The organism is Rhodosalinus sediminis (assembly GCF_003385555.1).
Classification (GTDB): Bacteria; Pseudomonadota; Alphaproteobacteria; order Rhodobacterales; family Rhodobacteraceae; genus Rhodosalinus; species Rhodosalinus sediminis.
The window spans coordinates 221,285-275,003 of sequence record NZ_QOHR01000002.1 but is presented as its reverse complement, the minus strand read 5'-3'; the positions used below and the strand labels follow the sequence as shown (position 1 = coordinate 275,003).

Genomic DNA, 53,719 nt, shown 5'->3' with positions numbered 1-53,719 from the left:
GGGGCCGGGGGCCGCTCTTCGCGGGCTGCGTGCGGCGCGGGCGCGTGAGGCGATGGTTGTCGCCGTGGTGGCCTCGTGGCGCGTGGCGTCGGGCGTGACGGGGGCGCCGCGGGGGCCGGCGGCCGGCGGCGGGCCGATCGGGGCCGGAAACGGCGCGACACTTGCGCGGCGGCGCCTGCGCGCTCATTTTCGGGAAACTGCCGGGCGCCGCGCCCCGGCGTCGGGGAGGGGAGGAGCGCGCAATGGCCTTCGCGTCACTGGCGGACAAGCATGCCATCGAATCGGAGATGCCCTGGGAAGCGCGGGACGTTCCGCGCACGGTCTGGGGCCTGCTGTCGGAGACGGAACGCAAGTTTCCCGACCGCCCGGCGGTGAGCTTTCAGCTGCTGTCGGGGCCGAAGGACAAGGCCGAGACGCTCAGCTGGCGCGCGCTGCGGAGCCGGGTGGCGCAGGCCGCCAACCTCTTCCGCGATCTCGGCGTGGGCGAGGGGGACACGGTCGCTTATGTCCTGCCGATCTGCAACGAGGCGACGGTGTCGTTCCTCGGCGGGATGGTGGCGGGCGTCGTCTGTCCGATCAATCCGCTGCTCGAGCCCGAACAGATCAGCGCCATCCTGCGCGAGACGGGCGCGAAGGTGGTGGTCACGCTGCGCGCCTTTCCGAAGACCGACGTCGCGGAGAAGGTCTGCGAGGCGGTGCGCCACGCGCCGCAGGTGCACACGGTCCTCGAGGTCGATCTCAACCGCTACCTGACGCCGCCGAAGAGCTGGATCGTGCCCGTCGTCCGGCCGAAGGCGCCGCGCGGGCACCACGCGGACGTGAAGAGCTTCGCAGCCGAGATGGCGAAACACCCCGGCGACGGGCTGCGCTTCGAGGATGCGGGCGGCGACCGGGTGGCGGCCTGTTTCCACACCGGGGGCACCACCGGCACGCCCAAGGTCGCGCGGCACCGCTACGACGGCATGATCTACAATGGCTGGGTGGGTCAGCGGCTGCTTTTCACCGAGCAGGACGCGACGATCTGTCCGCTGCCGCTCTTTCATGTCTTCGCCTGCCACGTCATCCTGATGTCGGCGGTGGCGAGCGGGGCGCATGTGGTCTTTCCGACTCCGGCGGGCTACCGGGGCGACGGGGTCTTCGACAACTTCTGGAAGCTCGTCGAGCGCTGGGGGATCACCTTCGTGATCACCGTGCCGACGGCCGTCTCGGCGCTGATGCAGCGCGAGGTGGACGCCGACATCTCCTCGGTCAAGACGGCGTTTTCCGGCTCGGCGCCGATGCCGCTCGAGCTCTTCAACCGGTTCGAGGCGGTCTCCAACGTCACCATCGTCGAGGGCTACGGGCTGACGGAGGCGACCTGCCTCGTCTCCTGCAACCCGCCGGAGGGCACGAAGAAGGTGGGCTCGGTCGGCATCCCCTTCCCCTACACCGAGGTCAGGATCGTGCGCGAGGTCGACGGCGCGCTCGTCGAGTGTGCGACCGACGAGGTGGGCGAGATCTGCGTCGCCAACCCGGGCGTCGACCCGGGCCGCACCTACACCGACCCAGAGAAGAACCGCGATCTCTTCTACGACGGGCGTTTCCTGCGCACCGGCGATCTCGGGCGGCTCGACCCGGACGGCTATCTCTGGATCACCGGGCGGGCGAAGGACGTGATCATCCGCGGCGGGCACAACATCGACCCCGCCGAGATCGAGGAGGCGCTGCTCGCTCATCACGACGTGGCCTTCGCCGGCGCCGTCGGCCAGCCCGACGCGCATGCGGGCGAGCTGCCCTGCGTCTATGTGGAGCTCGTCGAGGGCGGAGAGGTCAGCGCGGAGGCGCTGATGGAGCACGCGCGCGTGCATGTCCACGAGCGCGCGGCGCTGCCGAAGCACGTCGAGGTGCTCGACGAGCTGCCCAAGACCGCCGTCGGCAAGGTCTTCAAGCCCGAGCTGCGCAAGCGCGCGATCGCGCGGGTCTACACGCAGGCGCTCGAGGCCGCGGGGCTCGACGCGCGCGTGGAGGAGGTGATCGACGACCCGAAGCGCGGGCTCGTCGCGCAGGTCGCGGGCGACGCGGCGGAGGCCGAGGTGGCGCAGGCGCTCTCGGCCTACACCAGGCCCTGGGAGCGGGTCGGCGCCTGAGCGGCAGCCGGGGGCGAGGGGGGCTGTCCGCCCCCCTCTTGGCCTTCGGCCAATTCACCCCCCGAGGGTATTTCCGGCAAGAGGAAGGGACCGGGGTGCGCTGCGGGCGCGTGGGTGGTGCGATCCATGGGCGGTGCGGCGGCCGTCGGGGCGGTTTGGCGTTCTGCGGGCGGCGCGTGATCGGGCGAAAGGTGCTCCGGGGGAGGTGGCGTGACCGGCGTGGCAGGACGGCGCTTTGGTCGGGGGGGCTGCCCACGCAGGTTCCGGCTTCGTACGCGCGGCGCGTCGCGGAGATGCGGGAGCGGGTCGGCGGGTCGCGCGGGGATCGGCCCGCTGCGGCCCGCGCGTGCCGTCCTTGCCCGGTGCCCGCGTGGCCTCAGCCGCGGCGCTGGCAGAAGACGCTGTAGAGGAGGCCGATCACCTGCCGCGTCGCGTCGTCGGCGAGGCGGTAGTAGATGGTCTTGCCCTCGCGGCGGGTCGCGACGAGCTTTTCCTCGCGCAGGCGGGCCAGCATCTGGCTCACCGCGGCCTGCCGCATGCCGAGGAGCTCCTCCAGCTCGCCCACGGATTTCTCGCCCGAGCCGAGGTGGCAGAGCACCATGAGCCGCCCCTCGTGCGCGAGGGTCTTGAGGTAGGCGGCCGCGTCGGCGGCGTTCTGCGCCATCTCGTCGGGGGGCGCCGCGGCGGCCCCCGCGGGGCGGGTCGGTGTGTCGATCTCGGCCATGGGCTCTCCGGTCACATAGCTTTTTAAGTATATGTGCCGGCGCGGGCCGGGATCAAGTGCGTCTCAGCCCTCCTGTGGCGGGGCGCCGCCGGCGAAGGTGTTGCCCTCGGCGTAATTGCAGGGCGCCTCCTGCATCTCGAGGTGGAGGCCCGTGCCGGTCCAGGGATGGGCGCGGGCGAGCGCCTCGTCCACCTCGATGCCGAGGCCGGGGGCCTCCGGCGCGGGGACGAAGCCGCCCTCCACGGCGATCGCGCCGCCGATGAGGTCGCGATGGAAGTCGGTCTCGATCGTCTCGGCCACGAGGAGGTTCGGGATCGAGACGGCGAGGTGGATGTTGGCCGCCCATTCCACGGGCCCCGCGTAGAGATGCGGCGCCATCTCGGCGTTGAAGGCCTCGGCCATGGCGGCGATCTTCTTCGTCTCCCAGATCCCGCCGGCGCGGCCGAGGGCGGGCTGCAGGATGCGCGCGCCGCCCGTGCGCAGGAGGGTCGCGAACTCCGCCTTGGTGGTCAGCCGCTCGCCGGTCGCCACGGGGATGCGCACGGCCTGCTGGACGCGCTGGAACTCGAGCAGGTTGTCGGGCGGGATCGGCTCCTCGAACCAGAGCGGCGCATAGGGCTCCAGCGCCTGCCCGAGGCGGATCGCGCCCTCGGTCGTGAACTGCCCGTGCGTGCCGAAGAGCAGGTCGGCGCGGTCGCCCACCGCCTCGCGCACCGCCTCGCAGAAGGCGATGGAGAGCGAGATGTCCCACATCGCCGGCTGGTGCCCGCCGTGAAAGGTATAGGGGCCGGCGGGGTCGAACTTCACCGCGGTGTAGCCGCGCGCGACGAGCGCCGCGGCGCTTTCGGCGGCCATCTCGGCGGAGGTCCAGAAGTCCGACATGCGGTGATGCGCGAGCGGGTAGAGGTAGGAATAGGCGCGCACCCGCTCGGTCATCCGCCCGCCGAGCAGCGCCCAGACGGGCCGCCCGCGGTCCTTGCCGAGGATGTCCCAGCAGGCGATCTCGAGCCCCGAGAAGGCGCCCATCACCGTCGGATCGGGGCGCTGGGTGAAGCCCGAGGAATAGGCGCGGCGGAACATGCGCTCGATGTTCTCCGGGGAGTCGCCCTCCATGTGGCGGGCGAAGACGTCGCGGATCACGGCCGTCATCGCCTCGGGGCCGACGGCGGCGGCGTAGCATTCGCCCCAGCCGGTGATCCCGGTGTCGGTGGTCAGCTTCACGAGGATCCAGTAGCGCCCGCCCCAGCCCGGGGCCGGGGGCGCGGTGACGATCACGTCGCAGTCGGCGAGTTTCATGGGTCTCTCCCTGGCGCGGCGGTGCGAGGACGCCCGTGAGGGCGGAGGAGCGGTCAGAAGACGAGCACGTTGCGCCGGGCGCCGCCCGCGCGGGTGTCGGCGATGGCGGCGTTGATCTCCTCGAAGGGCCAGCGGCGCGAGACGAGCCCGTCGAGCTCCAGCCGGCCCTGTTCGTAGAGGTCGATCATCCACGGGATGTCGCGCGCGATCACCACGTCGCCCATCTTGGAGCCGATCATGCCCTGTCCAGTGGCGGCGAAGAGGACGGGCTCGTAGCCCGCCGCGTCGCCGGAGTGCGGCATGCCGACCATCACCACCCGCCCGCCGGGGGCGAGGTAGCGCGGCGCCGTCTCGTAGGCCGCGGCGGCGCCCACGGTGACGATCGCGGCGTCCGCGCCGCGCCCGAGCGCGGCCTTGGCCGCGCGCCAGGGCGCCGCGTCGTCGGCGAGCACGGTGTCGGTGGCGCCGAAGGCGCGCGCGTCGGCGAGCTTCTCCTCGGTGCGGTCCACGGCCACGATGCGCCGCGCGCCGGCGAGCCGCGCGCCCTGGATCGCGTTCAGCCCGACGCCGCCCGCGCCGATCACCACCGCGTCCTGCCCGGGGCGGAGGCCGGCGGCGTAGACCGCCGCGCCGACCCCGGTGATCACGCCGCAGCCCAGAAGGCAGGCGCTCTCGGCGGGCATGTCCTCGGGGATCGGGACGACCTGCGCGGCGCCCACGACGACCTTCTCGGCGAAGGCGCCGCAGGCCATCGCGTGAAAGAGCGCGCCGCCGTCGCGGGTGGCGAGCGGCCCCTCGGCGCCGTCGGGCGGGTTCTCGCAGATCGTCGGCCGGCTCGACGCGCAGGCCGGGCAGTGCCCGCAGGGCCGGATCAGGGTGACCACCACGCGGTCGCCCTCCGACAGGCGCGCGACGCCCGGGCCGAGCGCGGTGACCCGGCCCGCGGCCTCGTGGCCGTAGACCGCCGGCAGCACCCCGCCCCATGCGCCGTCGGCATAGGAGATGTCGGAGTGGCAGACCGCCACCGCCTCCAGCGTCACCTCGACCTCGCCGGCGCCGGGCGCGGCGAGGCGCACCTCCTCGATCTCGAGCGGCGCGCCGAAGTCGTGGCACACGGCCGCGCGGATTGTCTGCATGGCTCCCTCCCGCATTTCGCGCCGTCACCGTGGCCGCGCCCGCGCGCGGGCGCAACCCGGACCGCCACGCCGCTTACGCAACGGCGGGCGCGTGGCGCGCGAAGACGGCGAGCGCCGCGGCGACGAGCATCGCGGCGAGCAGGAAGGCCGCGCCGGGGAAGGCGACCGGCGCGCCCGGATGGGTGAAGGCGGCGAAGGTCGAGGTCATCAGGAGCGGCGCGAGGATCACCGCCACCGCGTTCACGCTCGTCAGGACGCCCTGAAGCGTGCCCTGTTCGTCGGCGCTCGCGGCCTGCGCCATGATCGACTTCAGCGCCGGCGGCGCGATCGCGCCCAGCGCGGCGAACGGGATGAGCGCCATGACGACGGCGCCCGAGGGGACGAGGGCGAGCGCCGTGAAGGCGCCGACCGACAGCGCGAGCCCCGCGCCCACCATCCGCCGCTCGCCGAGGCGCGGCTGGACCACGCGGATGAGCCCGCCCTGAACGACGGCGATGCTCAGCCCGAAGACGCCGAGCGAGACGCCGGTCAACCCCGGCTCCCAGCCGAAGCGCGCCTGGGTGAAATAGGCCCAGGTCGCCGGGTAGACGTAGAAGGCGACCTGGTTGAGGAAAAAGACGGTCATGAGCCGCCACGCCCCCGCCAGCCGCCCGATCCGCCGCACCGCGCCGAGGGGATTGGCGGCGCCCCAGCGGAAGGGCCGGCGCGTCGCCGCCGTCACCGTCTCGGGCAGGACGGCGAGACCGAGGAGAAGGTTCAGACCCGAAAGCGCCGCGGCGGCGTAGAAGGGCGCGCGCGTGCCCATTTCGCCCAGAAGCCCGCCGAAGAGCGGGCCGAGCACGAAGCCGAGCCCGAAGCTCGCGCCCACGAGGCCGAAGCGCGCGGCCTTTTCCTGCGGCGCGGAGATGTCCGAGAGAAAGGCGGTCGCCGTGGCCTGCGTCGCCGCCGTGATCCCGCCCACGATCCGCGCCGCCAGGAGGAGCCAGATCGTGCCCGCAACCGCCATCACGAGATAGTCGAGCGCCATCACGCCGAGCGAGACCAGCAGCACGGGCCGCCGCCCGAACCGGTCCGAGAGCGCGCCGAGGAGCGGCCCGCAGAGGAACTGCATCACCGCGAAGGAGGTCGCGAGCACCCCGCCCCAGAGCGCCGCGCCGGCGAGCGTGCCGCCCTCGATCTCGAGGATCAGGTCCGGCAGAACCGGCAGGATCAGCCCGATGCCCATCGAGTCGATGGTGACGGTCGCCATGATGAAGAGGATGGGCAGCCGGCCGCGCGGCGCCGCACCGTCGGGCGATGCGCTCATCCCCGCGCCCGCACGCGGGCGGCGAAGGCGCGCGCCTCGTCGGGCGCGGTGCCGAGCTGCGCGTGCGCCTCGAAGGTCTCCGGCGGCAGGTCGGGATGCGCGGCGCGCGCGGCGGCGGCGAGCGTCGTGCCCTCCGCCGCGGCCGCCGCGGCGAGCCGCTTCGCCTCGCGCTGCGCCTCGGGCCGCGGCATCCGCCGGGCGAGGGCGAAGCTCAGCGCCTCCGCGCAGGCCGCGCCGCCGGCGAGACCGAGGCCCGCGTCCATCGCCTGCGGAACGGGCGCCAGCGTCCCGGCGAGCGCGCGCGCGTGGCGCGCGGCGGCGAGGAAGGCGGTCCAGAGCGCCGGTACCGCGCGCCATTCGGCGAACCAGGCCGCGCCGTCGCGCTGCCAGCGCGGGCTTCCCGCGGCGTGCAGCGCCGCCTGGCTCGACCGCACCTCGCCGGCGAGCGCGACGAGCGCCGAGGGGCCGACCGGGTTGGCCTTCTGCGGCATGGTGGACGAGCCGCCCGTCGCGCCGAGATCGATCTCGCCGAGGCCCGTCTGCGTCATCAGGATCACGTCGTCGCCCATCTTGGCGAGCGCGTCGGCCCCCCGCGCCGCCCAGTCGGCGAGGCGCAGCACCGGCCCGCGGTCCGTGTGCCAGCTCCGCCCCGGATCGAAGAGGCCGAGCGCCTCGGCCATCGCCGCCCGCGTCTCGCCCGCGCGCGGGCCGAGCGCCGCCGCCGTGCCCGCCGCGCCCGAGAGCGAGACCCAGAGGCTCGCCCGGCGCAGCGCCGCGAGCTCGTCGAGCAGATCGAGGAGCGGCCAGCCCCAGCCCGCCGCCACCGCGCCGAAGCTCGTGGGCGTGGCGACCTGCCCGTAGGTGCGCGCGGCCATCGGGCGCTCCGCCTGCGCGTCGGCGAGCCGCGCGAGCGCGGCGAGGGTCGCCGCGATCTCCGCCTCGGCGTGGGCGAGCGCCTGGCGCAGGCGGAGCATCAGGGCGGTGTCCTGGATGTCCTGGCTCGTCGCGCCCCAGTGGACGTATTGCGCGTGTTCCGGCGCGCCCATCGCCCTGCGGAAGGCGGCGACGAGCCCCGGCACCGGCACGCCGTTCGCGCCCGTCTCGGCCGCGAGCACCGCGGGGTCGGGCGTGACCTCGTGCGCGGCGCGGCGGATCGCCTGCGCCGCCGTCTCGGGGATCACGCCGAGCCGCCCCTGCGCCTCGGCGAGCGCGCCCTCGACGACGAGCATCGCCCGGATCTCCGCCCCGTCGGTGAAGAGCCGCGCGCCCTCTCCGGCGTCGAAGAGCCGCTCGTAAAGCGCGCTCACGACCCCTCCGCGATGTAGTCGAGGCGCCGGGCGAGGCCCGCGGGGTCGGCGAAGAAGGGCGAGTGCCCGGTGGCCATCTCGTGCACCCGGTCGGCCGGCCAGTCGGCCGTCATCGTCGCCTGATGCTCCGGCGGGATGGTCCGGTCGTCGGTGCAGAGGATGTAATCGCGGGGCAGGGCGCGCGAGCGCTCCGTCACCGCGAGCGGCGTCGCCTGCGGCGCCACGGGCTGTGTGCAGAGGCGGGGGACCGCGTGGGCCACGGCCGCCTCCGGACAGTCGTGATAGAAGACCTCCGGCGCCATCTCCGGCCGGACCGAGAAGCTCGCCCCGTCGGCGGATCTCTCGAGCGCCGGCAGCAGCGGCTGGCGCGGCGCGGCCCGGCGCATCTCCACGAGCGAGACGCCGCCCGCCGGCACATAGGCGCAGAGATAGACGAGCCGCGCGATCTTCTCCGGCGCCTTTTCCGCCGCCGCGGTGATCGGGAAGCCGGCCATGGAGTGCCCGACGAGCACCACCGGCGCGTCGATCGCGGAGAGGATGGCCTCCGCGTAAGCGTCCAGCGTCACCTCGCCCGGGGGCGTCGCGTCCTCCCCGTGGCCCGGCAGGTCGATGGCGCGGGCGGCGTGCCCCCGCGCCGCGAGCGCCGGGATGAGGTCGCGCCAGCACCAGGCGCCGTGGCAGGAGCCGTGGATCAGCAGGACCTCAGCCATGGCCCACCGCGCTCAGGAAGTCGGTCAGCGCCTCGGCGAAGGCCGCGGGCTGCTCGACGCAAGGCAGGTGCCCCGCGCGGCGGATCACGCGGAACTCGGCGCCGGGGATCAGCTCCACCGTCTCGCGCACCAGATCGGCGGGGGTCGAGCCGTCGTCGGAGCCCGCGATGCCCAGCGTCGGCAGGCGCAGGCCCGAGGTCGGCGTGTAGAAATCCGTTCCCGAGATCGCGGCGCAGCAGGCGGCGTAGCCCTCGGCCGGCTGGCGGATCAGCATGTTGCGCCAGAGCGCGATCTCGGCGCTTTCGCGGAAGCCGCGCGTGAACCAGCGCTCGAGGATCGCGTCGGCCATGGCCGCGAGGCCCTCGTCCCGCGCGGTCGCGATCCGCGCCTCCCACATCTCCGGCGTGCCGATCCGCGCGGCGGTGTTCGAGAGCACGAGCGCGCGCACCTGATCCATGCGCTTCACGGCGAGGCCCTGCGCGATCATGCCGCCGATGGAGAGCCCGACGAAGACACCGTCGCGCACCCCGAGGTGGTCGAGCAGCCGCTCGGCGTCGGTCACGAGCTGGCCCATCGCGTAGGGGCCGGGCGGCGCATCGCTCAGCCCGTGACCGCGCAGGTCGTAGCGGATGAGCCGCAGCCCCGCCGGCAGACGCGGGATCACCGCGTCCCAGAGGCGGAGGTCGGTGCCCAGCGAATTGGCGAAGACCACCGGCGCGCCCGCCGGGTCGCCGTCCTCGCGCCAGTGGACGCGCAGCCCGTCGAGATCGGCCACCCGCATCAGTAGGGCAGCCCCACGTAGTTCTCCGCCATCGCCCGCTGCGCCGCCGGGCTGTCGCGCAGAAAGGCGAGCTCGGCCTGCTGGATGCGCAGGTCGAACTCCGACTGGTCGGGATAGCGGTGCATGAGCGAGCTGAACCACCAGCTGAAGCGCTCGGTCTTCCAGATGCGGGCGAGCGCGGTCTCGGAATAGCGCTCGAGCCCCTCGTCGTCGCGGTCGTGATAGAAGCGCTTGAGCGCCTCGTGCAGATAGCGCACGTCCGAGGCGGCGGTGTTCAGCCCCTTGGCGCCCGTCGGCGGTACGATGTGCGCCGCGTCCCCGCAGAGAAAGAGCCGCCCCCAGCGCATGGGCTCGCAGACGAAGGAGCGCAGCGGCGCGATGGATTTCTCGATCGAGGGGCCGGTCGCCAGCCGCTCGGCGGCCTCGGCCGGGATGCGGCGGCGGAGCTCGTCCCAGAACATGCCATCGGTCCAGTCGTCGGGCTGATCCGAAAGGTCGCACTGGATGTAATAGCGGCTGAGCTGCGCGTTGCGCATCGAGCAGAGCGCGAAGCCGCGCGGCGAGTTTGCGTAGATGAGCTCGTCCGCGACCGGCGGCGTCTCGGAGAGGACGCCGAGCCAGCCGAAGGGATAGGTCTTTTCGTACTCGCGGCGCACCTCCTGCGGGATCTCCTGCCGGCAGGGACCGTGGTAGCCGTCGCAGCCGGCGACGAAATCGCAGTCGAGCCGGTGCACCTTGCCGTCTTTCAGGAAGGTGACGAAGGGCGCGGCGGTGTCGAGATCGTGGGGCTTCACGCCCCGGCAGTCGTGCAGCGTCTCGAGCCCGGCGGCGTCGCGCGCCGCGTAGAGGTCGCGCGTCACTTCGGTCTGGCCGTAGACGAGCACGTGCTTGCCGGTCAGCGCCTTGAAATCGATCCGGACCTGGTCGTCGCCGCTGGCGATGATGGTGCCGTCGTGGACGAACCCCTCGCGCTCCATCCGCTCGCCGACGCCGGCCTCGTGCATGAGCTCCACGAGGCCCGTCTCGAGCACGCCGGCGCGGATGCGCGAGAGCACGTAGTCGCGCGAGCGGCGCTCGAGCACGACGTTGTCGATGCCCGCGCGATGCAGGAGCTGCCCGAGCAGCAGCCCCGACGGCCCGCCCCCGATGATCGCGACCTGCGTGCGCATGGTGTCCTCCCGTCTCCCCTGCGCGCGGAGAAAACCGCGCGCCTCCGGCCAAGTCAATCGCGGGCTGGCGGACGAAAAATCTTCGTACGAAGATTTTTCGGAAGCGGGCCAGCGCGGTCGGGGCGATTTTTCGTCCGAAAAATCGCCCCTAGCCGGCCGCCTGCGTCAGCACCTCGGCGAAGAGCGCCGGGTCCGCGTTGCCGCCCGTGACGGTGGCGATCACCGCTTCGCCCGCGATCTCTTCGGGCCGGAAGAGCGCCGCGGCGAGCGCGACGGCGCCGCCCGGTTCCGCGGCGATCTTCAGCCGCGTGAAGGCGAGCGCCATGGCCTGGCGCACCTCGTCGTCGGTGACGACGAGCCCGGGCCCGGCGCGGCGCGCGAGGATCGGGAAGGTGAGCGCGCCGGGCTCGGGCGTCAGGATCGCGTCGCAGAAGCCGCCCGCCTCGGTCGCGTTGCGCTCGCGCCGGCCGGAGACGAGCGAGCGCGCCCAGTCGTCGTAGCCCGCGGGCTCGGCGGTGCGCACCCGGAGCCCCGGCGCGCGCGCCTCGAGCGCGAGCGCGATCCCCGCCGAGAGCCCGCCGCCGCCGGCGCAGACCACGACGTCGGCCTCCGCGACGCCGGCCTCGGCGGCCTGTTCGGCGATCTCGAGCCCGGCGGTGCCCTGACCGGCGATCACCAGCGGGTCGTCGTAGGGCTTGATCAGCGTGAGGCCCCGCTCGGCGGCGATGCGCCCGCCGATCTCCTCGCGACTTTCGAAGTTCGCGCGGTCGTAGAGCACCACCTCCGCGCCCAGCGCGCGGGTGGTCTCGATCTTGAACCGGGGCGCATCGGCGGGCATCACGATCACCGCCGACACGCCGTGGGCCCGCGCGGCATGGGCGACGCCCTGCGCGTGGTTGCCGCTCGAATAGGCGATGACGCCGCGCGCGCGCACCTCCGGCGCCAGCGCCGAGACCGCCGACCAAGCGCCGCGCGCCTTGAAGCTGCCGGTGTGCTGCAGACACTCGGCCTTCACCAGCACGCGCCGCCCGGCGATCTCGTCGAGGAAGGGCGAGGAGAGGAGCGGCGTGCGCCGGATGTGCCCGGCGAGCCGGGCGCGTGCCGCCTCGATCATCGCGGCGTCGGCGGCCTCGGGCGTGTCGGTCACGCTCATGCCGCCCGCTCCAGCCAGGCCCGGATCGCGGCGAGCGACTCGGGCTCGTCGAGGAAGGGGACGTGCCCGCGACCGGGCACCTCGGCGGCGATCAGGTCGGGGCGGCGCCGGCGCATCTCCGCGACGGTCTCGCGGCTCAGGAGATCGGAATTCGCCCCCCGGATCACGGCCGTGGGCAGCCCCTCGAGCGCGTCGAACCAGGGCCAGAGATCGGCGGCGCCCTTCGCGCCGGCCTCGGCCACCGCCTCGCGCAGGCGCGGGTCGTAGGCGTTGCGCAGGCCCTCGGGCAGGACGTGGTAGAGGTGGTCGATCTCCTCGCGCCAGCGGTGGTCCGGCACGCCCTCGAAGCCGGCCATCGCCTGCGCCCGCGCCGCGACCGCCTCGCGCACCGTCGTCCATGTCGGGTCGCGCCCGAGGTAGGCCATGATCGGCTCGAGCCCCGCGGGCTCCAGCACCGGGCCGATGTCGTTGAGCAGGACGGCCTCGAGCCGCGCGCGCGCCGTGGCGGCGAGGAAGAGGGCGATCAGCCCCCCGCGCGAAGTGCCGAGCACCGCCGCCGAGGCGAGGCCGAGGTGGTCGAGCAGTTCGGTCGCATCCGCCGCCTCGCGCGGGATGGTGTAGGTCATCGGGTCCTCGGCCCAGTCCGAGCGCCCGCGCCCGCGGTGGTCCATCCGGATCAGGCGCACCGCCCCCGCCAGGTGCGGCGCGAGGTAGTCGAAATCGGTCCCGTTGCGGGTGAGCCCGGCGAGGCAGAGCACGGGGCGGCCCGTTCCCTCGTCGCTGTAGAAGAGCGAGAGACCGTCGGAGGTGGTGAAACGGGGCATTCAGAGACCTGCCAGCCGGGGGACGTCGGAAAGATCGGGCGCGACATGCTGCGGGCGCGCGGGCAGGCGGTCCACCGGATCGCCCGCCCGGTTCACCCAGACGGTGCGGAAGCCGTAGGCCGCTGCCGAGGCCGCGTCCCAGCCGTTGGCCGAGACGAAGAGCACCTCGTCCGGCGCCGTGGCGAAATGCGCGCCGACGAGGTCGTAGACCGCGCGCGCCGGCTTGAAGATGCCGACCTCCTCGACCGATAGGACCGCGTCGAGCCGATCGGCGAGGCCCGCGCTCCCGACCGCCGCGGCGAGCATCTCGGGCGAGCCGTTCGACAGGATCGCCGTGCCCCGGCCGCCCGCGCGCAGCGCGTCGAGCACCGCCGGCACCTCCGGGTAGGCGTCGAGCTCGCGGTAGAGCGCGAGGAGGCGCGCGCGCAGCTCCGCATCGCCTGCGAGGCCCGTGGCCTCCAGCGCCCAGTCGAGGCCGTCCCCGGTGACGGTCCCGAAATCCGCGTGCGCCCCGGTGATCGCGCGCAGCCAGGTGTACTGCAACTGCTTGAGCCGCCAGAGTTCGGCGAGGCGCGGCCAGCGCTCCGCGAGCGCGGCGCGCCCCGGCTCGGCGGCGGCGCGGCGCGCGGCGGCGGCCACGTCGAAAAGGGTGCCGTAGGCGTCGAAGACGCAGAGGCGCGGGGGCGTGTCGGCGACCATGGCCGGCAAGGTGGCACGTCTCCGCGCAGGGGGACAAGAGCGGTCGGGCGGGGTTTACATCCGCCGGCACCTCCGTCACGCTACGCGAGACGACCGAGCATCCCGCGTGCGTCGCGCGCGGCCTCGAAAGCACGACACCCCCTTTCCATCAATTTGCAGGAGGCCTCATGACTCAGGCCAAGTCGGGCGACACCGTCCGTATCCACTATACCGGCACGCTGTCGGACGGCTCGACCTTCGACAGCTCGCGCGAGCGCGAGCCGCTTCAGTTCACCCTCGGCTCGGGCGAGATCATCCCCGGGCTCGACAAGGCGATCCCCGGCATGAGCGTCGGCGAGAGCAAGCGCGTCGACGTGCCCGCCGACGATGCCTACGGGCAGCACGATCCCTCCGCGAAGCAGGAAATCCCGCGCGAGGGCATCCCGGCCGACATCCCGCTCGACCCCGGCACGCGGCTGCAGATGCAGACGCCCGAGGGGCAGGTGCTGCCGGTGACCGTGGTCACCGCCACGGACGAGACGGTGACGCTCGACGCGAACCACCCGCTCGCCGGCAAGGACCTCACCTTCGAGGTCGAGCTCGTCGAGATCGAGTGATCCGGCCCGGGCCGGGCGCGGCGGTCGCCGCGCTCAGGCCCGCGCCTCGTGATCGGCGAGCCGCTTGCCCGGCTCGTCGACGAAGAGCTGCGGCAGGACCGCGAGCTCCTCGATCCGGTCGACCCGGATCTCGGCGAAGTCCGCGGCGGTCTCGTCCCAGACGACCGCGGTCCAGAGCCGCCCCCAGTACTCAAGCTTGAGCGGCCGCGCCACGCGCGCGCCCCCGCCCCCCGCGAGGCGCAGGCGCAGCTTCTGGCGCGCGCGGATCGCCGCGCGGATCGGCGGCAGGTGCTCGGCGCCGCGCGCCGCCGCGTCGAAGGGATAGGCGGCGAGGCCGAAGCCCTCCGCCCGGCGGCCCGGTTCCTCGGGCAGCGCCTCCTCGATCTTGGCGGCGAGCGAGGCGGCCGCGTCGCGCAGCGAGGCGTCCTCGGCGCCGCCCATCACGGCGAGCGCGACGTGCAGCACCTCGAGCTCGGCCTCGTCGAGCACCAGCGAGGGCAGGGTGACCCCGGCCTTCGCGCGGTAGCCCTGACCGCGGGTGCCCTCCACCGGCACGCCCGAGGCGGCGAGGGTCTCCATGTCGCGGTAGATCGTGCGCACCGAGACGCCGAAGCGCGCCGCGAGATCCTCCGCGCGGTGCGGCCCGCCGCTCCGCAGCGCCTCGATCAGGGCGTAGAGCCGGTCGCTGCGCGCCATTGCGTCGCCTCCCGCGCATGAGTTTGCCACTATTCCGTCAGGTGACGCAATAGTGGCAGGAGCGAGTGCAAAAACTTGCGCCTCCGCGCCCCCGGCGGCCGCATTCGCGCTTTCGCCGGGCGGGGCGAGCCCTTACATCTTCGGCGCAGGAGGGGTGGGCGCATGCGGCGCCCCACTGCCACGAGGAGAGTGACCATGCTCAACAACATCGGCCTTCCGGGCCTTCTTCTCATCGCGGTCGTCGTTCTGGTGCTCTTCGGACGCGGCAAGATCAGTTCGCTCATGGGCGAGGTCGGCAAGGGCATCACCGCCTTCAAGAAGGGCGTCAAGGACGGCACCGAGGAGCTGGAGAACCAGTCCTCCGAGGAGGCCCGCGACGTCACGCCCGAGACGACGACGGAGCAAGAGAAAGACAAGGTCTGATCCATGCTCGACCTGGGCTGGACGGAGCTTCTCGTCATCGGCATCGTCGCGCTGATCGTGGTGGGGCCGAAGGACCTTCCGGTGCTCTTCCGCAACGTCGGCCGCTTCATGGGCAAGGCGCGCGGGATGGCGCGCGAGTTCTCCCGCGCCATGAACGAGGCGGCCGAGGAGAGCGGCGTCAACGAGGCGACCCGCGGTTTCAAGGACGCCACGAAGGGCTTCAAGGACGCCACCAGCGCGAAGTCGATGGGCCTCGACGGCGTCGAGGATTCGCTGCGCGAGACCGCGCGCTGGGACCCCGACAGCGAGACCGCGAAGCTCGCGCGCCAGCGCGCGGCCGAGGCGCAGGCCCGCCGCGACGCGCTGCGGGATAACTCCGGCGAGAGCGACGCCCCGGCCGACGGCGCGGGCGCGCCCGACGCGGCCCCCGCGACCGGCCCCGACGACGCGCCGGACGACGGCCCCGCCCCTGAGGAACGCAAGGAATGAGCAACGCCGAAGAGGTCGACGGGATCGACGACAGTCAGGCGCCGCTGATCGAGCACCTCGCGGAGCTGCGCACGCGGCTCATCCGCTCGGTGCTGGCCTTCATCGTCGGCATGGTGATCTGCTTCACCGTCTGGAACCCGATCTTCGATTTCCTGACGCGGCCGCTCTGCAACGCGATGGCCGTGCGCGGCATGTCCGACTGCGGGCTGATCCTCATCAGGCTGCAGGAGGGCTTCTTCGTCGCGGTCTCGATCTCGCTTCTGGGCGGGCTCGTGCTCTCCTTCCCGGTGATCAGCTTCCAGATGTGGCGCTTCGTGGCGCCGGGGCTCTACCGCTCGGAGAAGGGCGCGTTCCTGCCCTTCATGCTGGCCTCGCCCTTCATGTTCATGCTCGGCGCGGCCTTCGCCTATTACGTGGTCACGCCGCTCGCCTTCGACTTCTTCCTCGGCTTCCAGCAGCCGGGCAGCGTGCTCGACCAGGGCGAGGCGGAGGGCGCGACCGCCGGCATCGCCTTCCAGGGCTCGGCGCAGGAATACCTCTCACTCACCATCAAATTCATCGTGGCCTTCGGCCTCTGCTTCCAGCTTCCGGTGCTGCTGACGCTGATGGGCAAGGCGGGCCTCGTCAGCGCCGAGGGGCTGCGGACGGTGCGCAAATACGCCGTCGTCGGCATCTTGGTGCTCGCCGCGCTGGTCACGCCGCCGGACGTCATCACGCAGGTGATCCTCTTCGTCGTGGTCTACGGCCTTTACGAGGTCTCCATCTGGCTGGTGAAGCGCGTCGAGACCAAGCGCGAGGCTGAACTCAAGGCGCAGGGCCTCTGGTTCGAGGACGACGCCGACCCCTACGGCGAGGCCGATCAGGGCGAAGACCCCCTGATGCAGGAGTTCGACCGCGACGCGGACGAGAGCGACGACGACGAGGGGCGCGACCGGTGAGGGACGCAGGCCCCGACACCGAGGCGCTGAGCCGGATCGCGGCGGCGCTGGAGCGCATGGCGCCCGCGCCGCGGCCCGCGCCCGACTTCGACGGGGCGGAGGCCTTCGTCTGGCACACCGGGCCCGACCGGCTGGAGCCGGTGGGCCGCGTGAACCGGGTAGACCTGTCCCTCCTCGTCGGGATCGAGCGGGTGCGCGACATCCTGCTCGCCAACACGCGCGCCTTCGCGCAGGGTCTGCCGGCCAACAACGCGCTCCTCTGGGGCGCGCGGGGCATGGGCAAGAGCTCGCTGGTGAAGGCCGTGCACGCCGCGGTGGTGGGCGAGGGGCATCCCCTGAAGATCGTGGAGCTTCAGCGCGAGGATCTGCCGAGCGTCGGGCGGCTCCTGTCGCTCCTGCGGGCGGCCTCGGCGCATCGCTTCCTGCTCTTCTGCGACGATCTCTCGTTTTCGCAGGACGACCAGCACTACAAGAGCCTGAAGGCGGTGCTCGACGGCGGCGTGGAGGGGCGGCCCGAGAACGTGGCGCTCTACGCCACCTCGAACCGGCGCCACCTGATGCCGCGCGACATGATCGAGAACGAGCGCTCCACAGCGATCAACCCGGCCGAGGCGGTGGAGGAGAAGGTCTCGCTTTCGGACCGTTTCGGGCTGTGGCTCGGCTTCCACCCCTGTTCGCAGGACGAGTATCTCGACATGATCCGCGGCTATTGCGCGGCCCATGGCGTCGACGTGCCGGAGGATCGGCTGCGCGCCGAGGCGATCGAATGGCAGGCCACGCGCGGCGCGCGCTCGGGCCGGGTCGCCTGGCAGTTCTTCGTGGACCTCGCCGGCCGCGAGGGCGTGCGGCTGGACTGAGCGCCCAAGGCGCTTGCAAGCGCCTTGCAAGCGGTTTGAAAACCGCTTGGCGCGAAGCCCACCCGTGCGGGCGCGCTTCGCACGGCGGCCCGTCAGGGCCGCCGTGCGCCCGCGAGACCGTCGAGCATCGCCGGCAGGCTGGCGTGCAGCCGCGCCATGCCGCCCGGCCGCCAGCCGAGCGCCGCGAGGCGGTCGCAGCGCATGACGCTTACGGTCGCGTCGCTCGCCGGGGGCAGGGGATGCGGGCAGCCCGTCGCCCGCGCCAGCTCCGCCAAGAGCTCGCGCCGGTCGAGCAGCAGATCCGAGACGTTGAAGACCCCGTCGCCGAGCTTCTCCGCCGGCGCCTCCAAAACCAGCCGCACCGCAGCGGCGAGGTCGGCGCCGTGCACCTCCGTGCCGCGGCGCGGCTCGACCGGCTCGCCCGCGAGAAAGCGCGCGAAGAGATCGGCCCATTTGTGCCGCTGCCCGGGCCCCGCCGGCCCGTAGACGCCGGTGGCGCGCAGCGTCACGCCGCCGGGGAGGCGCGCAAGCGCGGCCTCCGCCTCGGCCTTCATCTCGCCATAGAGCGTATCGGGCCGCGGGGGCAGCGCCTCGGTCAGCGTGGTGCCGGGCGGGTAATCCCCGTAGACCGCCCGCGAGGAGAGGAAGATCACCCGGCCCACCCCGGCCCGCGCCGCGGCCTCGAAGAGGCGGAGCGTGCCCTCGCGGTTGGCGGAGAGGAATCCCTCCGGGTCGTCGCCCTCGCCGCCGCGATACTTGCCGGGAACGTGGCTGAAGCCCGCGTGGATCAGCGCGTCCACCCCGTCGAGCGGCGGCGGCGGGCCGGTCAGGTCAAAGGCTGCGTGCTCCACCGCGCCCGGGAAAAACCCCGGGTCCGGGGGGCGGCGCGTCAGCACCGTCACCCTGTCGCCCGCCGCCAGCGCCGCCTCCACGAGAAAGCGGCCCACGAGCCCCGTGCCGCCGGTGACCGCGAGCCTCACGGGTTTTCGAGCGCCGAGAGGTCCGGCGCCTCGCCCCGCGCGTAGGCCTGCCAGAGGTCGATCAGCGGGCGCAGCCGGTCGGCCTTGGCGTGGTCCTCCCACGGCTTTTCGTACTGGAAGTGCAGCACCCGGATCGCTGACCAGTCCCAGAGCGCGGGCAGGTTGAACCAGACGTATTGCAGCATGTTGTCGAAGACCGGCAGCCCGTGCCAGTCGGGGAAATAATCCTGCATGAAGGTCTGATCCGTGCGACGCCAGAAGGCGCCGGGCGCGTCGAGGCGCGCGAGCATGGCCTCGAAGGTCGCCTGCGACGGCCGCGCGGTGAAGACGCCGGAGTTCATGCGGTGGAAATCGCCGAGGCCCTCGTAGACGTTCGGCGCCGCGCAGAACTCCGGGTAGTCGAAGAGCCGGTCGATCGGGCGCAGGACCAGCGTGTCGGCGTCGAGAAAGACGACGCGCGCGTAGTCGAGCTGCCAGAGCCGGAGCTTGGCGAAATTGTCGAGCGGCGTGTGGAAGGCGGGCTTCTCCCCCTTGGTGAATGGGGCCACGCCGTGCAGCCGGTCGCGCGCATGGGCCTGATTGAAGGCGTCCGAGGTGGGCAGGAGGTCGGTCGCCACGAGCCGCGCGCCGAGCCCGCGCAGGGGCGCGAGCGCCTCCTCGCCCACGCCCCCGGTGTGGAGCACCACGCGGTCGCTCTCCGTGCCCGTGAGCGCGAGCGAGTGCAGGAGCGCCGCCGCGCCCCGCGCGAAATCCGCGTTCGTCACCAGCGTGACGAAGGCGCGGTCGGAGCGGGCGGGCCGCTCCGGCGCGAGGCCGCTCATGAGATGGACTTGAGCGAGGTGCCCTCCGGGTCGCGCTCCACGCGCTGCGCGATGTCCTTCGTCCAGGCCGAGACGGCCGGCACGCGCGAGCGGTCGATGCGATGGGCGTATTTCTTCGCCACGTCCACGACCTCTTCCAAGAGCCCCTCGGCCAGCGTCGTCGGATCGAGCCCGAGCGCGAGGAACTGCTCGTTCTTCACGATGAGCTCGTTCTCGTCGGCCTCCTTGCGCGGGTTGGGCAGGTATTTCACCTCGGCGCCGGTGAGCTTCGCCACCAGCTCGGCGAGGTCGCGCACGCGGTGCGTCTCGGTCATCTGGTTGAAGATCTTGACCCGGTCGCCCGCGGCCGGGGCGTCGGCGAGCGCGAGCTCGATGCAGCGCACCGAATCCTGGATGTGGATGAAGGCCCGCGTCTGCCCGCCGGTGCCGTGCACCGTCAGCGGATAGTCGATCGCCGCCTGGATCAGGAAGCGGTTCAGCACCGTGCCGTAGTCGCCGTCGTAGTCGAAGCGGTTGACGAGCTGTTCGTGGCGCTTCGTCTGATCGGTGTTGGTGCCCCAGACGATGCCCTGATGCAGGTCGGTGATCCGGAGACCGTCGTTCTGCGCGTAGAACTGGAAGAGGATCTGATCGAGCGACTTGGTCATGTGATAGACCGAGCCGGGGCGCGTCGGATAGAGGATCTCGAGCCCCTTCTTTTCGCCCTCGAGGTTCTCGATCTCGACGTCGAGATAGCCCTCGGGGATCGCCGCGCCGACGCTCGAGTAGCCGTAGACGCCCATCGTGCCGAGGTGGACGAGATGCGCGTCGACGCCGCTTTCCACCATCGCGGCGAGCAGGTTGTGCGTCGCCGAGACGTTGTTGTCGACGGTGTAGACCTTGTGGCGGTCGGATTTCATCGAATAGGGCGCCGCGCGCTGCTCGGCGAAATGCACGATCGCGTCGGGGCGGTGCTCCGAGAGCCACTGGCGCAGGCGCTCGTATTCCTTCGCGAGGTCGAGGAGGTGGAAGCGGATCGTCTCGCCCGAGACTTCCTTCCAGATGCGGCACCGCTCCTGGATCGAGTCCATCGGCGTCAGCGACTGCACGCCGAGCTCGGTGTCGATCCACCGCCGGGAGAGGTTGTCGAGGATGTGCACCTCATGGCCGAGATGCGAGAGGTGCAGCGCCGTGGGCCAGCCCACGAAGCCGTCTCCGCCGAGAATCGCGATGCGCATGGGGCGCTCTCCCTCTGTCTGTCGTTCCCGCGCGCGCTAGCGCGCGCCGCGCGCGCCGGCAAGTGAACTTATCAAGACAGTAAGGGCTGCGCGTCTCTGTCGCAAACGCGCGGGGCGCGCGCGACCCGCTTGCGCCGGCGCCCGGGCCGGCCCATGGTGGCCGCGGGCTCAGGGGCGGCGCGGTTGAAATCCGGGGCTGCGCTCCCACCTTTGATCCCTGAGAGGAGAGGGACCGAGGTTGCCGATCGCGGGGCCGGGCTCCCTCAGCCAAGAACAAGGACGCTTTCATGCAAGATCCCCTGAACACCTCCTATCCCGTTCTGCCGCTCCGGGACATCGTCGTGTTCCCGCACATGGTCGTGCCGCTCTTCGTGGGGCGCGACAAGTCGGTGCGCGCGCTCGAGGAGGTGATGCAGGACGACAAGCAGATCCTCTTGTCGTCGCAGATCGACGCGGCCGAGGACGACCCGGCACCCGAGGGCATCTACCGTACCGGCGTGCTCGCCAACGTCCTGCAACTCCTGAAGCTGCCCGACGGCACCGTGAAGGTCCTCGTCGAGGGGCAGGCGCGTGTGCGGATCACCGAGTTCGTCGAGAACGCCGAGTATTTCGAGGCCGAGGCCGACTACCTCGAGGAGACGGACGGCGACGCCGAGGCGATCGAGGCGCTGGTGCGCACCGTCACCGCCGAGTTCGAGCGCTACGCCAAGGTCAAGAAGAACGTCCCCGAGGAGGCGCTCGCCGCCGTGTCGGAGGCGACCGATCCGGCGAAGCTCGCCGATCTGGTGGCCGGTCACCTCGGCATCGAGGTCGCGCAGAAACAGGAACTTCTCGAGACGACCGCCGTCAGCGAGCGGCTGGAGAACGTCTACGGCCTGATGCAGGGCGAGATGAGCGTTCTGCAGGTCGAGAAGAAGATCAAGACGCGCGTCAAGAGCCAGATGGAGAAGACCCAGCGCGAGTATTACCTGAATGAGCAGATGAAGGCCATTCAGAAGGAGCTGGGCGACGGCGAGGACGGCGGCGAGGTCGCCGAACTCGAGGAGCGCATCGAGAACACCAAGCTCTCCAAGGAAGCGCGCGAGAAGGCCGAGGCCGAGCTCAAGAAGCTCAAGAACATGAGCCCGATGAGCGCCGAGGCGACGGTGGTGCGCAACTACCTCGACTGGATGCTGTCGATCCCTTGGGGCAAGAAATCCCGCGTCAAGAAGGACCTGCACCGCGCGCAGAAGGTGCTGGACGAGGATCACTACAGCCTCGAGAAGGTCAAGGAGCGCATCGTCGAGTTCCTCGCCGTGCAGAGCCGCTCGAAGAAGCTGAAGGGGCCGATCCTCTGCCTCGTCGGGCCGCCGGGCGTCGGCAAGACCTCGCTCGGCAAGTCGGTGGCGCGCGCCACGGGGCGCGAGTTCATCCGCATCAGCCTCGGCGGCGTGCGCGACGAATCCGAGATCCGCGGTCACCGCCGGACCTACATCGGCTCGATGCCCGGCAAGATCATCCAGTCGATGAAGAAGGCCAAGACCACGAACCCGCTCATCCTGCTCGACGAGATCGACAAGATGGGACAGGACTTCCGCGGCGACCCGGCGAGCGCCATGCTCGAGGTGCTCGACCCCGAGCAGAACTCGACCTTCGTGGACCACTACCTCGAGGTCGAATACGACCTGTCGGACGTGATGTTCATCACCACGGCCAACAGCTACAACATGCCGGGGCCGCTGCTCGACCGGATGGAGATCATCCCGCTCGAGGGCTACACCGAGGACGAGAAGCTCGAGATCGCCAAGCAGCACCTGCTGCAGAAGCAGATCAAGAACCACGGCCTGAAGTCGGACGAGTTCACGCTGACCGACGGCGCGATCCTCGAGATCATCCGCCGCTACACCCGCGAGGCGGGCGTGCGGAACCTCGAGCGCGAGATGGCCAAGGTCGCGCGCAAGGCGGTCACCGAGATCGTCCGCGACAAGGCCGGTCGGGTCGAGGTCACCGAGGAGAACATCGACGACTACCTCGGCGTGAAGAAGTTCCGCTACGGCATCGCCGAGAAGGAGGACCAGATCGGCGTCGTCACCGGCCTCGCCTGGACGAGCGTGGGCGGCGATCTCCTCTCGATCGAGGCGCTGCGCCTGCCGGGCAAGGGCCGGATGAAGACCACCGGCACGCTCGGCGACGTGATGAAGGAATCGATCGACGCGGCCTCGAGCTTCGTGCGCTCCATCGCGCCCGACATCGGCGTGAAGCCGCCGAAGTTCGAGAAGTGGGACATCCACGTGCACGTCCCCGAGGGCGCGACGCCCAAGGACGGGCCGAGCGCGGGCATCGCGATGGTGACCTCCATCGTCTCGGTGCTCACGCAGATCCCGGTGCGCAAGGACGTCGCCATGACCGGCGAGGTCACGCTGCGCGGCAACGTGCTGCAGATCGGCGGGCTCAAGGAGAAGCTTCTCGCGGCGCTGCGGGGCGGCATCACCACGGTGCTGATCCCGGCCGACAACGAGAAGGACCTCAAGGAGATCCCCGACAACGTGAAGGAGGGGCTGACGATCGTCCCCGTCTCGAACGTGAAGGAGGTCCTCGAGCACGCCCTCGTCCGCCAGCCCGAGGCGGTGGACTGGGACGAGGCCGCCGAGGAGGCCGCGGCCGCCGAGGCGGCGCGCAACGCCGAGGGCGTCGGCGCCGTCACGCACTGACGCGGGCGCAGCTCGCCGGATCGGAAAGGCGCCCCGCGGGGCGCCTTTTTCGTGGCCGAAAATCGGCGGCAGGCGCGCCCTGTCGGCGCCTGCGCCCGGATCCGGTGTGGCGGAGGGGGCCGTCGGCCCCCTCTTGGCCTTCGGCCAATTCACCCCCGAGGATATTTGAGCCAAGAAGAAGGACCGGGCGCGAGGCCGCGGGCCGGGCGGGGCGCGGCCCCTGCCGCCGTGGCGACTGTTGCACATCGGGCCGGGCAGCGCGTCTGTCGGTGGGAGGCATCAAGAGCTGCCGCGGCCGCGCGCGCAGCGCCCGCGGCGGGTGCGGCCCGCGTCGCGCGAGGACCCGGGCGCGGCATCCGCTCCGCTATCCGGGAGACCCCCGGTGCATCGGGAACTTTACCCTACGCAGGCGCGGTGCTGCCTCTCGGGGGCGCGGCAGGTAAGCGTGGGAGGAAACGCCTACCGATCGCCGCTCAACCGGGAGGACGACAGAATGATCAGAACTCCGATTTCCCGCCGGGCCGCGCTCGGACGGGTCGCTGCTGCAGGCGCCGCGACGCTCGCCGCGCCGGCCATCGCCACCGCGCAGGGGCAGACGACGACCTGGCGCATCCAGACGAGCTGGCCGGGCGGCGCCGGCCTGCAGGTGTTCCGCGAGTGGTGCGAGAGCATCGTCGAGAAGACGGGCGGCGAGCTCGCCTTCGAGCCCTTCGGCGCGAACGACGTCGTCGGCGACTTCCAGCTTTACGACGCGGTGAAGAACGGCGTGCTGGAGGCGGTGAACCCCTTCACAATCTACGCGCAGGGCATCATCCCCGCCGCGACGTTCCTCACGTCCTATCCGCTCGGCCTGCGCAACCCGCACGAATGGGACGTGTTCTATTACTCGCTCGGCGGGCTCGAGATCGCGCGCGAGCTCTACGCGGCGCAGGGCATGCATTTCGTCGGCCCCGTCCACCACGGGCCGAACATCATCCATTCCAAGGTGCCGATCCGCTCGATCGACGATTTCGCGGGCCGCAAGATGCGCCTGCCGGGCGGCATGGTGGCCGAGGTCTTCACGGAGATCGGCGCCGAGACGACCGTCCTGCCGGGATCGGAGATCTTCCCGGCGCTCGAGAAGGGCACCATCGACGTGGCCGACTACGTGGGCCCCGCGGTGAACTACGCGCTCGGCTTCAGCCAGGTGACCGACTACATCGTCATGGGCCCGCCGGGCTTCATGTCGCTCTACCAGCCGGTCGACCTGATGGACATCACGGTGGGGCAGGCGGCATGGGACGCGCTGAGCCCGCAGATGAAGCAGTTCGTCGAGATGGAGACGCATGTCTATTCCGACATGCACCACGCCGCGATCCAGAAGGCCGACCAGGAGGCCTGGCCCAAGTTCGAGGCCGACGGCGTCGAGGTGACCCGCCTCAGCCAGGACGACGTCGAGCTGATGACCGAGGTCGCCATCCCGATCTGGTTCGACTACGCGCGGCGCGATCCGAATTCGGCGCGCATCTTCCAGATCCAGCTGGATTACATGACCTCCGGCTCGCTCGGCTACGTGGACCCCGCGCTCGTCGAGGGCATGGAGCTCTGAGCCACGCCGGACGGCTCGCTTTCAGGCCCGCGCCCCGGTGGCGCGGGCTCTTTTCGCCGGGATTGTGACACCATGACACGACTGGACGCAGGGGGGGCGACGCCATGCCCAGCCTGAGCTTCACGCTGCCGCACTGGGCCTACTGGGTGGGCCTGATCGTCTTTCCGCTGATCGCCATGGCGCTCGCGCGCCGGACGCGGCCCGGGCGCCGGATCTACTCGGTCCCGCTGGCCTACATGATCCTCGTCAGCGGGGGGCTTCTGGGGCTGCACCGCCTCTACCTGCGCAATCTCGCGGGGCTTCTCTTCATCCCCGTCTTCCTCGTGATCCTCTTCGCCAACGCGCAGGGGCAGGACGCGCGGAGCGCGGTTTCGGACGCGGTCAACACGGTGCGCGTCGCCGAACGCGTCCTCGACCGGGAGACCGAGCGGGTGGCCGAGGCGCGCGCCGACCTGTCCGACCTGCGCGCCGCGGCGGAGGAGGCCGAGGAAGGCTCCTTCGCGGCGCGCGCGGCCGAGCGGCGGCTGGAGCGCGCCGAGGAGACGATCGAGACCGGCGAGACCCGCATCGCCGAGGCGGAGGCCGAGCTGCAGGAGGCCCGGCCCGTGCGGGAGCGGGCGCGCGAGCGGCTGGAGATGTGGGGCAGCGTGGCGCGCTGGGCCTTCTACCTGCTGCTCGCGGGCATCGCGCTCGACGCGCTCCTCCTGCCCGGTCTCGTGCGCCGGGCCAACGCGACGCTTCCCCCCGAGCCCGAGAGCGCGGCGGAACAGGCGCTCGAGGCGCACGAGCACGAGGAGGTCGCGCAGGATTCCGACCACGTCTCGCGCGGGTGGACGGGCTGGATCGACCGGCTGTCGCTCTTCTGCGGCGAGTTCGTGGCCTACTGGGCGGTGATCGCCGTCTTCGTCTACTACTTCGAGGTGATCAGCCGCTACGTGTTCAACAGCCCGACCAACTGGGCGCACGAGGCGATGTATCTGATGTTCGGCATGCAGTATCTCATCGCCGGGGCCTACGCGATGCTGACCGAGACCCACATGCGGGTCGACGTGTTCTACGCACCGCTGTCGCGGCGGCGAAAGGCGTGGGTGGATCTCTTCACCTCGGTCTTCTTCTTCATCTTCGCCTTCACGTTGCTCTTCACCACCTACACCTTCGCGATGGACGCCATCGCCGTGCCCTCGGGCAACGCGCTGATTTCCGACTGGGCGCGCGGCGAGATCACGCTGGGGCAGGCGGCGGCCGACTGGACCCTCGCGCAGTGGACCGATCCCAACATCCGCTGGGGCGAGATCAGCTTCAACGAGTGGGAAATCCCGCTCTGGCCGATGAAATGGGTGATGGTGCTGGGCGCGCTGCTGCTCGTCCTGCAGGGCGTTTCCAAATTCGCGCAGGACATACGCGCGATCGCGCGGGAGTACTGAGATGGGACTCGAAATCGGCATCGAGTGGCTCACGCTCATCATGTTCGGCTCGCTGATCGCGCTCCTGATGGCGGGTCTGCCCCTCGCCTTCGTCACCGGCGGCCTCGCCTGCGTGTTCCTCTTCGTCCTCGGCGACGCGCGGGCGCTCAACATCGTGCCGAGCCGCATCTTCCCCCTGATGACGAACTATCAGCTCTCGGCCATCCCGCTCTTCATCTTCATGGCGGCGATGCTGGAGCGGGCGGGCATCATCAACGAGATGTTCGACGTCATCTACAAGCTCCTGGGCAGCCTCAAGGGCGGGCTCGCGGCGGCGACGATCCTCGCCTCGACGATCCTCGCGGCGATGGTGGGGGTGATCGGCGCGGCGGTGGTGACCATGGGGATCATCGCGCTGCCGGCCATGCTCAAGCGCGCATACGACCCGCAGATCGCCATGGGCTCGATCATGGCGGGCGGCACGCTGGGCATCCTGATCCCGCCCTCGATCCTCGCCATCATCTACGCGGTGGTCGCGGAGCAGTCGGTGGGCGAGCTCTTCGTGGGCGCGGTCTTCCCGGGGCTTCTGCTCTCGGGGATGTATGTGCTCTACGTGGTGGTCCGCAGTTACCTCAACCCGAGCCTCGGCCCGCCCATCCCGCCGGGCGAGCGGGTCACGCCCCGCGAGAAGCTCCTCCTCCTCGGCAACATGTCGGCGCCCATCGCGCTGATCGTGATCGTGCTCGGGGTGATCTTCACCGGCATCGCCACGCCGGTCGAGGCCGCGGGCATCGGCACCTTCGGCGCCTTCATCGTGGCCGCCATCCACCGCCGGCTCGACTGGCGCACGATCCGCGAGGCGTCGCTGACCACGCTCAAGGCCTCGGCCATGGTGATCTGGATCATGTTCGGCGCCACGATCTTCGTCGGCCTCTACGTGCTCGAGGGCGGGCAGGACTTCGTGGAAGGGGCGCTCGCCGCCACCGGCTTCGGGCCGTGGGGCATCCTGATCGTGATGATGGTCGTGCTGGTGATCCTCGGCATGTTCCTCGACCGGGTGGGGATCCTACTGCTCGCCGTGCCGATCTTCGTGCCCATCGTGCGCGGCATGGGGCCCGAGGCTTTCGGGCTGAGCAGCATGGACGACCTCGTGCTGTGGTTCGGGGTGCTCTACCTCGTGAACATGCAGATGAGCTTCCTGTCGCCGCCCTTCGGCTACGCGCTCTTCTACCTGCGCGGGGTCGCGCCGCCCGAGATCCCGATGACCTCGATCTTCAAGGCGGCGCTGCCCTTCCTGTTCCTGCAGATCGTCGGCCTCAGCCTCTGCATGGCGTTTCCGCAGATCATCACCTGGCTGCCCGGGGTGGTCTACGGGTGAGCCCGTGTGCGCGGGGGCGCGCGTGGCCGCGCGCCGGGTGAGCCGGCCGTCTCACGCCGTCGGCGGCTGGTCCACCGTGTCGATCCACGGCTTCACGTCGAGGAGCGGCGTGCCGTCGAAGGCGTCGGTCGCGTCGATCGCCACGTGGCCGCTGTCTTCGTCGAGCGCGGTGACGCGGACGAGTTGCAAGGTGACAGGGTTGGGGCGCACGGGCGAGCGGAGCGCGAAGGTGCCGCGCGGGCCGTCGGCATGGGCCGGGGCCTGCACGATCAGGTCGCGCCGCTTGTCGCCGTACCACGCCAGAAGCCAGATCCACTGCCCCGCCGCGATGCCGCGCAGGCCGGGGCGATAGGGCGCGTCGATCTCGAGCCGCGCGGCACCGCCGCCGTGCGCGCGGGCCTCGCGGAGGTTGCGCGGGCAATCGCCAGGGCGCCAGGCCGACCGGATGCGCCCGATCGCCGCGACGCCCGCGAAGGCCTCCGCCGCTGGGTCGACCCCGAGCGCCTCTTCGCCGTCGCGCGCGCTCATGCCGGCGCGCGCGCCAAGAGGTCGACGAACCGCCGGCGCGCCTCCGGCACCGGGCGGTCGCCCAACTGCGGGGCGAGGTGGTGGTGCAGGAAATGCCCCGTCGTGCCGAGCGCCGCGGCGATCTCGGCGTCCGGCGCCGCGCCCTCGCCCAGAAGACAGGGAGGCAGGGGCAGCAGCCGATCGGCCCAGTCCCCGGCCCCCGCGCGCGAGACGGCGCGGCCCGTGCGCGGCGAGACATAGGCGAGGTCCTCGGTCGCGCCGGTCGCCGCGCAGGCGGTGAGGTCGAGGCCGAAGCCCATCTCGGAGAGGAGCGCGAGCTCCCAGCGCAGGTAGCCGAGCGGCCAGAGCGCGCGCTCGGGCAAAAGGTCCATAAGCGCGACGGAGCGGCGGTAGAGCTCGGGGTGCGGCGCGCGCTCGGGCAGGCAGAAGGCGAGGAGCGCCGTCACCGCGCGCAGCCCGGCGAGCGTGCGCCGGTCGCCCATGGCCGCCGCGGCGCGGGCGCGCTGGGGCTCGACGGTGAAGGCGCCGATGTGCTCGGAGAGCCGCGCGCGCCATGTCACGTCGAGCTGCGCGCCGGGCTGCAGGACGGGCGCCATGCGGCGCGAGCCCCCGCCGCGCACGACGCCCGCGTGGCGGCCCTGCGTCTCGGTGAAGACCTCGACGATGGCGTTCGCCTCGCCGTGGGGGCGGGCCGAGAGAAGGAGCGCGCTGTCGCGCCATTCGATCATGGGCGCAGTATCCCGTGCCGCCCGCCGCGCGGCAAGGGTGGCGGGCCGGTCTGACTGGATGCGCAGGCCGGCCCGGTCGGGCGACGATATGGCGGGCCGGACAGGCGCAAGCCGCAGCCGGACGTCAGGCCCGGCGCGCGGACGGGCGGCGCGCGTTTGGTACCCCTTGGCGTGACCGCTGTCGAGCTGCGGGGCGCCTGCCGCCACGGGCCGGACGCGCCCGGCGCGCGGCCTGCGGGACAGCGGGTTGAAAGGGCAGGAGCCGCTGGGCGGTGCGTGCCTCGCCTTGCGGGCGCGTTCGGCTGTCGGCGTGGCGATGCGCCTGCCGCTCTGTGCCGGCTTGGAGGATCGGGGTGCGGCCCCGGCGACGGACGTGCATGACAGCAGATCGACGGGGAAGGAGAGCTGGGTGGTGGTCGCCTTTGGCCCCCGGCTAAGGGTGCGCCTGCCGCTCCGTGCCGGCTTGAAGGATCGGGGCGCGCCCGGCGCGCGACGTGCGGGACAGCAGATCGACGGGGCCGGACGGTGGCCGCCTTCCGCCCCCGGCTCGGGCGCGCCTGCCGCGCTGCGGTGGGCGGGCCGCCGGGCGGCGCGATCAGTCCGAGAGGCCCGGCTCATCCAGTAGGTGGCGCCCGGCGCGGTCCTCCACCTCGACGATCCAGAGATCGGGGTCGGTGCGGCGCTGCCGCACGAGGGCGGCGTCCACCTCGGCCTCCGGCCCCTCGGTCAGCACCTCCCAGCGCCGCGCGCCGGTCTCGAGGTCCCAGCGGCGCACGAAGGCCTGCGCGCGGCCGTCGAGGGTGGCGAGCTTGACGATCACCGCGCCGGCGTGGGCGTCGCCGCGCGCGGCGACGTAGGCCGGGATACCCTCGGCCTGCAGCCGGGCGAGATAGGCCCTCACCCAGAAATCCGCGGTCAGCCGGGCCATGGTGGCGTCTCCCTCGTCTTGCGCGCGGGGCTGGGCGCGTTACCTTCGCCCCATGCCCGAGCTGCCCCGCCTCGTCTGGTGCGCCGTCGCCTTCGGCCTCGCCGCGAACCTCGCGGCCGCCGCGGGGCTGCTGCCGGGGCTCTGGATCGTCCTGCTGCCGCTCGGCAACCTCGCGCTGCTGGGCGCGGGCGGCTGGGTGGCCTGGCGCTGGCTCTCCGCGCGTTAGCCGCCCCCGGAAAAGTCGAGGCCCATCTGCGCGTAGCGCTCCGCCTCGTCCATCCAGCGCTCGCGCACCTTGACCTGCACGAAAAGGTGGATCTTGCGGCCGAGGAAGTCCTCGAGCTCCTCGCGCGCGGCCTGCGAGATCGCCTTGATCGTCTCGCCCCGGTGGCCGAGCACGATGCCCTTGTGCCCCTCGCGGGCGACGTAGATCACCTGATCCACGCGCGCGGCGCCGTCCTTGCGCTCCTCCCAGTTCTCGCTCTCGACGGTGAGCTGGTAGGGCAGTTCCTGATGCAGGCGCAGAGTCGCCTTTTCGCGCGTGATCTCGGCGGCGAGCATTCGCAGCGGCAGGTCCGCGATCTGATCCTCGGGGTAGAGCCACGGCCCCTCCGGCATCATCCCGGCGAGCCAGCGGCGCAGGTCCTCGACGCCGTGGCCCTTCTCGGCCGAGATCATAAAGGTTCGGGCGAAGTCGAAGCGGTCGTTGAGCGTCTTCGAGAGGCCCAGCAGCGCCTCCGCCTTCACGCGGTCGATCTTGTTGATGGCGAGCGCCACGGGCCGGTCGCCCGCGACCTCCTCGAGGCGGGCGAGGATCTCCTCGACGCCCGGTGTCAGCCCGCGGTGCGCCTCGACCAGCAGCACGACCACGTCGGCGTCCGCCGCGCCGCCCCAGGCGGCGGCGACCATCGCCCGGTCGAGCCGGCGGCGCGGCGCGAAAAGCCCGGGCGTGTCGACGAAGACGATCTGCGCGTCGCCCTCGATCGCCACGCCGCGGATGCGCGCGCGCGTCGTCTGCACCTTGTGGGTGACGATGGAGACCTTGGCCCCCACCATGCGGTTGGTCAGCGTCGACTTGCCGGCGTTCGGCTCGCCGATCAGGGCCGCGAAGCCTGCGCGGGTGGTCATTGCCTCATGCCTCCCCTCGCGGACTTGCGCGACGCCGTGGCGCTGAATAGCCTCCCGACTTGTGGCCGGCGCCGGCGCCACCGTGCGGCGCAGACGTAGGGCTGGCTCCCTGTTCCGGGGGAAACGATGATCATTCGCTGGCTCCTCAAATCCTCGCGTCGCGCGATTGTCGAGCATGGAAAGCGACGGCCGCATCCTGCTCCGGCCCGTCCATCTGGTGCTGACAGTCCTCCGGCGACCCGGCAAGTCCTGGAGAACCGATGCCACGTCATCGACGGAGATACCATTGTCATCGATGGCTGCCACATCCGACTCGCCGGGATCGATGCGCCTGAGCTTCACCACCCATGGGGCAGGAAATCGCGAGCGGCGCTGATCAGCCTGTGCCGGGGGCAGATCGTTAGAGCGGAACTGCAGGAGGCCGTGTCTTACCAGCGCGGCGTCGCGGTCTGCTACCTGCCCGACGGGCGTGACCTCGGTGCCGAGCTCGTCCGCCAAGGGCTCGCACTCGACTGGGCGAAGTTTTCCGGCGGACGTTACCGCCATCTTGAGCCCAACGGTGTGCGCAAGCGGCTTTGGCGGGCCGCCGCCAAACAGAAAGGACGTTACGATGCTGCGCGTCACGGCTGACGCGTCTCCTCCAGCTCGGCGAGCAGCGCCTGCGCCGCCGCCTGTTCGGCCTGTCGTTTCGATCCCGCCTCGGCGCGCGCCGCGCGGCCGTCGGCGAGGCGCGCCTCGATGGTGAAGCGGGGCGCGTGGTCCGGGCCCTCGCGCGCGACCTCGGCGTAGGCGGGCGGCGGCATGCGCCGGGCCTGCGCCCATTCCTGCAGCGCGGTCTTGGCGTCGCGCGCGTCGGCCTCCACGCGCCCGATGCGCGCGCCCCAGAGCCGCAGCACCAGATCGCGCGCTGCGGCATGCCCCGCGTCGAGATAGACCGCGGCGATCACCGCCTCCATCCCGTCGCCCAGAAGCGCCATCTTGCGCCGCCCGCCCGAGATCATCTCGGAGCGGCCGAGCTTCAGCACGTCGCCGAGGCCCACCTCGCGCGCGACCTCGGCGCAGGTTTCCTTGCGCACGAGCGCGTTGAAGCGCGGCGCAAGCTGGCCCTCGGTGGCCTCCGGGTCGGCGGCGAGCAGCGCCTCGGCCATGACGAGGCCGAGCACCCGGTCGCCCAGGAACTCCAGCCGCTGGTTGTCCGTGCGCCCGGGCGTCGCCACGGAGCCGTGCGTCACCGCCTGCCGCAGGAGCTCGGGCCGCGTGAAGCGGTGCCCGATCCGCCCCTCGAAGGCGCGCAGGTCGGCCGAGAGCGTCACTCGATCTTCTCGAAGAACCTGTCGCCGCGCCATGTCCAGAAGAATAGCATGGATCGACCGGCCGAGGAGAACATCACCCGGTCCGCCCGGCCGATGAGGTCGGCGTAGGGTACCATGCCCACGCCGCCGATCTGCTGCGGCACCCGGCTGTCGGAGGAGTTGTCGCGGTTGTCGCCCATCAGGAAGAAATGCCCGTCGGGCACCGTGTAGACCGGCGTGTCGTCCGAGGCCTGCCGCCCGATGTTCAGCACCGAATGCGTCTCGCCGTTGGGGAAGCTCTCCTCGAACTTCTCCTTGATGCAGGTGGCGCCGGTGCCGACCGGCGCGTTGGCGCAGCGCGGGCGGATGCCCTGCGGCCCCTGCGGGCGCATCACCTCCTCGAAGGTGCCGTCGGGCGCCAGCGTGACCGCCTCGCCGTTGATGTGCAGCCGCCCGTCGCGCATCTGCACCCGGTCGCCGGGCAGGCCGACGATGCGCTTGATGAAGTCGCGCCCCGAGACCGGATGACGGAACACGGCGACGTCGCCGCGCTCGGGCATGCCGCCGAAGAGCCGCCCGTCGCCCCCCTGCATCCAGCCGCAGAGATCCTCGGCGTCGATGTCGAGCCCGACGGCCGGGATGCGCACCGAGGGACAGGAGGCGTAGGAATAGCCGTAGGTCATCTTGTTGACGAAGAGGAAATCGCCGATCAGCAGCGTGTCCTTCATCGAGCCGGAGGGGATCCAGAACGGCTGAAAGAAGAGCGTCCGGAAGACGCCCGCGATCAGCAGGGCGTAGACGATCGTCTTCAGCGTCTCGGCGATCGCGCCGCCCCAGCTTTTTTCGTCGTCCATGCCCGTATCCCCGCCCCGGTGACCGCGCGCTTCATGGGCGCGGGGGCGGGAGGTGTCAAGCGGGCGGCGTGCCCGCCACCGGGTGCGCCTCGATCACGACGAAGGCCTGCGCCCATGGGTGATCGTCGGTCAGCGTGACGTGGATCACCGCCGCGTGCCCCGCCGGCGTGAGCTCCTCCAGCCGCCGCGCCGCCCAGCCGGTGACATGCATCACCGGCTGCCCGGTGCGGATGTTCGTGACATGCATGTCCTTCCAGGCGATGCCCATGCGCAGCCCGGTGCCGAGCGCCTTGGAACACGCCTCCTTCGCCGCCCAGCGCTTGGCGTAGGTGCCGGCGACGTCGCGCCGCCGCTCGGCCTTCCTCTGCTCCTCCTCGGTGAAGACCCGATCGCGGAACCGCCCGCCGAACCGCTCCAGCGTGCCGGCGATGCGCTCGATGTTGGCGAGATCGGTGCCGATGCCGAGGATCATGCCCTCACCCCGCGAAGAGCGGAAAGCTGACGCCGAGCGCCCAGGCGAGGATCAGGCCGAGGGCGAGGCCGGGGCCCGCCGCGCCGCCCGACCGGGCGGCCCAGCGGCCCATCAGCCCGTAGAGCAGGTAGAAGAGCAGGATCACCGGCGCGATCAGCAGGAGGAAGAAGAGCCCCCCGAAGTCGAGCGCCAGCGCGAGGCCGAGCGAGGCGAAGAACCCCGCGCGCGCGGCGAGCCGCTGCCAGAGCGGTGCCTGCCCGCCGAGGGTGATCAGCGCGTCGGCCAGCATGAAGGGCACCGCGCCGGCCGCCAGCGCGAGGATGATCCAGCCGCGCTCCGCCGTGGGCCAGAAGTTCGCGCCGTAACGGTCGAGCAGGAAGCCGAAGACCGCGAGCCCCCAGAGAAGGAGCGCCCCGGCGGCCACGGGCGAGACGCGGCCGAGCGGCACGCCGAAGCGCGCGAGCAGCGCAAGTTGGAGACCACCGTAGATCAGCAGATGCAGGGCGAGGTAATCGGCCACGAGGACCGGCAGAACCCCGACCTCGAGCGGCACCGCCAGGATGGGCGCCACCACCGCCGGCGCGGCGACCGCGAGCGCGAAGCGCCGCGGGGGCAGGGGATCGCGCTCCACCCGCCGGGCGGGTAGCAGGTGCGAGAGCGGCCAGGCGAGCGCCACGACCGCGACGAAGAGCACGAGGACCCATGGCCCGGTGCGCGGCACGGGCGTCTCGCTCGTGCGGTCGTAGGCGGCGTCGAGCCATGCGACGGCCTCCGCGCGGCCGCGCTTCGAATAAAGCACCGCGACATGCTCGGCGAGCGGCGCGACGACGGCGCGGCGCACCACCCCGCCGGCGCGTGCGGTCTCGCCCTCGTCGGCCTCCGGATCGACCATGCGCAGCGCGCGGCGCGCGAAGTCGCGCAGGCCCGGCTCCCATTCCCCGGTGATCATGAGGAGCCGCTCGGGCGCCTCCGCCGTCACCGCCTGGCTGAAGGGCGAGATGGCGACCACGGGGCCGATCCGGTCGTCGGCAAGCGCGGCGCGGATGATGATGTCGGTCGCCATGGAATGCCCGAGGAGCGCGACGTCGCCCGGCCGCCCCTCGCGCGAGACGCCCGCCTCCACCACGCGGAGCGTCTGGTCGATCAGGCGCTGCGTCGTGCCGTCGATGCTGTCCACGTCGCCCGACATGGGCACCGGGTTGCGGCCGTGCCCCTCGAAGTCGAAGGCCCAGGCGACGTAGCCCGCCTGCGCGAGCGCCAGCGAATACGCCTGCATCATCTGCCGCGAGCCGGCGAAGCCGTGGGCGACCACGACGAGCGGGCCGTCGGCGCCCGGCGCGGCGTAGCGGGTCACCGGCGTCTCGCCTATGGCGAAGCGCTCGATCGCCACGCCGGAGCGCGCGCCTTCGAGCTGCCAGAGGGCGAGTAGCCCGGCGAGGGCGGCGAGCGCCGCGACCGCCCAGCGGCGCAGCAGGATCGGCACGGGGGTCGGGCGCGGCGTCTCCATCGCTCAGCCGCGCGCGGCGTCCATGCGGCGACGCATCTCCGCGATCGCCGGACCGAGCCCGCGGAAGATCGCCTCGCCGATCAGGAAGTGCCCGATGTTGAGCTCGCGCACCTCCGGCAGGGCGGCGACGGGGGCGACGGTGTCGTAGGTCAGCCCATGGCCCGCGTGCACCTCGAGGCCGAGGCCGTCGGCGACCATCGCCATCTCGGTGATCCGCGCGAGCTCGGCGTCGCGGTCCCCGGTGCGGCCCTCCGCGTGGGCGTCGCAATAGGCGCCGGTGTGCAGCTCCACCACCTCGGCGCCGACGCGGTGCGCGGCGCCGATCTGATCCCGGTCGGCGGCGATGAAGAGCGAGACCCGGCAGCCCGCGTCGCGCAGCGGCGCGATGAAGTCGGCGAGCCGCGCTGCGTCGCCGGCGACGTCGAGGCCGCCCTCGGTCGTGCGCTCCTCGCGCCGCTCGGGCACGAGGCAGACGGCGTGCGGGCGGTGGCGCAGCGCGATCGCCTGCATCTCGTCGGTCGCCGCCATCTCGAAGTTGAGCGGCACGCGCAGCGCGCCCATCAGCCCCTCGATGTCGGCGTCGGCGATGTGGCGCCGGTCCTCGCGCAGATGCGCGGTGATCCCGTCGGCGCCGGCCTCCTCGGCGAGCCGTGCGGCCCGCACCGGATCGGGCGTGGCGCCGCCGCGCGCGTTGCGCACGGTGGCGACGTGGTCGATGTTCACGCCGAGGCGCAGGGCAGGGTGGGGCATTCTGAGCCTCCTTTCGGCTGGTGCGCCAAGAGCTACTCCGGTCCGCGCCCGGCGTCAGCCCCCGCGGCGTGCCGGCGGCGGATCTTCAGCAGCTTGGCGTCGAGACTGCGCCGGATTTTCGCCGCGCGGCGCTTCTGATAGGCCCGGATCACCGGCACCGTGAGCAGATAGACCGCGCTCGCCGCGAAGAAACCGGCGATCAGCCCGCCCACGGTGTAGGGCCAGAGCACCTCGCCCCAGAACGCGGCGAGCCCGCTCCAGTCCTGCGGCGCGCCCTGCATGAAGGCCCAGAAATTGTCGTTCAGATCGCGCCCGGCCACGGCGAACTTGTCCCAGAGCGAACTCTGCGCGCCTTCCTCGAACTCGGTGCCGAGCACGAGGTGCCCGGTCTGCAGCGAGATCACCGCGATCGGCAGGAAGGTCAGCGGATTGCCGAAGAAGGTCGCCAGCAGCGCCGCGATGACGTTCCCGCGGATCGCCCAGGCGAGCAGCGCCGACATCACGAAGTGCAAGCCGAAGTAGGGCGTGAAGGTTACGAAGATGCCGGACCAGATGCCGCGCCCGATGCGTTCGGGCGAGCCGGGCAGGCGGTTCAGCCGGTGCTGGACATAGCGGAAGGCGCGCCGCCAGCCGCCCCGGGGCCAGAGCGCCTCGGCCATGATCTTCCACCAGGGGCGCTTGTCGCGGCGTTTGAAGACCAAAGGTCGCTCTTCCCTAGCTCGCCCGAGCCTCCGACGGGCCGGCGGCCGAGGGATCGCGGAAGCGGTCCACCGCCGCCACGTCGCTCTCGGCCTCGAGCGCCGAGACCACCGAGTGCAGATGTTCCGCGTCGCGCAGGTCGACGTCGATCAGCAGCCGGTAGAAGTCGGGCTTCCGGTCCACGAATTTCAGGTCGGAGATATTGGCCTTCTGCTCGCCGATCAATGTGCAAATCCGCCCCAGCACGCCCGCGTCGTTGCCGATGGTGACGTCGAGGCTCACCGTGTAGACGGGCGGGTGGGTGCCGGCGGACCAGTGCAGGTCCATCCAGCGCGCGGGCTGATCCTCGAAGGCGGCGAGCGCCTCGCAGTCGATGGCGTGCACCTCGACGCCGCGCCCGCGCCGGGCGATGCCGACGATGCGCTCGCCCGGCAGCGGCTGACAGCAGGGCGCGCGCTTGAAGTTCTGCCCCGGGCCGAGGCCGACGACGGCGCGGCGGGTGTCGATCTCCTCGGTGGGCTCGGGCGCGAGGTCGGGATAGACGGCCTCCACCACGTCGCGCGCGGTCAGCTCGGCCGAGCCGAGCCGCGCCAGCACCTCGTCCCGCCCGCCGAGGCGCAGTTTCTTCGCGGCGGTCTCGAGCGTCTTGTCGGTCGCCTTCTTGCCGAGGTTCTCGAAAGCCGACCGCGCGAGTTCGCGCCCGAGCCGGACGAAGCGCGCGCGGTCCTGTTCGCGCAGGCTCTTGCGGATCGCGGCGCGGGCCTTGCCGGTGATCGCGATATCGAGCCATGCGGGCTGCGGCACCTGTCCCTCGGCGGTGATGATCTCGACCGACTGCCCGTTCTTGAGCCGCGTCCAGAGCGGCACGCGCAGCCCGTCCACCTTGGCGCCGACGCAGGCCGAGCCGATGCGCGTGTGGATCGCGAAGCCGTAGTCGATCGGCGTCGCGCCCCGTGGCAGCTTCACCACGTCCCCCTTCGGCGTGAAGCAGAACACCTTGTCGGAATACATCTCGAGCTTCACGGCCTCGAGGAAGCTCTCGTGGTCGTCCTCGGCGTCGAACTGCTCGGTCAGCTGGGCGACCCATTTGGTCGGGTCCACGGCGAAGGGGTTCTCGGCGCGCACGCCGCCCTTGTAGGACCAGTGCGCGGCGACGCCCGCCTCGGCCACGTCGTGCATCTCGCGGGTGCGGATCTGCACCTCGACGCGCTTGCCGTCGCGCCCCGAGACGGTCGTGTGGATGGAGCGGTAGCCGTTCGACTTCGGCTGGCTGATGTAGTCCTTGAAGCGGCCGGGCACCGCGCGCCAGCGCTGATGGATCGCGCCGAGCGCGCGGTAGCAGTCCATCTCGCTGTCGGTGATGACGCGGAAGCCGTAGATGTCGGAGAGCCGCGAGAAGGCGAGCTGCTTCTCCTGCATCTTGCGCCAGATCGAGTAGGGCTTCTTGGCGCGGCCGAAGACCTCGGCCTCGATGCCGACCTTCTCGAGCTCGAGGCGCATGTCGCCGGTGATGCGCGGCACCACGTCGCCGGCGGCCTTCTGAAGGGTGATGAACCGGCGCATGATGCTCGCCCGGCCCTCGGGGTTGAGCACGCGGAAGGCGAGATCCTCGAGCTCCTCGCGCATCCACTGCATGCCCATGCGGCCCGCGAGCGGCGCGTAGATGTCCATGGTCTCGCGTGCCTTCTTGGCCTGCTTCTCGGGGCGCATGGCCTTGATGGTGCGCATGTTGTGGAGCCGGTCCGCGAGCTTGACGAGGATCACGCGCACGTCCTTGGACATGGCGATGAAGAGCTTGCGGAAGTTCTCGGCCTGCTGCGTCTCGGTCGAGGAGAGCTGCAGGTTGGTGAGCTTGGTCACCCCGTCCACCAGCGCCGCGATCTCGGCGCCGAATCGCCGCTCGATCTCGGCGTGGGTGGATTTCGTGTCCTCGACGGTGTCGTGCAGGAGGGCCGTGGCGATCGTCGCGTCGTCGAGGCGCTGCCCGGCGAGGATCTCGGCCACCGCGACCGGATGCGTGAAATAGGGCTCGCCCGAGTGGCGGAACTGCCCCTCGTGCATGGCGCGGCCGTAGTCGAAGGCCTCGGAGAGCAGCCGGGCGTTGGCGCGGGGGTTGTAGGCGCGGACGCGCGCGATCAGCTCGCCCGCGTCCAGCCCGGCCTCGGCCGCCGCCGGCGCGGTCATGCGCGGGGTGGGCGGCCGGCCGCCCTCATTTCTCGCCCTGCGCTTCCATGAGCTGGCGCAGCAGCGCTTCGTCCGGCATCTCGTCCTCGGAGGGCGCGTCGGCCTCGCTGCCGCCGCCCATCAGGAGCGCCATCGAATCCTCTTCGGGCTCGTCCACCTCGATCTGGGTCTGGTTCGCCTCGATCATGCGCTCGCGCAGGTCACCGGCCTGCTGCGTCTCCTCGGCGATCTCGCGCAGCGCGACGACCGGGTTCTTGTCGTTGTCGCGCTCGACCGAAAGCGGGCTGCCGGCCGCGATCTCGCGCGCCCGGTGCGCGGCGAGCATCACCAGCTCGAAACGGTTCGGGACCTTGTCGACGCAATCCTCGGTGGTAACGCGGGCCATTTGAGGCACTCCAGTCTGTCAGACGCACGGCGGGAAAACACGCAAATAACGGGCGCGCCGGGAAAATGCAAGCCGGGGTCAGAGCGCGACCACCTCCGCGCGCGCGGCCGCGGGCAGCGCCTCGGTCAACGCGGCGACGCTGCGCCCGAGCACCGGGTGGCGCCAGTCCGGCGCGATCTCGGCGAGCGGCACGAGGACGAAGGCGCGTTCGTGCATCCGGGGGTGCGGCAGGATCAGCCGCTCCGGCGCCTCGTGGCGCTGACGCTCCGGCGCGAGCGCCGCCCAGGCCTCGAAGGTCGCCCGGTCGGGGCGCACCGCGTCGCCGAGCGCGATCAGGTCCAGATCGAGCGTCCGCGGCCCCCAGCGCACCGCTCGCGCACGCCCGTGGCGCGCCTCCACCCGGTGCAGGAGCGCCAGCAGCGACCCGGCGTCGCCGGCCCAGTCCAGCGCCGCCGCGGCGTTCACGAAATCGGGGCCGGCCCCCGGCGGGAACGCCGGCGTGCGGTGGAACCGGCTGACCGCCACGACCTCCGCCCCTTCCGTGGCGATGTCCGCAAGCGCCTCGCGCAACGTCGTCTCTGGCGCGTGACCGGCGAAGGGCGCATTGGCGCCCAGCGCTATGAGCGCGCGCGCGGGCGCTCCCTCCGCACCCGTCGCCGGCCCTGCGTCTCGCCCTTGTGCCATTCGCAAATGTCCTTATGGTCTCGGCATACCGGCGTTTTTGCGCAGGGCTTCCACTCGGCCCGGAAAAGCGGGCGCCGGCGCGACGAAAGGATATTGTGACATGTTTTACAAGGACGAACGGCTCGCGCTGTTCATCGACGGGTCGAATCTCTACGCCACGGCGAAGGCGCTCGGGTTCGACATCGACTACAAGCTTCTGAGACAGGAGTTCATGCGGCGCGGCAAGCTGCTCCGCGCCTTCTACTACACCGCGCTCGTCGAGAGCGAGGAGTATTCGCCGATCCGCCCGCTCGTGGACTGGCTGCACTACAACGGCTTCGCCATGGTGACCAAACCCGCGAAAGAGTACACCGACAGCCAGGGCCGTCGCAAGGTCAAGGGGAACATGGACATCGAGCTCGCCGTGGACGCGATGGAGCTCGCGCCGCGGATGGACCACATGGTGCTCTTCTCGGGCGACGGCGACTTCAAGCCGCTCGTCGAGAGCCTGCAGCGGCAGGGCGTGCGGGTCTCGGTGGTCTCCACGATCCGGAGCCAGCCGCCGATGATCGCCGACGACCTGCGCCGTCAGGCCGACAACTTCATCGACCTCGACGACCTGAAGGAAGTGATCGGCCGCCCCCCGCGCGAGCCGCAGGGGCAGGCCACGCGCGAGGTGCCGGCCTCCGGCAGCGGGGAGTGAGCGCGCCCGCGCCGTGCTCTCCGACGTCGCGGGGCTGACGGGGCTTTTCCTCGCCGCCTTCGGCGCCGCGACGGTGCTGCCCTTCCAGTCCGAGATCGTCTTCGCCGGGATGCAGGCGGCCGGCGCGGCGCCGGTCGCGCTGCTCGTGGTCGTGGCGTCGGTGGGCAACACCCTCGGCGCGGTGGTCAACTACGTCCTCGGGCGCGGGGGCGAGCGCCTCGCGCAGGGCCGCTGGTTTCCGGCGAGCGCGGCGCAGCTGGCGCGCGCGCAGGCGATCTGGGGGCGCTGCGGCGTCTGGACGCTCCTGCTGAGTTGGGCGCCCTTCGGCGACGCCTTCACGGTGATCGCGGGGCTCATGCGCACGCCGGTCGCGCTGTTCCTCGTCCTCGTCACGCTCGCCAAGACCGGGCGCTACGTCGTCCTCGGCTGGGCCACGGCGGCGGCGCTCGGCGGCTGAGGTCACTCCGCCGCGCGGGCGGCGGCGTTCACCTCGTCGTGGATCTCCTGCACGCGCGGGGGCCAGGAACTGCGGATGTAGGCGAGCACGTCGCGGATCTCCCGCCCGGTCAGCACGTCGCCGAAGCCCATCATGTTCGAACGGTAGCCGCCGCCCACGACCGCCTCCGTGCCGCGGGTGACGATGTCGATCAGCACCGCGTCGGCGTGGTGCCAGGTGTGGCCCGTCGCGTCGTGCGGCGGCGCGGGGAGGCGCCCGTCGGGTCCGGGGCGGCGCCAGTCCGGTTCGCCCTCCAGATCGGCGCCGTGGCAGGCCGCGCAGTGCGCGTCGTAGATCGCCGCGCCGGCCGCCACCCGCGCCGGATCGTCCGAAGGCAGGCGGCTCTCGGCGGCGGCGGGCCCGGCGATGAGGGCGAGAAGGGCGAGCGTGCATCGCATGGCGCCAGCATCCCGGCGCGCGGCGCGCGGTCAAGTCACGGTCGCGTCAGCGCGCGCGGGTTCTGGACCGCGGCGCGCGAGACGATTACCTCTGGGGCGAAACGCCCGGAGTCGCGCATGACCAAGCCCGCCCTCACCCTCTACCTCGCCGCGCCGCGCGGGTTCTGCGCCGGCGTCGACCGCGCGATCCAGATCGTGGAAATGGCGCTCGAGAAATGGGGCGCGCCCGTCTACGTCCGCCACGAGATCGTGCACAACGCCCATGTCGTCGACGGCCTGCGCGCCAAGGGCGCGGTCTTCGTCGAGGAACTGGACGAATGCCCCGACGACCGCCCCGTCATCTTCTCCGCCCATGGCGTGCCGAAGGCCGTCCCGGCCGAGGCCGCCCGGCGCGAGATGCTCTACGTGGACGCCACCTGCCCGCTGGTCAGCAAGGTCCACATCGAGGCCGAGCGCCACCACGCCAACGGGCTGCAGATCGTGATGATCGGCCACGCCGGCCACCCCGAAACCGCGGGCACCATGGGCCAGCTGCCCGAGGGCGAGGTGCTGCTCGTCGAGACGCCCGAGGACGTCGCGACCCTGACGGTGCGCGATCCGGAGAAGCTCGCCTTCGTGACGCAGACGACCCTCTCGGTGGACGACACCGCCGATGTCGTCGCCGCGCTGCAGGCGCGCTTCCCGGCGATCGTCGGCCCGCACAAGGAGGACATCTGCTACGCCACCACCAACCGGCAGGAGGCGGTGAAGGCGATGGCGCCGCACGCCGACGCGATGCTGGTGGTGGGCGCGCCCAACTCCTCGAACTCGCAGCGGCTGGTCGAGGTGGGGCGCCGGGCCGGGTGCGCCTACGCGCAACTCGTGCAGCGCGCCGCCGACATCGACTGGCGCGCGCTCGAGGGGATCGGCTCGGTGGGCGTCACCGCCGGCGCCTCCGCGCCCGAAGAACTGGTGCAGGAGGTGATCGACGCCTTCCGCGCGCGCTACGCGGTGACGGTGGAAGAGGTCGAGACCGCGCAGGAGGACGTCAACTTCAAGGTCCCCCGCGTCCTCCGCGAGCCCGCGGGCGCCTGAGCCCGGAGCGCGCGGCGGGGCCTGGTGCGCGCCGGTGGTCGCCCGACAGGGCGGACCCGGCGTATGGCCTCGATGCGCGGCAATTCCGTCGAGGGCAGCCTCTGCACCCCGGCGCCGGGCGACGCGCGGGGCAGGGCGGCGGTCGATCCACCGCCTCCGCGCGGACCGCGCCGGGGCCGCGCGCGACATGCGCCCGTGCGGAGTGGGGCCGCCCCGGGGGTGAAGGCGAGCCTGCGCCGCGCGCGTCCGACCCGGCGGGGAGGCGTCCTGTCCGCCGCCTCGGCGGATGCGACCTTCCCCTGCGCCCTTGCACGCCGCCGCAGGGTGCCTGCGCTCGATGGGGCTGCGGCGACCGGCCACCTTCTCGCCCGCGACTCCGCGGGGGCTTCCCTCCGCCGTGCGAGGCGCTAGAACCCGGGCCATGACACGGCTTTCCGACATTCCCCGCGCGCCGCTCGCGCTCGGCCTCGCCGGGCTGATCCCCTTCGTCTGGGGCGCGCTGACGGTGATCGACCCGGCGCTGCAGGCCTGGGGCGTGCAGACCCTCGGCCCGCGCTTCGTCGGGCCCTACGTGATGCTCTTCTACGGGGCGATCATCCTGTCGTTCATGTCCGGCGTGCTCTGGGGCTTCGCCACGAAGGCCGAGGAGCAGGTCGCCGCGACCGGCTACGCGCTCTCGGTGATCCCGGCGCTCTGGGCCTTCTTCATGACGGGCGGCGGGCCGGTCTGGGCGGGCGCGAGCCTGATCGCGGGCTTCGTCGGGCTTCTGGGCCTCGACTGGCTCTTCTGGCGCTACGGGCTCGCGCCGGCGTGGTGGATGACGCTGCGCGTGCTGCTGACGGCGATCGTGGTGATCTGCCTCGCCGTGGGCGTCCTCGCGTGAGCGCCGACCGCGCGACGCTGGCGGTCTACGACGCGGAGGCCGCGCGCTACGCGGACGCGACGCAGGGCCTGCGCGACGATCCGGACCTCGCGGCCTTCGTCGCCGCGATGCCGGCGGGCGCGCGGGTGCTGGATCTCGGCTGCGGGCCGGGCCTCGCCGCGGAGGTCATGGCGCGCGCCGGCCTCGACGTGGCGGCGACCGACGCCTCGGCCGAGATGGTGCGCCGCGCCGCCGCGCGCCCCGGCGTCACGGCGTGGCAGGCGGATTTCGACGCCCTCACCGGTGCGGGCGTCTATCACGGCGTCTGGGCGAACTTCAGCCTGCTGCACGCGCCGCGCGCGGCGATGCCCGCCCACCTCGCCGCGATCGCGCGGGCGCTGGTGCCCGGCGGGCGGCTGCACATCGCCCTCAAGACCGGCGCAGGAGAGCGGCGCGATGCGCTCGGCCGGCTCTACACCTACTACGGCGAGGACGAGCTGGCGGCGCTGCTCTCCGCCGCCGGCTTCACGGTGATCGCCCGGCGCCGGGGCCGCGATCCGGGGCTCGACGGCGAGTTGGCCGACTGGGTCGCCATGGCCGCCCTTGCCGCCCCCGCCCGCCGGGGGTAGAGCGGCGCGCATGGCGCATCTAGTTGCTTACACGGACGGTGCCTGTTCCGGCAATCCGGGCCCCGGCGGCTGGGGCGTGCTCCTGCGCGCCGTGGAGGGCGAGACCGTCCTCAAGGAGCGCGAGATGACGGGCGGCGAGGCCGTGACCACCAACAACCGGATGGAACTCATGGCCGCCATCGCGGCGCTCGAGGCGCTGGAGCGGCCGTCCGCCGTCACCATCGTCACCGACAGCGCCTACGTGAAGAACGGCGTGACCGGCTGGATCCACGGCTGGAAGAAGAACGGCTGGAAGACCTCGGCGAAGAAGCCGGTGAAGAACGCCGAGCTCTGGCGCCGTCTCGACGCCGCGCAGCACCGCCACGACGTCACTTGGGAGTGGGTGCGCGGCCACGCCGGCCACCCCGAGAACGAGCGCGCCGACGAACTCGCCCGCGCCGGCATGGCCCCGTTCAAGGCGGGCAAGACGGGTAAGGCGGGCTGACAGCGCGCCGCGCCGCGCCTATATCGGCGCCAGCCATCACGGAGTCGCCCCCATGTCCCGCGTCAAGATCGCCCCCTCCATCCTCGCCGCCGATTTCGCCGACTTCGGCGCCGAGTGCCGCGCTGCCGAGGCGCAGGGCGCCGACTGGATCCACGTCGACGTGATGGACGGTCACTTCGTGCCGAACATCACCTTCGGCCCCGCCATGTGCAAGGCGCTGCGCCCGCATGTCGCCACGGTGATGGACGTGCACCTGATGATCGCGCCGGTGGACCCCTTCATCGAGGCCTTCGCCGAGGCGGGCGCCGACATCCTGACCGCGCATGTCGAGGCCGGCCCGCACCTGCACCGCACGCTGCAGGCGATCCGCGCGGCCGGCGTGAAGGCGGGCGTCGCGCTCAACCCGGCCACGCCGGCGGCGGCGGTGGCGCCGGTGCTCGACATGGTGGACCTCGTCTGCGTGATGACGGTGAACCCGGGCTTCGGCGGGCAGAGCTTCCTTTCGAGCCAGCTTCCGAAGATCGCGGAGCTGCGGCGCATGATCGGCGACCGGCCCATCCACCTCGAGGTCGACGGCGGGGTGGACGCGGCTACGGCGCCGCGCGTGACGGAGGCCGGCGCGGACGTCCTCGTCGCGGGCTCCGCGGTGTTCCGGGGCGGGTCGGCCGCCGCGCCCGCGCCCTACGGCGAGAACATCCGCGCGATCCGCGCGGCGGCGGAGGGCGTGCTCGCCTGACGAAGACTTTTCGTACGAAAAGTCTTCGGACCCGGCGCGGCGCCGCGGCGATTTTTCGTACGAAAAATCGCCCGCTCAGCCGTCGTTGAAATGTGCGTAGATGCGTTCGGCGAGCGCGTCGGAGATGCCCTCGACGGCCTTGAGATCGGCGAGATCGGCGCGCGTCACCGCCTTGGCGGAGCCGAAATGCGCGAGCAGCGCGCGCTTGCGGGAGGCGCCCACGCCCGGCACCTCGTCGAGCGGGTTCGCCGCCGCCGCCTTCGCCCGCTTGGCGCGGTGGGTCCCGATGGCGAAGCGGTGCGCCTCGTCGCGCAGGCGCTGCACGAAGTAGAGCACCGGGTCGTTGTGGCGCAGCGCGAAGGGCCGGCGGCCGGGGCGGTGGAACTCCTCCTTGCCGGCGTCGCGGTCGGGGCCCTTGGCGACGCCCACCATCGGCAGATCGCCGAGCCCCATCTCGTCGAGGATGCCCTGCACCGCGCTCACCTGCCCGGCGCCGCCGTCGATCAGCAGGAGATCGGGCCAGGCCTCGGAGGTGCGGTCCGGATCCTCCTTCAGGAGCCGCTTGAGCCGGCGGGTCAGCACCTCCTTCATCATGCCGAAGTCGTCGCCGGGCGTCAGGTCCTCGCCCTTGATGTTGAACTTGCGGTAGTGGTTCTTCTCGAAGCCCTCGGGCCCCGCCACGATCATCGCGCCGACGGCGTTGGTGCCCATGATGTGGGAGTTGTCGTAGACCTCGATCCGGCGCGGCGTGCGCTCGAGCTCCAGCGCCTCGGCGAGGCCCTTCAGGAGCTTGGCCTGCGTCGCGGTCTCGGCCATCTTGCGCCCGAGGCTCTCGCGCGCGTTGCGCGCCGCGCCCTCGACGAGCTCCGCCTTCTCGCCGCGCTTCGGGACCGCGATCTCGACCTTGCGGCCGAGCTTGTCCGAGAGCGCGTCCTGCATCAGGTCGGTGTTCTCGATCGGATGCGACAGCAGGATCAGGCGCGGCGGCTCCTTGGTGTCGTAGAACTGCCCGAGGAAGGCCTCCAGCACCTCGGCCTCGGAGACGTCGGCGCCGGTGCGCGGGTAGAAGTCGCGGTTGCCCCAGTTCTGGTTGGCGCGGATGAAGAAGACCTGAACGCAGGCCTGCCCGCCCTCCATGTGGAGCGCGATCACGTCCGCCTCGGCGACGCCCTGCGGGTTGATGCCCTGCGCGCCCTGTACCTGCGTCAGCGCGCGGATGCGGTCGCGCAGCGCCGCGGCGCGCTCGAATTCCATGGCCTCGGCCGCCTCGGCCATCTGCGCGGCGAGGTCTTCCTGGATTTTCGTGGAGCGGCCGGAGAGGAAGCGTTCGGCGTCGCGCACGCTCGCCGCGTAGTCCTCTTCCGAGATCAGCCCGACGCAGGGCCCCGAGCAGCGCTTGATCTGGTAGAGCAGGCAGGGCCGCGTGCGGCTCTCGAACATCGAATCCGAGCAGTTGCGCAGCTGAAAGACCTTCTGCAGCTGGTTCAGCGTCCGGTTGACCGCGCCCGCGCTCGCGAAGGGGCCGAAGTAGGCGCCCTTCTGCGTCTTGGCGCCGCGGTGCTTGCGGATCATCGGATAGGCGTGATCCTTGGTCAGCAGGATGTTCGGGAAGCTCTTGTCGTCGCGCAGGAGCACGTTGTAGCGCGGCTTGAGCTGCTTGATGAGGTTCTGCTCGAGGAGCAGCGCCTCGGTCTCCGTCCGCGTGGTCAGGAACATCATCGAGGCCGTCTCGCGGATCATGCGCGCGATCCGCGGGCTGTGCCCCGTGGGGCGGGCGTAGTTCGACACCCGCGCCTTCAGGTTGCGCGCCTTGCCGACGTAGAGCACCCGCGCCTGCGCATCGAGCATCCGGTAGACGCCGGGCGAGGCCGGCAGCGTCTTCAGGTAGCTCTGGATGCAGGCGTGGCCGGTCGGCGTGTCGGGCCCGGGGTCGGAGGTCGTGTCCACCATGTCAGCGAGATACGATTCCCTCCGGCCCGCTGCAATCCGCGGGACGCGAAGGCAAGGGGAAAGACATCCCCGATTCCTGTGGACAACTCTGTAGAGGAATTCTGGGCCGCACGGATTTTCCCTTTTCCTGACGGGGCTTCGTCGCGCTGCATAATTTTTGTGCGACTTTTTAAGCTATTGAAGGAAAACGGAAAATTTCTGACCTTCGGCAAGGACATGAAAAACTTAGCATTTTTGTAACAGGGGCCGCCGCTTGACGCAGCGACGTGCATAACCTCCGCGCCGGGTGCCGCGTCACTCCGGCCCGAGCACGTCCGGCGTCTGCCAGGCGAGGTGCTGTCCGCCGTCCACGGCGAGCATCTGCCCGGTCACCGCGGTGGCGTCGAGGAAGTAGCCGAGCGCGGCATTGATGCCGTCGGGATCGGCGCCGCGGCGCAGGACGGTGGCGTCCCTCTGGCGCGCGAAATGGTCCCCGGACTGGCGCGTGCCCTGCAGGGTCGGGCCGGGGCCGATGGCGTTCACGCGCACCCGCGGCGCGAGGCCCTGCGCGGCCGTGCGCGTCAGCGTCCAGAGCCCCGCCTTGGCCAGCGTGTAGGTCGCGAACTCGGGCGTCAGCTTCCAGACCCGCTGATCGATCATGTTCACGACGAGCGCCTGCGCCACCGGCTCCCCGGCGGCGTCGGTCGCCGGGGCGGGCGCCTGCGCGGCGAAGCGCTGCGTGAGCACGAAAGGCGCGCGCAGGTTGCTGCCGAAGTGCCGGTCCCAGCTTTCGCGGGTGGCGGTCTCGATCCGGTCGTATTCGAAGATGGAGGCGTTGTTGACGAGCACCGTCAACGGCCCGCCGAGCGCCTCGGCCGCGCGGTCGACGAGCGGCGCGATCTGATCCTCCTCCAGCAGGTCCGCCTGCAGCGTGCAGGCACGCCGGCCCATCCCCTCGATCTCCGCGGCGGTCGCCGCGGCCGCGTCCCGCGAGCCGGCGTAGTGCACGGCCACGTCGTGGCCCCGCCCGGCCAGATAGAGCGCCATCGCGCGGCCCAGCCGCACCCCCGCGCCGGTCACCAGTGCCCGTGCCATGCCCCTCTCCCTCAGTTGAGCAGGACGAGAACGTAGGCCACGTAGGCCGCGGTCAAGACGACGCCCCAAAGCCGCGTCAGATTGCGGCGCAACAGCACGAAGGGCACGAGGGCGAGCGACGCGCCGAGCATCACCCAGAGATCGAGGGTCAGGAACTCCCGCGTCACGGGCACGTCGCCGATCAGCGACGTGATCCCGATGATCGCGAGAAGGTTGAACATGTTCGACCCGATCACGTTGCCGAGCGCGACGTCGGCCTGCTTGCGGAACCCCGCCATCACCGTCGTCGCGAGCTCGGGCAGGGAGGTGCCGAGCGCGATCAGCGTGAGCCCGATCACCGTCTCCGAGACCCCGTACATGCGCGCGATCTCGCTCGCGTTGTCGATCAGGAGGTTCGCGCCGAGCGGCAGCCCGACGAGGCCGATCGCCAGGAAGAGCACGATCTTCCACCAGGGCATCTCGGGGTCCGCGCCCTCGAGCTCCTCGACCTCTTCGGCGGCGGCGTGATCGGCGTGATGCGCGCGCGCCTCCACGAAGTTCTCGCCGAGCACGAGCGCCAGCGCGCCGAGCAGGATCAGCCCCGACCACCAGGTGAAGGCGCCCGTGAAGGCGAGCGCGATGAAGAGCACCGAGGCCGCCAGCATCACGACGTAGCTCTTGCGCGTGTCGCACTCGCGCGTCGCGAGCCCGGTCAGCAGCGCCGGCACCCCGAGCACGAGGAGCACGTTCGCCGTGTTCGAGCCCACCACGTTGCCGAGCGCGATGCCCGGCGCGTCGGCCAGCACCGCCTCGACCGAGATCAGGAGCTCCGGCGCGGAGGTGCCGAAGGCCACGATCGTCAGCCCGACGATCAGCGCCGGCACCCCGAGGCGCAGCGCGAGGTTCACCGCCCCCTTCACCAGCGCGTCGCCCGCGAGCAGCAGTATGGCGAGGCCGAGCCCCGTCAGCAGCCAGACCGTCATCGCCTCAGCCCTTTCCCTCGCCGCAGGGGCAGGGCCCCTTGCCGATCCGGTAGCGCCCGCAGCGCTTGCAGCGGCGTGCGGCGAGCCTGTCCTGCCCCGGCAGCCGCAGCTTTCCGAACATCGCCAGCACGGCCATGAAGGCGAGGAAGAGAACCGTGACCTTCAGGATCATGTCACAGGCCGAAGCGCGCGTAGGCCGCGCGTTCCTCGAGGCCGCCGATCGCCTGATCGACCGCCCCGGCGCCGAGCCGGGCGAAGAACGGCCGGCGCACGCTGTAGCGGCGCAGGCGCACCTTCTCCCCGTAGAGCTCCTGAAGCTTGGGCTGGAGATGCGCGACGCCGTCGATCAGCCCGACCTCGCGCGCGGCCTGCCCCACCCAGATCTCGCCCGTGTAGAGATCGGGCTCGTCGGCGAGGCGGTCGCCGCGCCGCGTCTTGACGTGGTCGATGAAGCTGCCGTGCAGCTGATCGAGCAGGCGGCGGATGCGCGCCACGTCCTCGGGTTTTTCCGGCTCGAAGGGGTCGAGCAGCGTCTTGGACTTGCCGGCGGTGTAGATGCGCCGCTCCAGCCCCTGCCGGGTCAGGAAGACATGCGCGCCGAAGCTCGCCGAGATCACCCCGATGGAGCCCACGATCGAGCCCGTGTCGGCCCAGATGTCGTCCGCCGCCGCGGCGATCCAGTAGCCGCCCGAGGCCGCCACATCCTCCACGAAGGCGTGAACGGGGATCTTCTTCTCGTCGGCGAGGCGGCGGATGCGCGCGCCGATGAGCGAGGACTGTACCGGCGAGCCGCCGGGCGAGTTGATCTCGAGCGCGACGGCGTCGGGCTTGCGGGCGAAGGCGCGTTCGATCGCCGGCGCGATGGAGCGGTCGTCGAGCGTCGCGCGCCCGCCGCCGCCGATCATGCCGGTCATGCGGACCACTGCCACGACCGGGCGCCGTGAGAGCAAGGGGAGGCGAATGACCATCCCGGGTCATGTAGATTGCGCCGCGGGGCAGAACAAGCCGCCGCCGGAAAGAACCCGGCGGCGGCGTCCCGCGGGACGCGCGCGGGGGCGCTCCGCGGTGCCGCGCTCAGGCCGCCGCGGCGAGCGCGTCGTAGCAGGCGAGCGCCTTGGCCGCGTACATCATCGACGGCCCGCCGCCCATCTGCAGCGTCATGCCGAGCGCGTCGGCGACCTCGTCGCGCGTGGCGCCGCACTTGATCAGCGTCTCGATGTGGATGGCGATGCAGGACTCGCACTTCGTCGCCACGGCGATGCCGAGCGCCACGAATTCCTTGGTCTTGAAGTCGAGCGCGCCGCTCTCCTTGACCGTCTTGCCGAGGCCGCCGAAGGCGCGCGCCGTCTCGGGGATCGCCTTGTTCAGCACGCGCAGGTCGTCGCGCGTCGCGTCGAGCTTGCTTTTCCAGTCCATGTCCTGTCCCTCTCGCTTGCGTTTCGCGCGCGAGAAAGCACGGGCCGCCGGGGGCGACCTTGATCCGGATCAGATGGACGCTGCGTCACTCGGTCTGCAGCGACGATATGTGCTCGATCAGGGCGAGGATGCGCGCCTCGATGTAGGCCTCCCGGTCGGCCGGCCCGGCGTATTCGCCGAGCGCGCGGTTCGCGCGATACTTGTAGCGCATCCCCCAGGCCGGCATCTCCGAGCTGCCGTGGCCCTCGACCGAGACCGAGTTCTCGATGACATCGTACATGCGGGCGACCGGAAAGACGCCGCCGTTCTCGGCCTGAAGCCGCGTCAGGCCCGGGACCTCGGCCGTCAGGTACCCGGCGAGCACGCCGTCGCCCGCGCCGGACGCGCCGTGGCACTTGGCGCAGCTGTTCAGGTACTCCGCCTCGCCGAGCGTCATCTCCTGCGCTGCCGCGACATGTCCGGCGAGGGCGGCCGCCGTCGCCGCCGCGATGAATGAGCCACGCATCCCGATCCTCCATCCTGTCCTGAGAGGCGCAGGATCGGCGGAGGGGCGGCGCGGCGCATTGACCGCGGGCAACGCGGCCCCGGCTCAGCCCGGTGCGCGCGCCACGAAGGCGAGGTTGTTGGCCGGCATCTCGATCAGGGCGCCGAGGGTCAGGCCCGCGTCGTGCAGCCAGTCGGTGACGTCGAAATCGTCCTTGTAGCCGATCGCGGGGTCCTGCGCCGTGAGGCTGGCGTGGAAGCGCGCGTCGCCCTCCGAGGTGAGCTCGCCGCCGCGCATGAAGGGGCCGTAGAGGATGAAGGCGCCCCCGGGCGCGAGGGCGCGCGCGACCTCGGCGACGATGGCGCGGGCGTCGTCCTCGGGGATCAGATGAAAGAGGTTGACGAGCAGGACGAGGTCGAAGGTCCCGTGCGCGGCCGACCAGCCGGGGCGCGCCGCGTCGATCTCCACCGGGTCGCGCAGGTTGGGCAGATCCGCCTCCGCCGCCCAGGCCCGGATCGAGGCGCGGCGCTCGGCGTCGGGCTCGCTCGGCTGCCAGTCGAGGTCCGGCAGGCGCCGCGCGAGCGCCACGGCGTGCTGCCCCGTGCCGGAGGCGAGTTCCAGCGCGCGGCCCGCGGCCGGGCCGTGGGCCGCCACCAGATCGCAGATCGGCCCGGCGTTGCGCTCGGCCGAGGGCGCGCAGAGCTTGCCGCCGTCGCCGGGCGTGGCGACGGAGGCCGTGTCGGGCAGGTCGAGACGTCGGGTCATTCCTGTTCCTCCAGCCGGTCGGTGGCGGGCGGCGGCGCGGGCGTGAGCGCCGAGAGCCGCACGCGCAGCGTGTCGTCCATCGGAAAATCGATCGCCGCGAGCGAGGGCGCGAGCTGTTCGGCCGAGCGCGCCGAGAGGATCGGCACCGGCCCGGCGGGATGCGCCGCCACCCAGGCCGCGGCGAGGGTCGCCGGATGCGTGCCGCGCTCCGCCGCGATCTCCGCGAGGGTTTCGGCGGCCGCGTGCATCCAGCGCGGCCCGTAGCGGCGGGCGTAGCGGTCGTTCTCGGCGAGGCGGCCCGCGGCGCCCGGCTGCGCGTACTTGCCGGTCAGCAGCCCGCCGCCGAGCGGCGAATAGGCTACCGGCCGGATCCCCTCGGCCGCGCACATCGGCAGGAGCTCGACCTCCGCCTGCCGCTTGACGAGGTTGTACATCGGCTGAATCACGTCGATCCGCGTGCCGCGCGCGGCGGCGAGCGCCTGCGCCTTCATCACCTGCCAGGCGGCGAAGTTCGAAAGGCCGATCCGCGCGACGTGCCCCGCCGCCTGCACCCCGGCGACCCAGTCCATGGTCCGCTCGAGCGGCGTTTCCGGGTCCCAGCGGTGGAGATAGAGGATTTCCACCCGGTCCATCCCGAGCCGCCGGCGGCTCGCGTCGAACTGCGCCTGAAGCGTCGCGGGCGCCGCGCCGCCCTCGTAGCCGGCTTTCGTCGCGACCGTGACCCGGTCGCGGTGGGGGCGGAGGAGGCGGCCGAGGATCTCCTCCGAGCGGCCCTCGGTGTAGATGTAGGCCGTGTCGAAATGGGTGATGCCGGCGGCGAGGGCGGCCTCGACCATGGCCGCGGAGGCGGCCGCGTCCGCCGCGCCGCCGATCTGCATGGCGCCGAAGGCGAAGCGGTGCGCCGGGGCGCCGTCGGGAGAGCGGAGCGTCGTCATCGGCCGGACCATCGCACGGCCCGGGGCGGCGCGGAAGGGGGCGCGCGCCCCCTTCCGCCCGGCGGCCGGCGTCGTGCGGCGGTGTCTGTCGGCGGCGCCTCGGGTGGGCGGTCGCATGGGGGCGCTGCCCCCGTCGCGCGCGGGGCGCGCGACTCCCCCGGGATATTTCGGCCAAGAAGAAGCGCGGGACGGGCGGGTGTCCCTGGGGCTGTTCGCCCTGCCGGTGTCGCGGGGTGCGTTTGGGCGTGGCCGCCGCCCCGGACGGGAGCCGGGGCGGCGGGCGGGGATCAGTTCGGGATCTCGCCGGTCAGCCCCTCGACGTAGAAGTCCATGCCGAGGAGCGTGCCGTCGTCGGCGGTCTCGCCCTCGGCGAGCCAGGGGGTGCCGTCCTGCTTGTTCAGCGGGCCGGTGAAGGGGTGATACTCCCCGGAGGCGATGCGCTCCTTGAGCGCGAGCGCCTCGGCGCGGACCTCTTCGGGCACGGCCTCGGTGATCTCGCCGATGCCGACCATGCCCTCGCCGATGCCGTGCCAAGTGTCGCCGCTTTCCCAGGTGCCGTCCATGACGGCCTCGATCCGGTCGATGTAGTAGGGGCCCCAGATGTCGAGGATCGAGGAGACGCGGGGCGACGGCTTGTACTCGGCCATGTCGGAGGCCTGACCGAAGCCGATCACGTCGCCGGCCGATTCCGCCGCCGCGAGCGGGGCGGTGGAGTCGGTGTGCTGCAGGATCACGTCGGCGCCCTGCTCGATGAGCGCGCTCGCCGCGTCGGCCTCCTTGGCCGGGTCGAACCAGGTGTAGGCCCAGACCACGCGGAACTCGACGTCGGGGTTGGCCTTCTTGGCGTGGATGTAGGCCGAGTTGATGCCGCGGATCACTTCCGGGATCGGGTAGGAGGCGATGTAGCCCACGGTGTTCGTTTCCGTCATGCGGCCCGCGATGTGGCCGATCACCGCGCGGCCCTCGTAGAAGCGCGCCGAGTAGGTCGCGACATTCTCGGCCTGCTTGTAGCCGGTGGCGTGTTCGAAGGTCACGTCGGGGAACTGCGCGGCCACCTCGAGGACCTGGTCCATGTAGCCGAAGGAGGTGGCGAAGATCATGTCCGCGCCGGAGAGCGCCATCTGCGTCATGGCGCGCGCGGCGTCGGCGCCTTCGGGGACGCTTTCCTGATAGACGGTCTCGACCGCGTCGCCGAAGTGCTCCTCGACGGCGAGGCGCCCCTCGTTGTGGGTGTAGGTCCAGCCGCCGTCGCCGATCGGGCCGACGTAGATGAAGCCGACCTTCATCGGATCGTCCTGCGCCGCGGCGGGCAGGCCGAGGCCGAGG

At 71.8% G+C, this 53,719-nt stretch carries 58 protein-coding genes (1 of these 58 only partly in view); 19 read left to right on the top strand and 39 right to left on the bottom strand.

All coding sequences use genetic code 11. The annotated features are described in order from the left end of the window. Positions 1-242: 242 nt before the first annotated feature. Positions 243-2,126 (top strand): acyl-CoA synthetase, encoded by a 1,884-nt coding sequence (locus tag DRV84_RS03155; protein ID WP_115978402.1) that lies wholly within the window; start codon positions 243-245, stop codon positions 2,124-2,126. A gap of 376 nt (positions 2,127-2,502) precedes the next feature. Here DRV84_RS03155 and DRV84_RS03150 read toward each other — a convergent pair whose 3' ends face one another. The 11 genes from DRV84_RS03150 to DRV84_RS03100 form a co-directional block, all read right to left on the bottom strand. Beyond that, positions 2,503-2,790 carry an ArsR/SmtB family transcription factor gene (locus DRV84_RS03150; RefSeq protein ID WP_115978484.1) on the bottom strand — a complete coding sequence of 96 codons (288 nt, stop codon included), beginning with the start codon at positions 2,788-2,790 and terminating at the stop codon, positions 2,503-2,505. A gap of 123 nt (positions 2,791-2,913) precedes the next feature. Further along, on the bottom strand, positions 2,914-4,146 hold the full coding sequence (locus tag DRV84_RS03145) for a mandelate racemase/muconate lactonizing enzyme family protein (RefSeq protein WP_115978401.1): 1,233 nt from the start codon (positions 4,144-4,146) through the stop codon (positions 2,914-2,916). Between the two features lie 53 nt (positions 4,147-4,199). Next, the gene (locus tag DRV84_RS03140; RefSeq protein WP_115978400.1) at positions 4,200-5,282 is read right to left on the bottom strand and encodes a Zn-dependent alcohol dehydrogenase; all 1,083 of its coding nucleotides are present in this window, start codon (positions 5,280-5,282) and stop codon (positions 4,200-4,202) included. 73 nt (positions 5,283-5,355) lie between these two features. After that, positions 5,356-6,588: an MFS transporter gene (locus tag DRV84_RS03135; RefSeq protein WP_115978399.1), complete on the bottom strand. Its 1,233-nt coding sequence runs from the start codon at positions 6,586-6,588 to the stop codon at positions 5,356-5,358. Continuing rightward, a complete protein-coding gene (locus tag DRV84_RS03130) occupies positions 6,585-7,895 on the bottom strand; it encodes a lyase family protein (protein WP_239994968.1) in 1,311 nt (436 codons plus the stop codon). The genes DRV84_RS03135 and DRV84_RS03130 overlap by 4 nt, the downstream gene beginning before the upstream one ends. Continuing rightward, positions 7,892-8,605, bottom strand: a complete 714-nt coding sequence (locus DRV84_RS03125) for an alpha/beta fold hydrolase (protein ID WP_115978398.1) — start codon at positions 8,603-8,605, stop codon at positions 7,892-7,894. Before DRV84_RS03125 ends, DRV84_RS03130 begins: the two co-directional genes overlap by 4 nt. Further along, positions 8,598-9,386, bottom strand: coding sequence for a 3-oxoadipate enol-lactonase (gene pcaD, locus DRV84_RS03120; RefSeq protein WP_115978397.1), 789 nt, complete (start codon positions 9,384-9,386; stop codon positions 8,598-8,600). Before pcaD ends, DRV84_RS03125 begins: the two co-directional genes overlap by 8 nt. Beyond that, a complete protein-coding gene (gene pobA, locus DRV84_RS03115) occupies positions 9,386-10,555 on the bottom strand; it encodes a 4-hydroxybenzoate 3-monooxygenase (protein ID WP_115978396.1) in 1,170 nt (389 codons plus the stop codon). Before pobA ends, pcaD begins: the two co-directional genes overlap by 1 nt. Positions 10,556-10,703: 148 nt before the next feature. Next, positions 10,704-11,708 carry a threonine ammonia-lyase gene (locus DRV84_RS03110; RefSeq protein WP_115978395.1) on the bottom strand — a complete coding sequence of 335 codons (1,005 nt, stop codon included), beginning with the start codon at positions 11,706-11,708 and terminating at the stop codon, positions 10,704-10,706. Beyond that, positions 11,705-12,532 (bottom strand): alpha/beta fold hydrolase, encoded by an 828-nt coding sequence (locus DRV84_RS03105; RefSeq protein ID WP_115978394.1) that lies wholly within the window; start codon positions 12,530-12,532, stop codon positions 11,705-11,707. Before DRV84_RS03105 ends, DRV84_RS03110 begins: the two co-directional genes overlap by 4 nt. Continuing rightward, entirely contained in the window at positions 12,533-13,231 is a 699-nt protein-coding gene (locus DRV84_RS03100) for a haloacid dehalogenase type II (RefSeq protein ID WP_115978393.1), read from the bottom strand. 167 nt (positions 13,232-13,398) lie between these two features. Between DRV84_RS03100 and DRV84_RS03095 the strand changes: the two genes are divergently transcribed. After that, the gene (locus DRV84_RS03095; RefSeq protein ID WP_115978392.1) at positions 13,399-13,827 is read left to right on the top strand and encodes an FKBP-type peptidyl-prolyl cis-trans isomerase; all 429 of its coding nucleotides are present in this window, start codon (positions 13,399-13,401) and stop codon (positions 13,825-13,827) included. A gap of 33 nt (positions 13,828-13,860) precedes the next feature. On the opposite strand, the gene DRV84_RS03090 is transcribed toward DRV84_RS03095, so the two are convergent. Beyond that, complete coding sequence (locus DRV84_RS03090) at positions 13,861-14,523, bottom strand: helix-turn-helix transcriptional regulator (protein WP_115978391.1); 663 nt, start codon at positions 14,521-14,523, stop codon at positions 13,861-13,863. Between the two features lie 195 nt (positions 14,524-14,718). Between DRV84_RS03090 and DRV84_RS03085 the strand changes: the two genes are divergently transcribed. From DRV84_RS03085 to DRV84_RS03070, 4 genes are read left to right on the top strand one after another with little or no spacing between them, the layout of a single operon-like run. Continuing rightward, positions 14,719-14,946, top strand: coding sequence for a twin-arginine translocase TatA/TatE family subunit (locus DRV84_RS03085; RefSeq protein ID WP_115978390.1), 228 nt, complete (start codon positions 14,719-14,721; stop codon positions 14,944-14,946). A 3-nt stretch (positions 14,947-14,949) separates the two neighbouring features. Then, positions 14,950-15,435, top strand: a complete 486-nt coding sequence (gene tatB, locus DRV84_RS03080) for a Sec-independent protein translocase protein TatB (RefSeq protein WP_115978389.1) — start codon at positions 14,950-14,952, stop codon at positions 15,433-15,435. Next, positions 15,432-16,373: a twin-arginine translocase subunit TatC gene (tatC, locus tag DRV84_RS03075; RefSeq protein ID WP_115978388.1), complete on the top strand. Its 942-nt coding sequence runs from the start codon at positions 15,432-15,434 to the stop codon at positions 16,371-16,373. The genes tatB and tatC overlap by 4 nt, the downstream gene beginning before the upstream one ends. A 56-nt stretch (positions 16,374-16,429) precedes the next feature. Then, positions 16,430-17,230: an ATP-binding protein gene (locus DRV84_RS03070; protein ID WP_115978482.1), complete on the top strand. Its 801-nt coding sequence runs from the start codon at positions 16,430-16,432 to the stop codon at positions 17,228-17,230. Positions 17,231-17,322: 92 nt separating this feature from the next. Here the strand turns inward: DRV84_RS03070 and DRV84_RS03065 are convergent, their stop codons facing one another. The 3 genes from DRV84_RS03065 to DRV84_RS03055 are packed head-to-tail and all read right to left on the bottom strand — an operon-like array spanning position 17,323 to position 20,248. Beyond that, entirely contained in the window at positions 17,323-18,210 is an 888-nt protein-coding gene (locus DRV84_RS03065; RefSeq protein ID WP_115978387.1) for an NAD-dependent epimerase/dehydratase family protein, read from the bottom strand. Further along, positions 18,207-19,031, bottom strand: a complete 825-nt coding sequence (locus DRV84_RS03060; RefSeq protein ID WP_115978386.1) for a glycosyltransferase — start codon at positions 19,029-19,031, stop codon at positions 18,207-18,209. The genes DRV84_RS03065 and DRV84_RS03060 overlap by 4 nt, the downstream gene beginning before the upstream one ends. Further along, complete coding sequence (locus DRV84_RS03055; RefSeq protein WP_115978385.1) at positions 19,028-20,248, bottom strand: NAD-dependent epimerase/dehydratase family protein; 1,221 nt, start codon at positions 20,246-20,248, stop codon at positions 19,028-19,030. The genes DRV84_RS03060 and DRV84_RS03055 overlap by 4 nt, the downstream gene beginning before the upstream one ends. 287 nt (positions 20,249-20,535) lie before the next feature. On the opposite strand from DRV84_RS03055, the gene lon reads away from it, so the two are divergent. The 4 genes from lon (at position 20,536) to DRV84_RS03035 (ending at position 27,307) form a co-directional block, all read left to right on the top strand. Next, positions 20,536-22,938: an endopeptidase La gene (lon, locus tag DRV84_RS03050; protein WP_115978384.1), complete on the top strand. Its 2,403-nt coding sequence runs from the start codon at positions 20,536-20,538 to the stop codon at positions 22,936-22,938. A 493-nt stretch (positions 22,939-23,431) separates the two neighbouring features. Beyond that, the gene (gene dctP / locus DRV84_RS03045; RefSeq protein ID WP_115978383.1) at positions 23,432-24,526 is read left to right on the top strand and encodes a TRAP transporter substrate-binding protein DctP; all 1,095 of its coding nucleotides are present in this window, start codon (positions 23,432-23,434) and stop codon (positions 24,524-24,526) included. Positions 24,527-24,630: 104 nt separating this feature from the next. After that, on the top strand, positions 24,631-25,950 hold the full coding sequence (locus DRV84_RS03040) for a TRAP transporter small permease subunit (RefSeq protein ID WP_115978382.1): 1,320 nt from the start codon (positions 24,631-24,633) through the stop codon (positions 25,948-25,950). 1 nt (position 25,951) lies between these two features. Beyond that, positions 25,952-27,307 carry a TRAP transporter large permease gene (locus DRV84_RS03035; protein ID WP_115978381.1) on the top strand — a complete coding sequence of 452 codons (1,356 nt, stop codon included), beginning with the start codon at positions 25,952-25,954 and terminating at the stop codon, positions 27,305-27,307. Between the two features lie 51 nt (positions 27,308-27,358). On the opposite strand, the gene DRV84_RS03030 is transcribed toward DRV84_RS03035, so the two are convergent. The 3 genes from DRV84_RS03030 to DRV84_RS03020 all read right to left on the bottom strand — a co-directional run bounded on the left by DRV84_RS03030 (position 27,359) and on the right by DRV84_RS03020 (position 29,491). Continuing rightward, positions 27,359-27,835, bottom strand: a complete 477-nt coding sequence (locus DRV84_RS03030; protein WP_115978380.1) for a TrmO family methyltransferase domain-containing protein — start codon at positions 27,833-27,835, stop codon at positions 27,359-27,361. Then, on the bottom strand, positions 27,832-28,560 hold the full coding sequence (gene recO, locus DRV84_RS03025; protein WP_115978481.1) for a DNA repair protein RecO: 729 nt from the start codon (positions 28,558-28,560) through the stop codon (positions 27,832-27,834). The genes DRV84_RS03030 and recO overlap by 4 nt, the downstream gene beginning before the upstream one ends. A 598-nt stretch (positions 28,561-29,158) precedes the next feature. Beyond that, positions 29,159-29,491 (bottom strand): DUF1491 family protein, encoded by a 333-nt coding sequence (locus DRV84_RS03020; protein WP_115978379.1) that lies wholly within the window; start codon positions 29,489-29,491, stop codon positions 29,159-29,161. Between the two features lie 52 nt (positions 29,492-29,543). Here DRV84_RS03020 and DRV84_RS15555 point away from each other — a divergent pair, with 52 nt between their 5' ends. Then, a complete protein-coding gene (locus tag DRV84_RS15555) occupies positions 29,544-29,717 on the top strand; it encodes a hypothetical protein (RefSeq protein ID WP_158547734.1) in 174 nt (57 codons plus the stop codon). Here the strand turns inward: DRV84_RS15555 and era are convergent. Beyond that, complete coding sequence (gene era, locus DRV84_RS03015; protein ID WP_115978378.1) at positions 29,714-30,619, bottom strand: GTPase Era; 906 nt, start codon at positions 30,617-30,619, stop codon at positions 29,714-29,716. The two genes, DRV84_RS15555 and era, sit on opposite strands and share 4 nt — an antisense overlap. Before the next feature lie 126 nt (positions 30,620-30,745). Between era and DRV84_RS03010 the strand changes: the two genes are divergently transcribed. Beyond that, positions 30,746-31,249, top strand: coding sequence for a thermonuclease family protein (locus tag DRV84_RS03010; protein ID WP_115978377.1), 504 nt, complete (start codon positions 30,746-30,748; stop codon positions 31,247-31,249). Here DRV84_RS03010 and rnc read toward each other — a convergent pair. The 9 genes from rnc to folK all read right to left on the bottom strand — a co-directional run bounded on the left by rnc (position 31,240) and on the right by folK (position 39,446). Continuing rightward, the gene (gene rnc, locus DRV84_RS03005; RefSeq protein ID WP_115978376.1) at positions 31,240-31,932 is read right to left on the bottom strand and encodes a ribonuclease III; all 693 of its coding nucleotides are present in this window, start codon (positions 31,930-31,932) and stop codon (positions 31,240-31,242) included. The two genes, DRV84_RS03010 and rnc, sit on opposite strands and share 10 nt — an antisense overlap. Then, entirely contained in the window at positions 31,929-32,765 is an 837-nt protein-coding gene (gene lepB, locus DRV84_RS03000; RefSeq protein WP_115978375.1) for a signal peptidase I, read from the bottom strand. The genes rnc and lepB overlap by 4 nt, the downstream gene beginning before the upstream one ends. Before the next feature lie 55 nt (positions 32,766-32,820). Then, a complete protein-coding gene (acpS, locus tag DRV84_RS02995) occupies positions 32,821-33,237 on the bottom strand; it encodes a holo-ACP synthase (RefSeq protein ID WP_115978374.1) in 417 nt (138 codons plus the stop codon). Between the two features lie 4 nt (positions 33,238-33,241). After that, complete coding sequence (locus DRV84_RS02990) at positions 33,242-34,744, bottom strand: alpha/beta hydrolase (protein WP_115978373.1); 1,503 nt, start codon at positions 34,742-34,744, stop codon at positions 33,242-33,244. Between the two features lie 3 nt (positions 34,745-34,747). Further along, positions 34,748-35,494: a pyridoxine 5'-phosphate synthase gene (locus tag DRV84_RS02985; protein ID WP_115978372.1), complete on the bottom strand. Its 747-nt coding sequence runs from the start codon at positions 35,492-35,494 to the stop codon at positions 34,748-34,750. 32 nt (positions 35,495-35,526) lie between these two features. After that, the gene (locus DRV84_RS02980; RefSeq protein WP_115978371.1) at positions 35,527-36,195 is read right to left on the bottom strand and encodes a DUF2062 domain-containing protein; all 669 of its coding nucleotides are present in this window, start codon (positions 36,193-36,195) and stop codon (positions 35,527-35,529) included. Positions 36,196-36,208: 13 nt separating this feature from the next. Then, a complete protein-coding gene (locus DRV84_RS02975) occupies positions 36,209-38,377 on the bottom strand; it encodes a RelA/SpoT family protein (RefSeq protein ID WP_115978370.1) in 2,169 nt (722 codons plus the stop codon). 25 nt (positions 38,378-38,402) lie between these two features. Further along, entirely contained in the window at positions 38,403-38,762 is a 360-nt protein-coding gene (gene rpoZ / locus DRV84_RS02970; RefSeq protein WP_115978369.1) for a DNA-directed RNA polymerase subunit omega, read from the bottom strand. A gap of 78 nt (positions 38,763-38,840) precedes the next feature. Continuing rightward, positions 38,841-39,446 carry a 2-amino-4-hydroxy-6-hydroxymethyldihydropteridine diphosphokinase gene (gene folK, locus DRV84_RS02965; RefSeq protein WP_115978368.1) on the bottom strand — a complete coding sequence of 202 codons (606 nt, stop codon included), beginning with the start codon at positions 39,444-39,446 and terminating at the stop codon, positions 38,841-38,843. Positions 39,447-39,546: 100 nt separating this feature from the next. Between folK and DRV84_RS02960 the strand changes: the two genes are divergently transcribed. Further along, positions 39,547-40,128 (top strand): LabA-like NYN domain-containing protein, encoded by a 582-nt coding sequence (locus DRV84_RS02960; RefSeq protein WP_115978367.1) that lies wholly within the window; start codon positions 39,547-39,549, stop codon positions 40,126-40,128. Between the two features lie 13 nt (positions 40,129-40,141). Continuing rightward, complete coding sequence (locus DRV84_RS02955; protein WP_115978366.1) at positions 40,142-40,585, top strand: YqaA family protein; 444 nt, start codon at positions 40,142-40,144, stop codon at positions 40,583-40,585. 2 nt (positions 40,586-40,587) lie between these two features. Here the strand turns inward: DRV84_RS02955 and DRV84_RS02950 are convergent, their stop codons facing one another. Then, complete coding sequence (locus DRV84_RS02950) at positions 40,588-41,022, bottom strand: c-type cytochrome (RefSeq protein ID WP_115978365.1); 435 nt, start codon at positions 41,020-41,022, stop codon at positions 40,588-40,590. 117 nt (positions 41,023-41,139) lie between these two features. Here DRV84_RS02950 and ispH point away from each other — a divergent pair, with 117 nt between their 5' ends. The 5 genes from ispH to rpe all read left to right on the top strand — a co-directional run bounded on the left by ispH (position 41,140) and on the right by rpe (position 44,807). Next, positions 41,140-42,096: a 4-hydroxy-3-methylbut-2-enyl diphosphate reductase gene (gene ispH / locus DRV84_RS02945; protein WP_115978364.1), complete on the top strand. Its 957-nt coding sequence runs from the start codon at positions 41,140-41,142 to the stop codon at positions 42,094-42,096. A 421-nt stretch (positions 42,097-42,517) separates the two neighbouring features. Further along, positions 42,518-42,979, top strand: a complete 462-nt coding sequence (locus tag DRV84_RS02940) for a DUF3429 domain-containing protein (RefSeq protein WP_115978363.1) — start codon at positions 42,518-42,520, stop codon at positions 42,977-42,979. Beyond that, a complete protein-coding gene (locus DRV84_RS02935) occupies positions 42,976-43,587 on the top strand; it encodes a class I SAM-dependent DNA methyltransferase (RefSeq protein WP_115978362.1) in 612 nt (203 codons plus the stop codon). Before DRV84_RS02940 ends, DRV84_RS02935 begins: the two co-directional genes overlap by 4 nt. Positions 43,588-43,597: 10 nt before the next feature. After that, complete coding sequence (rnhA, locus tag DRV84_RS02930) at positions 43,598-44,071, top strand: ribonuclease HI (protein WP_115978361.1); 474 nt, start codon at positions 43,598-43,600, stop codon at positions 44,069-44,071. Between the two features lie 52 nt (positions 44,072-44,123). Further along, positions 44,124-44,807, top strand: coding sequence for a ribulose-phosphate 3-epimerase (gene rpe, locus DRV84_RS02925; RefSeq protein ID WP_115978360.1), 684 nt, complete (start codon positions 44,124-44,126; stop codon positions 44,805-44,807). 75 nt (positions 44,808-44,882) lie between these two features. Here rpe and uvrC read toward each other — a convergent pair whose 3' ends face one another. The 10 genes from uvrC to DRV84_RS02880 form a co-directional block, all read right to left on the bottom strand. Next, a complete protein-coding gene (gene uvrC, locus DRV84_RS02920) occupies positions 44,883-46,757 on the bottom strand; it encodes an excinuclease ABC subunit UvrC (protein WP_115978359.1) in 1,875 nt (624 codons plus the stop codon). 294 nt (positions 46,758-47,051) lie between these two features. Continuing rightward, the gene (locus DRV84_RS02915) at positions 47,052-47,831 is read right to left on the bottom strand and encodes an SDR family oxidoreductase (protein ID WP_115978358.1); all 780 of its coding nucleotides are present in this window, start codon (positions 47,829-47,831) and stop codon (positions 47,052-47,054) included. Positions 47,832-47,842: 11 nt separating this feature from the next. Further along, positions 47,843-48,793 carry a calcium/sodium antiporter gene (locus tag DRV84_RS02910; protein ID WP_115978357.1) on the bottom strand — a complete coding sequence of 317 codons (951 nt, stop codon included), beginning with the start codon at positions 48,791-48,793 and terminating at the stop codon, positions 47,843-47,845. 4 nt (positions 48,794-48,797) lie between these two features. Beyond that, a complete protein-coding gene (locus tag DRV84_RS15760; protein WP_192881388.1) occupies positions 48,798-48,965 on the bottom strand; it encodes a hypothetical protein in 168 nt (55 codons plus the stop codon). Position 48,966: 1 nt separating this feature from the next. Further along, a complete protein-coding gene (locus tag DRV84_RS02905; protein ID WP_115978356.1) occupies positions 48,967-49,761 on the bottom strand; it encodes a S49 family peptidase in 795 nt (264 codons plus the stop codon). A 106-nt stretch (positions 49,762-49,867) separates the two neighbouring features. Then, entirely contained in the window at positions 49,868-50,209 is a 342-nt protein-coding gene (locus DRV84_RS02900) for a carboxymuconolactone decarboxylase family protein (protein ID WP_115978355.1), read from the bottom strand. Between the two features lie 85 nt (positions 50,210-50,294). Continuing rightward, a complete protein-coding gene (locus tag DRV84_RS02895) occupies positions 50,295-50,714 on the bottom strand; it encodes a c-type cytochrome (RefSeq protein ID WP_115978354.1) in 420 nt (139 codons plus the stop codon). Between the two features lie 84 nt (positions 50,715-50,798). Beyond that, positions 50,799-51,458 (bottom strand): DUF938 domain-containing protein, encoded by a 660-nt coding sequence (locus tag DRV84_RS02890; protein WP_115978353.1) that lies wholly within the window; start codon positions 51,456-51,458, stop codon positions 50,799-50,801. After that, a complete protein-coding gene (locus DRV84_RS02885) occupies positions 51,455-52,393 on the bottom strand; it encodes an aldo/keto reductase (protein WP_115978480.1) in 939 nt (312 codons plus the stop codon). Before DRV84_RS02885 ends, DRV84_RS02890 begins: the two co-directional genes overlap by 4 nt. Positions 52,394-52,680: 287 nt before the next feature. Continuing rightward, positions 52,681-53,719: the 3' portion of a BMP family ABC transporter substrate-binding protein gene (locus DRV84_RS02880; RefSeq protein WP_115978352.1), read on the bottom strand. It continues 41 nt past the right edge of the window; the window shows 1,039 of its 1,080 coding nt (coding positions 42-1,080); its start codon lies off the right edge, out of view — the gene reads right to left on this strand; it ends in the stop codon at positions 52,681-52,683.

Coding starts and splice junctions, on each gene's coding strand:
- era (WP_115978378.1), bottom strand. CDS start 30,619: ATGACCACCCGCGCAGGCTTCGCGGCCCTGATCGGCGAGCCGAACGCC.
- uvrC (WP_115978359.1), bottom strand. CDS start 46,757: ATGGTGGACACGACCTCCGACCCCGGGCCCGACACGCCGACCGGCCAC.
- acpS (WP_115978374.1), bottom strand. CDS start 33,237: ATGATCCTCGGCATCGGCACCGATCTCGCCAACATCGAGCGCATCGCC.
- folK (WP_115978368.1), bottom strand. CDS start 39,446: ATGGCACAAGGGCGAGACGCAGGGCCGGCGACGGGTGCGGAGGGAGCG.
- lon (WP_115978384.1), top strand. CDS start 20,536: ATGCAAGATCCCCTGAACACCTCCTATCCCGTTCTGCCGCTCCGGGAC.
- DRV84_RS02940 (WP_115978363.1), top strand. CDS start 42,518: ATGACACGGCTTTCCGACATTCCCCGCGCGCCGCTCGCGCTCGGCCTC.
- DRV84_RS03125 (WP_115978398.1), bottom strand. CDS start 8,605: ATGGCTGAGGTCCTGCTGATCCACGGCTCCTGCCACGGCGCCTGGTGC.
- DRV84_RS02900 (WP_115978355.1), bottom strand. CDS start 50,209: ATGGACTGGAAAAGCAAGCTCGACGCGACGCGCGACGACCTGCGCGTG.
- tatC (WP_115978388.1), top strand. CDS start 15,432: ATGAGCAACGCCGAAGAGGTCGACGGGATCGACGACAGTCAGGCGCCG.
- rpoZ (WP_115978369.1), bottom strand. CDS start 38,762: ATGGCCCGCGTTACCACCGAGGATTGCGTCGACAAGGTCCCGAACCGT.
- DRV84_RS02910 (WP_115978357.1), bottom strand. CDS start 48,793: ATGACGGTCTGGCTGCTGACGGGGCTCGGCCTCGCCATACTGCTGCTC.
- DRV84_RS03150 (WP_115978484.1), bottom strand. CDS start 2,790: ATGGCGCAGAACGCCGCCGACGCGGCCGCCTACCTCAAGACCCTCGCG.
- dctP (WP_115978383.1), top strand. CDS start 23,432: ATGATCAGAACTCCGATTTCCCGCCGGGCCGCGCTCGGACGGGTCGCT.
- DRV84_RS03020 (WP_115978379.1), bottom strand. CDS start 29,491: ATGGCCCGGCTGACCGCGGATTTCTGGGTGAGGGCCTATCTCGCCCGG.
- DRV84_RS03100 (WP_115978393.1), bottom strand. CDS start 13,231: ATGGTCGCCGACACGCCCCCGCGCCTCTGCGTCTTCGACGCCTACGGC.
- DRV84_RS02975 (WP_115978370.1), bottom strand. CDS start 38,377: ATGACCGCGCCGGCGGCGGCCGAGGCCGGGCTGGACGCGGGCGAGCTG.
- rnhA (WP_115978361.1), top strand. CDS start 43,598: ATGGCGCATCTAGTTGCTTACACGGACGGTGCCTGTTCCGGCAATCCG.
- DRV84_RS03060 (WP_115978386.1), bottom strand. CDS start 19,031: ATGAGCGGCCTCGCGCCGGAGCGGCCCGCCCGCTCCGACCGCGCCTTC.
- DRV84_RS02915 (WP_115978358.1), bottom strand. CDS start 47,831: ATGGCACGGGCACTGGTGACCGGCGCGGGGGTGCGGCTGGGCCGCGCG.
- lepB (WP_115978375.1), bottom strand. CDS start 32,765: ATGGACGACGAAAAAAGCTGGGGCGGCGCGATCGCCGAGACGCTGAAG.
- pcaD (WP_115978397.1), bottom strand. CDS start 9,386: ATGCGGGTGGCCGATCTCGACGGGCTGCGCGTCCACTGGCGCGAGGAC.
- DRV84_RS02950 (WP_115978365.1), bottom strand. CDS start 41,022: ATGCGATGCACGCTCGCCCTTCTCGCCCTCATCGCCGGGCCCGCCGCC.
- DRV84_RS03135 (WP_115978399.1), bottom strand. CDS start 6,588: ATGAGCGCATCGCCCGACGGTGCGGCGCCGCGCGGCCGGCTGCCCATC.
- tatB (WP_115978389.1), top strand. CDS start 14,950: ATGCTCGACCTGGGCTGGACGGAGCTTCTCGTCATCGGCATCGTCGCG.
- DRV84_RS03105 (WP_115978394.1), bottom strand. CDS start 12,532: ATGCCCCGTTTCACCACCTCCGACGGTCTCTCGCTCTTCTACAGCGAC.
- DRV84_RS03140 (WP_115978400.1), bottom strand. CDS start 5,282: ATGCAGACAATCCGCGCGGCCGTGTGCCACGACTTCGGCGCGCCGCTC.
- DRV84_RS03035 (WP_115978381.1), top strand. CDS start 25,952: ATGGGACTCGAAATCGGCATCGAGTGGCTCACGCTCATCATGTTCGGC.
- DRV84_RS03085 (WP_115978390.1), top strand. CDS start 14,719: ATGCTCAACAACATCGGCCTTCCGGGCCTTCTTCTCATCGCGGTCGTC.
- ispH (WP_115978364.1), top strand. CDS start 41,140: ATGACCAAGCCCGCCCTCACCCTCTACCTCGCCGCGCCGCGCGGGTTC.
- DRV84_RS02985 (WP_115978372.1), bottom strand. CDS start 35,494: ATGCCCCACCCTGCCCTGCGCCTCGGCGTGAACATCGACCACGTCGCC.
- DRV84_RS03095 (WP_115978392.1), top strand. CDS start 13,399: ATGACTCAGGCCAAGTCGGGCGACACCGTCCGTATCCACTATACCGGC.
- DRV84_RS03055 (WP_115978385.1), bottom strand. CDS start 20,248: ATGCGCATCGCGATTCTCGGCGGAGACGGCTTCGTGGGCTGGCCCACG.
- DRV84_RS03090 (WP_115978391.1), bottom strand. CDS start 14,523: ATGGCGCGCAGCGACCGGCTCTACGCCCTGATCGAGGCGCTGCGGAGC.
- DRV84_RS02960 (WP_115978367.1), top strand. CDS start 39,547: ATGTTTTACAAGGACGAACGGCTCGCGCTGTTCATCGACGGGTCGAAT.
- pobA (WP_115978396.1), bottom strand. CDS start 10,555: ATGCGCACGCAGGTCGCGATCATCGGGGGCGGGCCGTCGGGGCTGCTG.
- DRV84_RS02895 (WP_115978354.1), bottom strand. CDS start 50,714: ATGCGTGGCTCATTCATCGCGGCGGCGACGGCGGCCGCCCTCGCCGGA.
- DRV84_RS02905 (WP_115978356.1), bottom strand. CDS start 49,761: ATGGTCATTCGCCTCCCCTTGCTCTCACGGCGCCCGGTCGTGGCAGTG.
- DRV84_RS03070 (WP_115978482.1), top strand. CDS start 16,430: ATGGCGCCCGCGCCGCGGCCCGCGCCCGACTTCGACGGGGCGGAGGCC.
- DRV84_RS15555 (WP_158547734.1), top strand. CDS start 29,544: ATGCCCGAGCTGCCCCGCCTCGTCTGGTGCGCCGTCGCCTTCGGCCTC.
- DRV84_RS15760 (WP_192881388.1), bottom strand. CDS start 48,965: ATGATCCTGAAGGTCACGGTTCTCTTCCTCGCCTTCATGGCCGTGCTG.
- DRV84_RS03145 (WP_115978401.1), bottom strand. CDS start 4,146: ATGAAACTCGCCGACTGCGACGTGATCGTCACCGCGCCCCCGGCCCCG.
- DRV84_RS03155 (WP_115978402.1), top strand. CDS start 243: ATGGCCTTCGCGTCACTGGCGGACAAGCATGCCATCGAATCGGAGATG.
- DRV84_RS02990 (WP_115978373.1), bottom strand. CDS start 34,744: ATGGAGACGCCGCGCCCGACCCCCGTGCCGATCCTGCTGCGCCGCTGG.
- DRV84_RS02890 (WP_115978353.1), bottom strand. CDS start 51,458: ATGACCCGACGTCTCGACCTGCCCGACACGGCCTCCGTCGCCACGCCC.
- rpe (WP_115978360.1), top strand. CDS start 44,124: ATGTCCCGCGTCAAGATCGCCCCCTCCATCCTCGCCGCCGATTTCGCC.
- DRV84_RS02885 (WP_115978480.1), bottom strand. CDS start 52,393: ATGACGACGCTCCGCTCTCCCGACGGCGCCCCGGCGCACCGCTTCGCC.
- DRV84_RS03010 (WP_115978377.1), top strand. CDS start 30,746: ATGATCATTCGCTGGCTCCTCAAATCCTCGCGTCGCGCGATTGTCGAG.
- DRV84_RS03110 (WP_115978395.1), bottom strand. CDS start 11,708: ATGAGCGTGACCGACACGCCCGAGGCCGCCGACGCCGCGATGATCGAG.
- DRV84_RS03030 (WP_115978380.1), bottom strand. CDS start 27,835: ATGAGCGCGCGCGACGGCGAAGAGGCGCTCGGGGTCGACCCAGCGGCG.
- DRV84_RS03040 (WP_115978382.1), top strand. CDS start 24,631: ATGCCCAGCCTGAGCTTCACGCTGCCGCACTGGGCCTACTGGGTGGGC.